At 69.3% G+C, this 54,672-nt stretch carries 56 protein-coding genes and 3 tRNA genes (1 of these 59 only partly in view); 37 read left to right on the top strand and 22 right to left on the bottom strand.

The features are described from left to right. A protein-coding gene (locus HPS01S_RS13285; RefSeq protein ID WP_066156816.1) for an ATP-binding protein crosses the window boundary here: on the top strand, positions 1–1,121 show its 3' portion. The gene continues 217 nt to the left of window position 1, outside the view; the window shows 1,121 of its 1,338 coding nt (coding positions 218–1,338); the start codon falls outside the window, past its left edge; it ends in the stop codon at positions 1,119–1,121. Here the strand turns inward: HPS01S_RS13285 and HPS01S_RS13280 are convergent, their stop codons facing one another. Next, on the bottom strand, positions 1,122–1,811 hold the full coding sequence (locus HPS01S_RS13280) for a DUF1345 domain-containing protein (protein WP_066156811.1): 690 nt from the start codon (positions 1,809–1,811) through the stop codon (positions 1,122–1,124). 92 nt (positions 1,812–1,903) lie between these two features. Between HPS01S_RS13280 and HPS01S_RS13275 the strand changes: the two genes are divergently transcribed. After that, entirely contained in the window at positions 1,904–3,382 is a 1,479-nt protein-coding gene (locus HPS01S_RS13275) for a DegQ family serine endoprotease (protein ID WP_066156808.1), read from the top strand. Between the two features lie 36 nt (positions 3,383–3,418). Here HPS01S_RS13275 and HPS01S_RS13270 read toward each other — a convergent pair whose 3' ends face one another. Then, on the bottom strand, positions 3,419–3,649 hold the full coding sequence (locus HPS01S_RS13270; protein ID WP_066156806.1) for a cysteine-rich CWC family protein: 231 nt from the start codon (positions 3,647–3,649) through the stop codon (positions 3,419–3,421). Between the two features lie 76 nt (positions 3,650–3,725). On the opposite strand from HPS01S_RS13270, the gene HPS01S_RS13265 reads away from it, so the two are divergent. Then, positions 3,726–4,454, top strand: coding sequence for a c-type cytochrome (locus tag HPS01S_RS13265; RefSeq protein WP_084397361.1), 729 nt, complete (start codon positions 3,726–3,728; stop codon positions 4,452–4,454). Next, positions 4,451–5,710: a cytochrome c gene (locus HPS01S_RS13260; protein WP_066156800.1), complete on the top strand. Its 1,260-nt coding sequence runs from the start codon at positions 4,451–4,453 to the stop codon at positions 5,708–5,710. The genes HPS01S_RS13265 and HPS01S_RS13260 overlap by 4 nt, the downstream gene beginning before the upstream one ends. 6 nt (positions 5,711–5,716) lie before the next feature. On the opposite strand, the gene HPS01S_RS13255 is transcribed toward HPS01S_RS13260, so the two are convergent. From HPS01S_RS13255 to HPS01S_RS13240, 4 genes are all read right to left on the bottom strand, one after another. Beyond that, a complete protein-coding gene (locus HPS01S_RS13255) occupies positions 5,717–7,558 on the bottom strand; it encodes a methyl-accepting chemotaxis protein (RefSeq protein ID WP_066156797.1) in 1,842 nt (613 codons plus the stop codon). A 164-nt stretch (positions 7,559–7,722) separates the two neighbouring features. After that, positions 7,723–8,010 (bottom strand): hypothetical protein, encoded by a 288-nt coding sequence (locus HPS01S_RS13250; RefSeq protein ID WP_066156794.1) that lies wholly within the window; start codon positions 8,008–8,010, stop codon positions 7,723–7,725. 14 nt (positions 8,011–8,024) lie between these two features. Next, positions 8,025–8,729, bottom strand: coding sequence for a hypothetical protein (locus HPS01S_RS13245; RefSeq protein ID WP_066156791.1), 705 nt, complete (start codon positions 8,727–8,729; stop codon positions 8,025–8,027). A 7-nt stretch (positions 8,730–8,736) separates the two neighbouring features. After that, a complete protein-coding gene (locus tag HPS01S_RS13240) occupies positions 8,737–9,663 on the bottom strand; it encodes a LysR family transcriptional regulator (RefSeq protein ID WP_066156788.1) in 927 nt (308 codons plus the stop codon). Between the two features lie 138 nt (positions 9,664–9,801). Here HPS01S_RS13240 and HPS01S_RS13235 point away from each other — a divergent pair, with 138 nt between their 5' ends. Together HPS01S_RS13235 and HPS01S_RS13230 are read left to right on the top strand one after the other, a co-directional pair. Next, positions 9,802–10,008: a hypothetical protein gene (locus HPS01S_RS13235; protein WP_066156786.1), complete on the top strand. Its 207-nt coding sequence runs from the start codon at positions 9,802–9,804 to the stop codon at positions 10,006–10,008. A 2-nt stretch (positions 10,009–10,010) separates the two neighbouring features. Continuing rightward, positions 10,011–10,412, top strand: coding sequence for a tautomerase family protein (locus HPS01S_RS13230; protein WP_066156782.1), 402 nt, complete (start codon positions 10,011–10,013; stop codon positions 10,410–10,412). A 138-nt stretch (positions 10,413–10,550) separates the two neighbouring features. Here HPS01S_RS13230 and HPS01S_RS13225 read toward each other — a convergent pair whose 3' ends face one another. From HPS01S_RS13225 to HPS01S_RS13215, 3 genes are all read right to left on the bottom strand, one after another. Then, on the bottom strand, positions 10,551–12,755 hold the full coding sequence (locus HPS01S_RS13225) for a malate synthase G (protein ID WP_066156780.1): 2,205 nt from the start codon (positions 12,753–12,755) through the stop codon (positions 10,551–10,553). 34 nt (positions 12,756–12,789) lie between these two features. Continuing rightward, the gene (locus HPS01S_RS13220; protein WP_066156777.1) at positions 12,790–13,488 is read right to left on the bottom strand and encodes a haloacid dehalogenase type II; all 699 of its coding nucleotides are present in this window, start codon (positions 13,486–13,488) and stop codon (positions 12,790–12,792) included. 76 nt (positions 13,489–13,564) lie between these two features. Beyond that, positions 13,565–14,482 (bottom strand): LysR family transcriptional regulator, encoded by a 918-nt coding sequence (locus tag HPS01S_RS13215; protein ID WP_066156774.1) that lies wholly within the window; start codon positions 14,480–14,482, stop codon positions 13,565–13,567. A 122-nt stretch (positions 14,483–14,604) separates the two neighbouring features. Between HPS01S_RS13215 and HPS01S_RS13210 the strand changes: the two genes are divergently transcribed. The 5 genes from HPS01S_RS13210 (at position 14,605) to HPS01S_RS13190 (ending at position 19,126) form a co-directional block, all read left to right on the top strand. Further along, entirely contained in the window at positions 14,605–15,825 is a 1,221-nt protein-coding gene (locus HPS01S_RS13210; protein WP_066156772.1) for a CaiB/BaiF CoA transferase family protein, read from the top strand. A 7-nt stretch (positions 15,826–15,832) separates the two neighbouring features. Next, entirely contained in the window at positions 15,833–16,750 is a 918-nt protein-coding gene (locus tag HPS01S_RS13205) for a hydroxymethylglutaryl-CoA lyase (protein ID WP_066156770.1), read from the top strand. Between the two features lie 111 nt (positions 16,751–16,861). Then, a complete protein-coding gene (locus HPS01S_RS13200; protein WP_066156762.1) occupies positions 16,862–17,248 on the top strand; it encodes a DUF4189 domain-containing protein in 387 nt (128 codons plus the stop codon). Positions 17,249–17,331: 83 nt separating this feature from the next. Further along, the gene (locus tag HPS01S_RS13195; protein ID WP_066156759.1) at positions 17,332–18,330 is read left to right on the top strand and encodes a LysR family transcriptional regulator; all 999 of its coding nucleotides are present in this window, start codon (positions 17,332–17,334) and stop codon (positions 18,328–18,330) included. 4 nt (positions 18,331–18,334) lie between these two features. Then, a complete protein-coding gene (locus HPS01S_RS13190; RefSeq protein ID WP_164868454.1) occupies positions 18,335–19,126 on the top strand; it encodes a S1 family peptidase in 792 nt (263 codons plus the stop codon). On the opposite strand, the gene HPS01S_RS13185 is transcribed toward HPS01S_RS13190, so the two are convergent. From HPS01S_RS13185 to HPS01S_RS13170, 4 genes are all read right to left on the bottom strand, one after another. Further along, entirely contained in the window at positions 19,117–19,923 is an 807-nt protein-coding gene (locus tag HPS01S_RS13185; protein WP_218016599.1) for a carbon-nitrogen hydrolase family protein, read from the bottom strand. The genes HPS01S_RS13190 and HPS01S_RS13185 overlap by 10 nt on opposite strands. Before the next feature lie 4 nt (positions 19,924–19,927). Then, a complete protein-coding gene (locus tag HPS01S_RS13180; protein ID WP_066156752.1) occupies positions 19,928–21,595 on the bottom strand; it encodes a flavin monoamine oxidase family protein in 1,668 nt (555 codons plus the stop codon). 151 nt (positions 21,596–21,746) lie between these two features. Further along, positions 21,747–22,388 (bottom strand): LysE/ArgO family amino acid transporter, encoded by a 642-nt coding sequence (locus tag HPS01S_RS13175; RefSeq protein WP_066156749.1) that lies wholly within the window; start codon positions 22,386–22,388, stop codon positions 21,747–21,749. A 116-nt stretch (positions 22,389–22,504) separates the two neighbouring features. Next, positions 22,505–23,518, bottom strand: a complete 1,014-nt coding sequence (locus HPS01S_RS13170; RefSeq protein WP_066156747.1) for a helix-turn-helix domain-containing protein — start codon at positions 23,516–23,518, stop codon at positions 22,505–22,507. 240 nt (positions 23,519–23,758) lie between these two features. Here HPS01S_RS13170 and eat point away from each other — a divergent pair, with 240 nt between their 5' ends. The 4 genes from eat to HPS01S_RS13150 are packed head-to-tail and all read left to right on the top strand — an operon-like array spanning position 23,759 to position 28,368. Then, positions 23,759–25,153 carry an ethanolamine permease gene (gene eat, locus HPS01S_RS13165; RefSeq protein WP_066156745.1) on the top strand — a complete coding sequence of 465 codons (1,395 nt, stop codon included), beginning with the start codon at positions 23,759–23,761 and terminating at the stop codon, positions 25,151–25,153. A 41-nt stretch (positions 25,154–25,194) separates the two neighbouring features. After that, positions 25,195–26,589, top strand: coding sequence for an ethanolamine ammonia-lyase subunit EutB (locus HPS01S_RS13160; RefSeq protein ID WP_066156742.1), 1,395 nt, complete (start codon positions 25,195–25,197; stop codon positions 26,587–26,589). Beyond that, a complete protein-coding gene (eutC, locus tag HPS01S_RS13155) occupies positions 26,586–27,413 on the top strand; it encodes an ethanolamine ammonia-lyase subunit EutC (RefSeq protein WP_066156739.1) in 828 nt (275 codons plus the stop codon). The genes HPS01S_RS13160 and eutC overlap by 4 nt, the downstream gene beginning before the upstream one ends. Positions 27,414–27,456: 43 nt before the next feature. Beyond that, positions 27,457–28,368: an HTH-type transcriptional regulator ArgP gene (locus tag HPS01S_RS13150; RefSeq protein ID WP_066156736.1), complete on the top strand. Its 912-nt coding sequence runs from the start codon at positions 27,457–27,459 to the stop codon at positions 28,366–28,368. A 119-nt stretch (positions 28,369–28,487) separates the two neighbouring features. On the opposite strand, the gene HPS01S_RS13145 is transcribed toward HPS01S_RS13150, so the two are convergent. Next, the gene (locus HPS01S_RS13145) at positions 28,488–28,859 is read right to left on the bottom strand and encodes a PsiF family protein (RefSeq protein WP_066156734.1); all 372 of its coding nucleotides are present in this window, start codon (positions 28,857–28,859) and stop codon (positions 28,488–28,490) included. A 115-nt stretch (positions 28,860–28,974) separates the two neighbouring features. Between HPS01S_RS13145 and argS the strand changes: the two genes are divergently transcribed. The 8 genes from argS (at position 28,975) to HPS01S_RS13105 (ending at position 36,993) form a co-directional block, all read left to right on the top strand. Then, on the top strand, positions 28,975–30,648 hold the full coding sequence (gene argS / locus HPS01S_RS13140; protein WP_066156728.1) for an arginine--tRNA ligase: 1,674 nt from the start codon (positions 28,975–28,977) through the stop codon (positions 30,646–30,648). 14 nt (positions 30,649–30,662) lie between these two features. After that, positions 30,663–31,331, top strand: a complete 669-nt coding sequence (locus tag HPS01S_RS13135) for an SPOR domain-containing protein (protein ID WP_066156725.1) — start codon at positions 30,663–30,665, stop codon at positions 31,329–31,331. 70 nt (positions 31,332–31,401) lie between these two features. After that, positions 31,402–32,040 (top strand): thiol:disulfide interchange protein DsbA/DsbL, encoded by a 639-nt coding sequence (locus HPS01S_RS13130; protein WP_066156722.1) that lies wholly within the window; start codon positions 31,402–31,404, stop codon positions 32,038–32,040. A 177-nt stretch (positions 32,041–32,217) separates the two neighbouring features. Beyond that, positions 32,218–32,817, top strand: a complete 600-nt coding sequence (lptA, locus tag HPS01S_RS13125) for a lipopolysaccharide transport periplasmic protein LptA (RefSeq protein ID WP_066156719.1) — start codon at positions 32,218–32,220, stop codon at positions 32,815–32,817. Positions 32,818–32,852: 35 nt separating this feature from the next. Beyond that, positions 32,853–33,602, top strand: a complete 750-nt coding sequence (lptB, locus tag HPS01S_RS13120) for an LPS export ABC transporter ATP-binding protein (protein ID WP_066156716.1) — start codon at positions 32,853–32,855, stop codon at positions 33,600–33,602. Positions 33,603–33,614: 12 nt separating this feature from the next. Then, positions 33,615–35,234 (top strand): RNA polymerase factor sigma-54, encoded by a 1,620-nt coding sequence (locus tag HPS01S_RS13115; protein WP_066156714.1) that lies wholly within the window; start codon positions 33,615–33,617, stop codon positions 35,232–35,234. Next, on the top strand, positions 35,231–36,559 hold the full coding sequence (locus HPS01S_RS13110; protein ID WP_066156713.1) for a THUMP domain-containing class I SAM-dependent RNA methyltransferase: 1,329 nt from the start codon (positions 35,231–35,233) through the stop codon (positions 36,557–36,559). Before HPS01S_RS13115 ends, HPS01S_RS13110 begins: the two co-directional genes overlap by 4 nt. After that, complete coding sequence (locus tag HPS01S_RS13105; protein ID WP_066156711.1) at positions 36,556–36,993, top strand: putative toxin-antitoxin system toxin component, PIN family; 438 nt, start codon at positions 36,556–36,558, stop codon at positions 36,991–36,993. The genes HPS01S_RS13110 and HPS01S_RS13105 overlap by 4 nt, the downstream gene beginning before the upstream one ends. A gap of 3 nt (positions 36,994–36,996) precedes the next feature. On the opposite strand, the gene HPS01S_RS13100 is transcribed toward HPS01S_RS13105, so the two are convergent. After that, complete coding sequence (locus tag HPS01S_RS13100; RefSeq protein ID WP_066157141.1) at positions 36,997–38,616, bottom strand: FMN-binding glutamate synthase family protein; 1,620 nt, start codon at positions 38,614–38,616, stop codon at positions 36,997–36,999. 61 nt (positions 38,617–38,677) lie between these two features. Between HPS01S_RS13100 and HPS01S_RS13095 the strand changes: the two genes are divergently transcribed. Beyond that, the gene (locus HPS01S_RS13095) at positions 38,678–39,457 is read left to right on the top strand and encodes a UPF0149 family protein (RefSeq protein WP_066156709.1); all 780 of its coding nucleotides are present in this window, start codon (positions 38,678–38,680) and stop codon (positions 39,455–39,457) included. Between the two features lie 18 nt (positions 39,458–39,475). On the opposite strand, the gene HPS01S_RS13090 is transcribed toward HPS01S_RS13095, so the two are convergent. The 6 genes from HPS01S_RS13090 to apaG are packed head-to-tail and all read right to left on the bottom strand — an operon-like array spanning position 39,476 to position 45,159. Beyond that, on the bottom strand, positions 39,476–40,651 hold the full coding sequence (locus HPS01S_RS13090) for a DNA alkylation repair protein (RefSeq protein WP_066156707.1): 1,176 nt from the start codon (positions 40,649–40,651) through the stop codon (positions 39,476–39,478). 8 nt (positions 40,652–40,659) lie between these two features. Continuing rightward, a complete protein-coding gene (locus tag HPS01S_RS13085; RefSeq protein ID WP_066156705.1) occupies positions 40,660–41,148 on the bottom strand; it encodes a CinA family protein in 489 nt (162 codons plus the stop codon). A 3-nt stretch (positions 41,149–41,151) separates the two neighbouring features. Beyond that, a complete protein-coding gene (locus HPS01S_RS13080; protein WP_066156703.1) occupies positions 41,152–41,682 on the bottom strand; it encodes a phosphatidylglycerophosphatase A family protein in 531 nt (176 codons plus the stop codon). Between the two features lie 34 nt (positions 41,683–41,716). Further along, positions 41,717–42,679: a thiamine-phosphate kinase gene (gene thiL / locus HPS01S_RS13075; protein WP_066156700.1), complete on the bottom strand. Its 963-nt coding sequence runs from the start codon at positions 42,677–42,679 to the stop codon at positions 41,717–41,719. 4 nt (positions 42,680–42,683) lie between these two features. Continuing rightward, positions 42,684–44,732: a transporter-like protein TlpB gene (tlpB, locus tag HPS01S_RS13070; RefSeq protein WP_084397378.1), complete on the bottom strand. Its 2,049-nt coding sequence runs from the start codon at positions 44,730–44,732 to the stop codon at positions 42,684–42,686. Positions 44,733–44,757: 25 nt separating this feature from the next. After that, on the bottom strand, positions 44,758–45,159 hold the full coding sequence (apaG, locus tag HPS01S_RS13065) for a Co2+/Mg2+ efflux facilitator ApaG/CorD (RefSeq protein WP_066157137.1): 402 nt from the start codon (positions 45,157–45,159) through the stop codon (positions 44,758–44,760). Between the two features lie 80 nt (positions 45,160–45,239). Here apaG and rpe point away from each other — a divergent pair, with 80 nt between their 5' ends. Then, positions 45,240–45,917 (top strand): ribulose-phosphate 3-epimerase, encoded by a 678-nt coding sequence (rpe, locus tag HPS01S_RS13060; protein WP_066156694.1) that lies wholly within the window; start codon positions 45,240–45,242, stop codon positions 45,915–45,917. Continuing rightward, positions 45,917–46,624 (top strand): phosphoglycolate phosphatase, encoded by a 708-nt coding sequence (gene gph, locus HPS01S_RS13055; RefSeq protein WP_066156691.1) that lies wholly within the window; start codon positions 45,917–45,919, stop codon positions 46,622–46,624. Before rpe ends, gph begins: the two co-directional genes overlap by 1 nt. On the opposite strand, the gene HPS01S_RS13050 is transcribed toward gph, so the two are convergent. Beyond that, entirely contained in the window at positions 46,614–47,219 is a 606-nt protein-coding gene (locus HPS01S_RS13050) for a chalcone isomerase family protein (RefSeq protein ID WP_066156688.1), read from the bottom strand. The genes gph and HPS01S_RS13050 overlap by 11 nt on opposite strands. Positions 47,220–47,582: 363 nt before the next feature. On the opposite strand from HPS01S_RS13050, the gene trpE reads away from it, so the two are divergent. From trpE to HPS01S_RS13000, 11 genes are all read left to right on the top strand, one after another. After that, the gene (gene trpE, locus HPS01S_RS13045) at positions 47,583–49,082 is read left to right on the top strand and encodes an anthranilate synthase component I (RefSeq protein WP_066156685.1); all 1,500 of its coding nucleotides are present in this window, start codon (positions 47,583–47,585) and stop codon (positions 49,080–49,082) included. Positions 49,083–49,087: 5 nt separating this feature from the next. Continuing rightward, complete coding sequence (locus HPS01S_RS13040) at positions 49,088–49,687, top strand: anthranilate synthase component II (RefSeq protein ID WP_066156683.1); 600 nt, start codon at positions 49,088–49,090, stop codon at positions 49,685–49,687. Continuing rightward, positions 49,684–50,757 (top strand): low-specificity L-threonine aldolase, encoded by a 1,074-nt coding sequence (gene ltaE / locus HPS01S_RS13035; RefSeq protein ID WP_066156681.1) that lies wholly within the window; start codon positions 49,684–49,686, stop codon positions 50,755–50,757. The genes HPS01S_RS13040 and ltaE overlap by 4 nt, the downstream gene beginning before the upstream one ends. A gap of 19 nt (positions 50,758–50,776) precedes the next feature. Then, positions 50,777–51,430 carry a LysE family translocator gene (locus HPS01S_RS13030; protein ID WP_066156675.1) on the top strand — a complete coding sequence of 218 codons (654 nt, stop codon included), beginning with the start codon at positions 50,777–50,779 and terminating at the stop codon, positions 51,428–51,430. 15 nt (positions 51,431–51,445) lie between these two features. After that, complete coding sequence (trpD, locus tag HPS01S_RS13025) at positions 51,446–52,513, top strand: anthranilate phosphoribosyltransferase (protein WP_066156671.1); 1,068 nt, start codon at positions 51,446–51,448, stop codon at positions 52,511–52,513. An 8-nt stretch (positions 52,514–52,521) separates the two neighbouring features. After that, positions 52,522–52,665, top strand: a complete 144-nt coding sequence (locus HPS01S_RS21825; RefSeq protein WP_157576303.1) for a hypothetical protein — start codon at positions 52,522–52,524, stop codon at positions 52,663–52,665. Further along, on the top strand, positions 52,658–53,458 hold the full coding sequence (gene trpC / locus HPS01S_RS13020; protein ID WP_066156669.1) for an indole-3-glycerol phosphate synthase TrpC: 801 nt from the start codon (positions 52,658–52,660) through the stop codon (positions 53,456–53,458). The genes HPS01S_RS21825 and trpC overlap by 8 nt, the downstream gene beginning before the upstream one ends. A 9-nt stretch (positions 53,459–53,467) precedes the next feature. Continuing rightward, positions 53,468–54,265: a uracil-DNA glycosylase gene (locus HPS01S_RS13015; protein WP_084397354.1), complete on the top strand. Its 798-nt coding sequence runs from the start codon at positions 53,468–53,470 to the stop codon at positions 54,263–54,265. Between the two features lie 17 nt (positions 54,266–54,282). Next, positions 54,283–54,368: transfer RNA gene (locus tag HPS01S_RS13010), tRNA-Tyr, on the top strand. Positions 54,369–54,401: 33 nt separating this feature from the next. Continuing rightward, positions 54,402–54,475: transfer RNA gene (locus tag HPS01S_RS13005), tRNA-Gly, on the top strand. A gap of 78 nt (positions 54,476–54,553) precedes the next feature. Beyond that, positions 54,554–54,628, top strand: a tRNA-Thr gene (locus tag HPS01S_RS13000). Positions 54,629–54,672: the final 44 nt, after the last annotated feature.

The following is a 54,672-nucleotide window of genomic DNA, read 5'->3' as shown; positions in this document are numbered from 1 at the left end:
CGCAGCAGGACTTCGACTTCGTGCTGCAGATCTGGTCGGTCGACGGCTCGCTGCTGCTGCGCTCGGCCGACCGGCCCGAACTGCCCGCACGCGCGGTGCTGGGCTTTGCCGACGTGGTGGCGCATGGCACCACCTACCGCGTCTATTCGGTCATCACCGGTGGCCTGGTGATCCAGGTGGCGCAGGACATGGCGGTGCGCCGGCGCATGGCCGGCGACCTGGCGCTGCGCACGGCCGCGCCGGTGCTGTGGCTGGCGCCGGTCCTGATGCTGGCCGTGGGCTGGCTGGTGCGCCGCACCCTGGCCCCGGTGGCGCGGGTGCGCGAGCAGGTGGCCGCGCGCAGTGCCGACGACCTGGCGCCGCTGGCCGGGCAGGACCTGCCCGACGAGGTCCGCCCGCTGGTGCAGGAGTTCAACGGCCTGCTGCAGCGCCTGGGCCAGGCCTTTGAGGTGCAGCAGCGCTTCGTGGCCGACGCGGCCCACGAGCTGCGCTCGCCGCTGGCGGCGCTCAAGCTGCAGGTGCAGGGCCTGCGCCGCGCCGAGGGCGTCGAGACCCGCGAGCGCGCATTGCAGCGGCTGGACGCCGGCATCGACCGCGCCACCCGGCTGGTCGGCCAGCTGATGGAGCTGGCGCGCCAGCAGGCGCGGCAGGCCGAGGGCGCCCCGGCCGCGCCGCTGGACCTGGCGGCGCTGGCGAGGTCGGTGATCGGCGAGGCGGTGGCCGATGCCCAGGCCCGCTCGCAGGCGCTGGGGCTGTCGGGCCTGGAGACGGCGATGGTGACGGGCCATGCCGACGCGCTGCGCCTGCTGCTGCGCAACCTGATCGAAAACGCCATCAAGTACGCGCCGGCCGCTGGCCGCATCGAGGTCGGTGTGCTGGCCGGCGAAGCAGCGGGCAGGGTGGCGCTGGTGGTGGAGGACAGCGGCCCGGGCATTCCCGAGGCCGAGCGCACGCGCGTGCTCGACCGCTTCTACCGCCTGCCCGACGCGCCTTCCACCGGCAGCGGCCTGGGGCTGGCCATCGCGCAGTCGGTGGCGCAGATGCACGGCGGCGCGCTGCGGCTGGACGCCTCACCCACGCTGGGCGGCCTGCGCGTGCGGCTGGAGCTGCCTGCGGCCTGATCAGGCCAGCGCGCTGGCCAGCACGTTCACCGCCAGCGCCAGCACGGTGAGGTTGAAGGCGAACGACAGCAGGCCGTGCCCCGTGGCCAGCCGGCGCAGCGAGCGCTCGGTGATGGCGACGTCCGAGACCTGCGAGGTCATGCCGATCACCGCGCTGAAGTAGAAGAAGTCCAGGTAGTCGGGCGCCTCACCGCCCGGAAACGCGAGGCCGCCCACATGCGGGCGGTCATGCCCGTCCGGCCGGTAGTAGCGCCGCGCGTAGTGCAGCGCGAACACGCTCTGGATCAGCAGCCAGGCGCCCATCAGCGACAGCACCATCAGCGCCAGGTGGGCCATGCGTGGCGCGCCGCGCAGGTGGGCGCCGGCGTCGGCGGCGATGGCCACGGCCACCAGACAGGCCAGCCCCGCCAGCGTGACCAGCACGAACAGCATGGCCGCGCCCGGGTCTTCCCACTGGGCGCGGCGCCGCGTGTCGGCGGCGTTGAGGCGGTGGGCGAGGTGGGCCATCAGCCCCAGGTAGGTGCAGCAGTACGCGACCCAGCCACAGAGCAGGGCGGTACCGGCCGGCGCCGCCACCAGCCGCGCCACCGCCAGACCGGTCAGCACCCCGGGCAGCAGCGCCAGCGCCTGGCGTTCCAGGGCGCTGAAGCGGGCCGACCAGTGCAGGCCGTGCAGCGGGCGCGATCTCATGCGGCCAGTGTGCCACTGCCGCCCGATTAAGCCCCGTCTAAGTGAACGCGCCCACATTCTTGGCCAGTCCAACCCATTTCACAGGAGCGATCATGCAACTCAACACCCTCACCCCCACCCGTCTGGTGCTGGCCTTGGCGGCCGCCGGAGCGATCGGCGGTGCCGGCGCCAGCTGGCTGCACGGTTCGCACGCCAGCGCCGCCGCCCCTGCGCCGACCGCAGTGGTGGCCGCTGCGCCCGTCTCCAGCGCCGGCCAGGCCGACTTCGCCAGCATCGCCGAGCGCCACGGCGCGGCGGTGGTCAACATCAGCGTCAGCGGCATGAAGAAGGTGTCCGACGAGGAGCGGGCCGGCGTGCCCGGCCTCGACCCGCGCGACCCGTTCTACGATTTTTTCCGCAACTTCCCGGGGTACGCCGGGCCGCGCGGCGGCGCCACGGAGCAGCCGGTGCGTGGCCAGGGCTCGGGCTTCATCGTCAGCAGCGACGGCCTGATCCTGACCAACGCCCACGTGGTGCAGGACGCCAGCGAGGTCACCGTCAAGCTCACGGACCGGCGCGAGTTCCAGGCCAAGGTGCTTGGGGCCGACCCGCGCACCGACGTGGCGGTGCTGCGCATCGACGCGAAGAACCTGCCCGTGGTGCCGCTGGGCAGCTCCCGCTCGATGCGGCCCGGCGAGTGGGTGCTGGCCATCGGCTCGCCCTACGGCTTCGAGAACAGCGTGACCGTCGGCGTGGTCAGCGCCAAGGGCCGCTCGCTGCCCGACGACAGCCTGGTGCCCTTCATCCAGACCGACGTGGCGATCAACCCCGGCAACTCGGGCGGGCCGCTGTTCAATGCGCGCGGCGAGGTGGTGGGCATCAACTCGCAGATTTACAGCCGCTCGGGCGGTTACCAGGGCCTGTCCTTTGCCATTCCGATCGAGGTGGCCAGCAAGGTGCGCGACCAGATCGTCGCCACCGGCAAGGCCAGCCATGCGCGGCTGGGCGTGACGGTGCAGGAGGTGAACCAGGCGCTGGCCGACTCCTTCAAGCTCGACAAGCCCGAGGGCGCCCTGGTCTCGGGTGTCGAACCCGGCGGCCCGGCGGCGCAGGCCGGGCTGAAGACCGGCGACGTGATCCTGAGCGTCAACGGCCAGCCCATCGTCTCGTCGGCCGACCTGCCGGCCTACATTGGCCAGGCCAGCCCGGGCGAGAAGGTCACGCTCGAACTCGCACGCCAGGGGAAACGCGAAACCCTCAGCGCGCAGCTGGGCGATGCGGGCGACAAGAAGGCCGAGGTGGCCCAGACCGACAAGGCCGCAAGCCAGGGTCGCCTGGGGCTGGCGCTGCGGCCGCTGCAGCCGCAGGAAAAGCGCGAGGCGGGTGTGGACGGCGGCCTGGTGATCGAGGACGTGGCCGGTGCCTCGGCCCGCGCCGGTGTGCAGCCGGGTGATCTGCTGGTGGCGGTCAACGGCACGCCGGTGACCAGCATCGACCAGGTGCGTGCGGCGGTGGCCAGGGCCCAGAAGTCGGTGGCGCTGCTGATCCAGCGCGACGGCGACCGCATCTTCGTGCCGGTGAAACTGGGCTGATGGTGCCCGGCACCGCGGGCGCGCGGTGTGCCGGGTTCAGGGCCCGAGACCTTCACCGGCGAAGCGCGCCACACAGGCGGCACAGATGCAGGCCTTGCCTTCGGCTTCCTGAGGCAGCCGGGCCAGCAGGTCGGGCGGGAACGCGGTACCGACGCACCAGCAGGGCGGCTGGGGCTGGCCGGTTGCGCGTTCGAGCTCCATCGCGCAGCGGTTGTCGCCGCCGCAGAGCGGGCAGCGGGTGGGGTCGGAGGTGGGTGTGGTCTGCATGGAAAAGGCCGGTTCTGATCAGTGTAGTCATCCACGCCCTGTGGTACTTTTTGCACTGCTCTGTTCAAGGTCTTCCATGTCGCCCCTGTCACCCTTTCCCCTTCTTGTGTCGTTCGTGCTTGCACTCGCCGTTGGCGGCGCGGCTGCGGCCGATCCGCGCACTGTTCCCCACTCCATGGACCAGCGCGTCCAGGCCTGCACCCTCTGCCACGGCAAAGAAGGCCGCGCCACGCCGGGAGGCTTCTTCCCGCGCATCGCGGGCAAGCCGGCCGACTACCTCTACCACCAGCTGCTGAACTTCCGCGACGGCCGGCGCAACAACGACGGCATGCGCTACCTGCTGGACCACCTGAGCGACGACTACCTGCGCCTGATCGCGCAGCACTTTGCATCGCTGGACCTGCCCTACCCGCCACCGCTGCCGCCGCAGGGCAGCGCCGCCGATCTGGCCCGCGGCGAGGCGCTGGTGCGCCGCGGCGACCCGGCGCGTGATCTGCCGGCCTGCACCGCCTGCCACGGCGCGGCCATGACCGGTGTGCGGCCCGCCGTGCCAGGCCTGCTGGGCCTGCCGCGCGACTACCTGATCGGCCAGCTCGGCGCCTGGCAGACCGGTCTGCGCAAGGCCTTCGCACCCGACTGCATGGCCCATGTGGCGCAGCGCCTCTCGCCCACCGATGTGGCGGCCGTGGCCAGTTGGCTCGCCGCGCAGCCGCTGCCGGCCGACACCCATCCGGCCGCGCCCACCACCGAGCCGCTGCCGCTGCGCTGCGGGCTGACGCCGCCCGCGCCGGGAGTCGCGAAATGAGCCGCCGCCCCCTGCGCTGGATCGCCGCTGTCTTCGTCGCGGGCCTGGCCCTGCTCGGCGCCGTGGTCGGTGTGGAAATGCACGCCCCCGCGCTGCCACCGTCGACAGAGGCCGTGCCCGCCGACCCCACGCTGCTCGCACGCGGCGCCGAACTGGCGCGCGCCGGCAACTGCATGGCCTGCCACACCGAGCGCGGGGGCGCACCCTATGCGGGCGGTCGCCGCATCAGCACGCCCTTCGGCGACCTGTTCGCCGGCAACCTCACGCCCGACGCCGAGACCGGTCTGGGCGCCTGGTCGCAGCAGGCCTTCCAGCGCGCGCTGCACGAAGGCCGCTCGCGCGACGGCCGGCTGCTCTACCCGGCTTTTCCCTACGCGCACTTCACACGCCTGACCGATGATGACGTGGCCGCGCTCTGGGCCCACCTGCGCAGCCTGGCGCCGGTGCGCCAGCCCAACACGCCGCATGCGCTGCGCTTCCCCTACGGCACCCAGCCCGCGCTCGCGGTCTGGCGCGTGCTGTTCTTCGAACCCGGGCGCTTCCGGCCCGACGCCACGCAGAGCGCCGAGTGGAACCGCGGCGCCTATCTGGTCAACGGCGTCGCCCACTGCGCCGCCTGCCACGGCACGCGCAACGCCTGGGGCGCGACCACCGAGGCCTTCGGCGGCGAGCGCCTGCCCGATGGCCGCTGGTTCGCACCCTCGCTGCTCGACCCGCGCCAGGCGGGCGTGCAGGATTGGCCGGTGGAGCGCGTGGCGGCGCTGTTGAAGAACGGCAGCGCCCCCGGCGCGAGCGTGGCCGGGCCGATGGCCGAGGTGGTGTTCCACGGCACCCAGCACCTGCCCGAGGCCGATGTGAATGCGATGGCGGGCTACCTGAAGAGCCTGCCGGTGCAAGGCCGCAAGCCACCGGCCTTCAAGCGCGCCGACGGCTCGCTGCTGGAGGCCGGCGGACGCCTGTACCGGCAGCACTGCGCCGACTGCCACGGCGAACAGGGCGAGGGCCGCCAGGGCATGTACCCGCCGCTGGCCGGCAACCGCGTGGTCACCATGGACGACCCGACCAACGCGCTGCAGGCCATCGTCGGTGGCGGCTTCGCGCCGTCCACACCGGGTCACCCGCATCCCTACGGCATGCCGCCGTTCCGCACCCTGCTGCAGGACGCCGAGATCGCCGCGGTGGCAAGCTTCCTGCGCCAGAGCTGGGGCCACCAGGCGAACCCGGTGAACCCGCTGGACGTGCAGCGCGTGCGCTGAGGGGGGTTAGCCGATGCGGAACTGGCCCACGGTGCGGGCCAGGCGCTCGGCCTGATCCTGCAGACCGCTGGCCGCAGCGGCGCTTTCCTCGACCAGCGCGGCGTTCTGCTGGGTCATCTGGTCCAGGTTGCCGATGGCCATGCCCACCTGCTCAATGCCCGATCGCTGTTGGGACGAGGCGGTGGCGATCTCCTGCATCATCTGCGAGACGCGCCGCACGTTCTGCACGATCTCCTGCATCACCTCGCCGGTGCGCCCCACCAGGGCGGAGCCGGCCTCGACGCTTTCGACCGAGCGACCGATCAGCTGCTTGATCTCCTTGGCCGCTTCGGCGCTGCGCTGCGCCAGGTTGCGCACCTCGCCGGCCACCACGGCGAATCCCCGGCCCTGTTCGCCGGCGCGGGCCGCTTCCACCGCCGCATTCAGCGCCAGGATGTTGGTCTGGAAGGCGATGCCATCGATCACCGAGATGATGTCGTTGATCTTGCGCGAGCTGTGGGTGATGGCTTCCATGCTGGCCACCACCTGGCCCACCACTTCGCCACCCTTTTCGGCCGAGGCGGCCGCGCCGCCGGCAATCTGGTTGGCCTCCTGGGCCGACTGCGCCGATTGCGCCACCGCCGAGGTCATTTCCTCCATGGTGGCCGAGGTCTGCTGCAGGCTGGAGGCGGCCGACTCCGTGCGCGACGACAGGTCGTGGTTGCCGCTGGCGATCTCGCGTGACGCTTCATGCACGGCGTCGCTGGTGGCGCGGATGTCGCGCAGCGTGGCCTGGATCTTGTCGACAAAGGCGTTGAAGCCCTGGGCAATGCGCGCCAGCTCGTCGTGCCCGCTCGCGTCCAGCCGCTTGGTCAGGTCACCGTCGCCCGAGGCCACGTCCTGCATGGCCGCCTGCAGGCGGTCCAGGCGCTGGAGCGAACGCGCGACCACCACACCCGCCAGCAGCACGGCCGCCACGGTCACCACCACAGCCCCGATCAGGGACTGCAGCAGGAAGTTCGACACCGAGGCCAGCGCTTCGCCCTTGTGCAGCGAGATCACCAGCTTCCAGTTGGTGCCCGCCACCGGCACCGCGGTCAACAGGCGGGCGGTGCCGCCGATGTCCACCTCGGTCAGGTCGGCGCCCAGCGCCGCCACCGCCGCCGGGGTCAGCGCAGGGCTCAGGCTGGACGCCTCCTTGAGCACCAGATCCAGGTTGCTGTGCACCATCACCTTGCCTTCGGCCGACAGCACGAAGGCATCGCTCGACGGCGTGGGTTTGATGGCGGTCACGGCCGCGGCCACCACGTCCATGAACACGTCGCCGGCGGCCACCGCCCGCGTGTCGCTGCCGTTGCGGTCGGCCACCGCGAAGGTCATGACCAGCTTCTTGCTGCCCGCATCCACATAGGGTTCGGTCAGCACCACGCCCTGGCCATTGGCCGCCTGCAGGTACCAGGGCCGTCCGGTCGGGTCCCAGTCGGGCGGCAGGTTCTGCGGGCTCGAGAAGATCGCCCTTTTTTCCTGGTAGCCGATGTAGGTGGTGTCGAAGAACCCGCTCCTGACCGCCTGGGTGAGCGCCGGCATGGGGTCTTCCACCTGGGTGGCGGGCAACAGCGCACCCACCACGGCCGACTTGCTGGCGACCCACTGACCGATGCCCTCGGCGCGCGCCAGGGCCAGACTTTGCGCCGAGGCGTTCACCGATGCCCGGGTGGTCGAGCGCAGGCTCAGGAAGTTGAAGGTGCTGACGACGACCAGGCTGACCACCACCAGCACGGCGACCGTCAGGACCAGGCGGGCCTTGATCGACAGGCGAAGAAATTTTGACGAAGCTGGGACCACGTTGACCTCATTGGACGGAAACATCGCATCTGATGAATGCGTTGGACGGCCTGGCCTGGTAGGCGAGACCTCGGGGTTGTTCATGATCGGACAAAGTCCAGCGGCACTTGAGCCCGAACAGACGGGCGGATCCCCTCCTTTTCGCCGCGCCGGCGCCACTTCGTGCAGCGTGTGGTGCCGGCCGATGTTCAAAAGCCGCTGAGCAGCGCCTCGCCCCAGTCCCAGGGCCCGGTCAGCGTCAGCCGGATCTCGGTCCAGCTGCCGTCCTCGTGCACCTGGGTGTCGGCGTCCCAGGCGCCGCCTTCGTCCAGCGGGCCGCGCGGTCCCGGCGCCTCGCGCTGCGCGCGCGCCAGCACCGCGTCCACCTCGGCCATCACCGCCGGCAGGTCGGCGCGGCGCACGCTGGCCACGGCCTCCCAGCTGCCGGTGCCTTCGCCATCGTCGGCGGCGTCGAAGATCAGGTAATTCAGGGCCATGGGTGGTTCCGGGTTCAGCGCATGGCGTCCAGCGTGCGCGCAATCTCGCCGCCGCAGGCCGTGCGGTTGCGCGCGTACTCCTCGGGCGTGTCGATCTCGCGGTGGCGCTGCAGCGTGTGCTTCATCTGCGCGTCGACCCAGGGCAGCCACTGCTCGCGGATGTGGCGGGTCAGGCGCTCCTGCAGCTCCTTGGGTTCGCCGTAGTAGATCTTGTTGCCGAAGGACTGCCGCATGCCCTCGCGCATGCGCTCGGCCGCTGCCGATAGCGTGAGCTGGTTGACCTGCACGTGGCGCATCTCGTGGGCCAGGATGTGGCGGTGCGCGCAGCTGCCTTCCTCGAACTCGCTGGCCACCGACACCACGTGCGGGTCCAGGCTGAGCGTGACGGTGATGGCCGGGCGCATGCACACCAGCCGCTCGCGCGGGTGGCTCAGCGTGGGGCTGCGGAAGGCGATGCGCGTGCCCAGCTGCAACTCGGTCAGGCCCAGGGTGAAGGCGTGTTCCTGCGGCAGGCGCTGGACCTGCATCAGGTCGGCGATGCTGCGGTCGTTGCGGTGGCGCACGGGGGCCGGTTCGGCGTTCACCTCGATCACCGTGGGCGGCAGCTGCGCCTCACACTGGGCCTGCCACCGGACGGACGGCTGCTGGGCCAGCGCCGGAGCGGGCAGCAGGGACAGGCTCAAGGCGAGGGTCAGTGGCAGGGCGAAGGGCAGGCGCATGGCGTGATCACCCCGCGGAAGCCGCGAGATTCGGCGTGCGGTCGCTGGCGATCCAGCCAGCCCAGAAGTCGATGCAGGCGCGGATCTTGGGCAGCCGCTGGCGCGCGCTGGCGGTCACCGCGTACAGCGGCACCGGTTGCGGATCGACGAAGTCCGCCAGCACCGGCACCAGCAGGCCCTGCTGCACCAGCGGTGCGGCGGCCACGGTGGCCAGCCGGCCGATGCCCAGGCCCTGCACCAGCATGTTGGCGGCCAGGCCGGTGTCGTTGGTGCGCCAGTAGCCCTCAATGGTCCGGCGGCACGGTGTGCCGTCGACCACGAAGGGCCAGCGGTTGAGGTGCGGCGCCGCGGTGTTGCTGATCAGGCGGTGCTGGTGCAGCTCGTCGGGGTGTTGCGGCAGGCCGGCGCGGGCCGCGTAGGCGGGCGACGCGTAGAGCGCGCGGCCCAACTGGCCCAGCGCCCGCGCCACCTGGGTCTCGGGCAGGTCGGTGCTGGTGCGGATGGCGATATCGATACCCTCGCGCGCCATGTCCGCCAGCCGGTCGCTCACCTCCAGCTCCACGCGCAGCTGCGGGTGCTGCTGGTTGAGCGCGTTCAGGCTGGGCAGCAGCAAGTATTGCGCGATCACGGTGCTGGCGGCCACGCGCACCAGGCCGCGCGCCTCGCCCGACTGCTGCGCGAAGTCGGCCTGCAGCCCGTCGAGCGCGCCGGTGATGCGCTGGCAGTGTTCGAGAAAGGTCTCGCCCTCGGGGCTGAGCGAGAGCCCGTGGGTGGAGCGGTGGACCAGGCGGGCGCCGCAGGTCTTCTCGATCCGGCTCAGCGCGCGAGAGACCTGGCTCACCGGCACGTCGCGCTCGCGCGCCGCCGCCGACAGGCTGCCCAGCGCGGCCACGCGGGCGAACAGCTTGAGGTCGTCGAAGGCGAGCGCATCCATGCGGCGATGGTAGTGCGCGCCGGTGCAAGGGGCCTTGCGCGGAATGCAAAACCGTTTTGAGCCGCCCGCCGTTTTCCGCCGCCGGTGGCTTGCCTAGAGTCGCTGCACCCCTTCATTCATCGCCGACAGGAGCCCGCCATGCGCACCGAACACCTGCACCAGACCCTTTCACCCCAGGCCCACGCGGCCCTGTTCGACGCCCTGCAGCACCAGGCCAAGCGCGAGCGGCAGGCAGCGGTGCAGCGCTTCGGACAGGGCTGGGCCGAGCGGTTGGGCGCACGGGTCCGCCGCCTCGCTGCGCATCGCGGACATGGCGCTCACGCAGTCCGCCTGATGGAGGTCTGACCATGCCCACGCTGCTGCTCAAGGTGACCCCACTGCAGAACCCCGAGCGCTACCAGGCGCTGGCCGCGGCGCTCACCGCCCTCACCGCCGAGCTCCTGCACAAGCGGCCCGAGGTCACTGCGGTGGTGATCGACGACCTGCCGCGGGCCCGCTGGTGCGTCGGCGGGCGCACGGTGGCGGGCACCGCGGCGCTGCTGGAGATCGGCATCACCGCCGGCACCAACACAGAGGACGAGAAGGCCCGCTTCATCGCCGCCGCGTTCGACGAGCTGCAGCGCCAGCTGGCACCCGACGGCGGCTTCGAGGTGGCGAGCTACGTCACGGTGCGCGAGCTGCCGGCGACGGACTGGGGCTACGGAGGCCGGACACAGCGGGCGAGGCAGCTGGCGCGCGCCACCTTGTAGACACCCAAAGAAAACGGCGCCCCTCGGAGCGCCGTGTTTTGGTCCAGAACGCCGCGGAACTGGCTTTGCCAGGCCGCAGGCGTTGCCCCCTTGAGGGGGTGACGCACCGCAGGTGCGGCGCGGGGGTGGGCTCTGGCCTCAGGCAGCCTTCACCTTCAGACGCCACGCGTGCAGCAGCGGCTCGGTGTAGCCACTCGGCTGCTCCTTGCCCTTGAACACCAGGTCCAGCGCGGCCTGGTAGGCCTTGCTGGTGGCCGCGTTGCCCGCCATGGGCTGGTAGAGCTTGTCGCCGGCGTTCTGCTTGTCCACCTTGGCGGCCATGCGCTCGTAGGTCTCGCGCACCTGCTGCTCAGTCACGATGCCGTGGTGCAGCCAGTTGGCCACGTGCTGGCTGGAGATGCGCAGCGTGGCGCGGTCTTCCATCAGGCCGATGTCGTTGATGTCGGGCACCTTGGAGCAGCCCACGCCCTGGTCGACCCAGCGCACCACATAGCCCAGGATGCCCTGGATGTTGTTGTCCAGTTCGGCCTGCTTCTCGGCGTCGGTCCAGTTCGGGTTGGCGCTCACCGGCACGGTCAGCAGACCGGTCAGCAGGTCGTCGCGCAGCTTGTCGGCCTTGACCTTCTCCAGCTCCTTCTGCACGTCGGACACCAGCACCTGGTGGTAGTGCAGGGCGTGCAGCGTGGCGCCGGTGGGCGAGGGCACCCAGGCGGTGTTGGCGCCGGCCTTGGGGTGGGCGATCTTCTGCTCCAGCATGGCCTTCATCAGGTCGGGCATGGCCCACATGCCCTTGCCGATCTGTGCCTTGCCGCGCAGGCCGCAGGACAGGCCCACCAGCACGTTGTTGCGCTCGTAGCTCTGGATCCAGGCGCTGGTCTTCATGTCGCCCTTGCGCACCATCGGGCCGGCCAGCATGGCGGTGTGCATCTCGTCGCCGGTGCGGTCCAGGAAGCCGGTGTTGATGAAGGCGACGCGGCTGGCGGCGGCTTCGATGCAGGCTTTCAGGTTGACCGAGGTGCGGCGTTCTTCGTCCATGATGCCCAGCTTGACCGTGCTGTCGGCCAGGCCCAGCACCTTCTCGACGCGGCTGAACAGTTCGCAGGCAAACGCCACTTCGCGCGGGCCGTGCATCTTGGGCTTGACGATGTAGACCGAGCCCTTGCGCGAGTTGCGGATGGCGTCCTTCTTGCTCTTCTTCAGGTCGTGGATGGCGATGGCGGTGGTGACCATCGCGTCCATGATGCCTTCGGGAATCTCCTTGCCTTCCGCGCCCCACAGGATGGCGGGGTTGGTCATCAAGTGGCCCACGTTGCGCACGAACATGAGCGAGCGGCCATGCAGGCGGACCTTCTTGCCGTTGGCGCCGGTGTATTCGCGGTCGGCGTTCAGGCCGCGGGTCATCGTCTTGCCGCCCTTCTCGAACGACTCGGTCAGCGTGCCCTGCAGGATGCCCAGCCAGTTGCGGTAGGCCAGCACCTTGTCCTCGGCGTCCACCGCGGCCACGGAATCTTCCAGGTCCAGGATGGTGGACAGCGCGGCCTCGACCACCAGGTCGCTCACGCCGGCGGCGTCGGTCTTGCCGATGGCGGTGGCGCGGTTGATCTGGATCTCCAGGTGCAGGCCGTTGTGCTTGAGCAGCACGGCGGTGGGCGTCTTGGCCTCGCCCTGGAAGCCGATGAACTGGCTCTTGTCGGCCAGCTTGGAGGTGCCGCCTTCGGCCAGACCCACGACCAGTTCACCGTCCTTGTTGACCTTGTAGCCGGTGGAGCCGACGTGCGAACCCTTCTTCAGCGGGGCGCAGCGGTCCAGCACGTAGCGGCAGTACTCGATGACCTTGGCGCCGCGCTTGGGGTTGTAGCCGCCCTTCTTGCCGACCTTCTCGCAGCCCTTGTCTTCGCTGATCACGTCGGTGCCGTACAGCGCGTCGTACAGGCTGCCCCAGCGCGCGTTGGCGGCGTTCAGGGCGTAGCGGGCGTTCAGGATGGGCACCACCAGCTGCGGGCCGGCCTGCGTGGCCAGCTCGTCGTCCACGTTCTTCGTGGTGGCCTTGACCTTCTTGGGCTCGGGCACGAGGTAGCCGATGGTTTCCAGGAACTTGCGGTAGCCGGCCATGTCCAGGATCGGGCCGGGGTTGGCGCTGTGCCAGGTGTCCAGCTCGGCCTGCAGGCGGTCGCGCTCGGCCAGCAGGGCGGCGTTCTTGGGCGCCAGGTCGGTGACGATGGCGTCGAAGCCCTTCCAGAAGCTCTCGGCGCTCACGCCGGTGCCGGGCAGGACCTGCTCGTTGATGAACTGGTACAGGTCGGTGGAAACCTGCAGACCGTGGATGCTGGTGCGTTGCGTCATGGAAGGACTCCGTCGGTTCAAAAGGAAAAGGAAATCAGTCGAAGAAGGCGAGGACCTCGCGCAGGTTCGTGGCCGTGCGCGTGGGCGGGGTGCCCAGTTCCTCGAAGGGCTGGTTCTGGCGGTTCACCCACAGCGTGCGGTAGCCGAACCAGGTCGCGCCCAGCGCGTCCCAGGCGTTGCTGCTGACGAACACGATCTGCTGGCGCGTCAGGCCGGTCACCTTCTCGCCCTGCGCATACGCGTCGGGGTGGGTCTTGTACTTGCGCACGCCGTCCACGCTGATCACGTGGTCCAGCAGGCCTTCCAGCCCGGCGCTGCGCACGGCGATGCCCAGCATCTGCGGTTCGCCGTTGCTCAGGATGCCGGTGACGATGCCGCGGCTTTTGAGGGCCTGCAGCACCTCGCGGTTCTCCGGGAAGGCGCTCAGGTGACGGTATTGGTTCATCAGCTGCGTGGCCTTGGCCTCGTAGGCCGCCCAGTCGCTGCGGGCGGCCGGTTCGATCAGCTTGATGGCGTAGGCCAGTGCGGCCTGGGTCAGTTCCCAGAACGGGCGGTAGTGCGCGCCGTGCTCGCTGGTGGTCACCAACCGGGTGTATTCGATCTGCTTGTCGCGCCACACGGTGGCCAGCCGGGCGCCCTGGCCCGGGAACAGCTGCTGGGCGAGCAGGCCCACGCTGTACACGTCGAACAGCGTGCCGTAGGCGTCGAACAGAACCGCGCGGGGTTTTTCCATCCCGCCACTTTATTCGAGACTTGTCTCCTTATTAATCACCTGAATTTTGATTTATCTGTGACAAAAAAGAATGTAATCAGCTGGCGACGGCGGCCTGTCGCACCAGGTGGTCCCGCAGCAGGCGGGCGGCCGGGCCCAGGTCGGCTTCGTCCCGGTAGCAGATCGCGAAGCGGCGTTCGGCCCAGTCCTCGTCCAGCGGCACCACGGTCAGCCCCAGGCCCTCGGCCCGGGGCAGGGCCACCGCCACCGGCATCACGCTGACCGCCAGCCGCGTGGCCACCACGCGCAGCGCGGCATCGAAGTCGGTCACGATCATGCGGTAGCGCAGCGTGTGGCCCAGCTCGGCCGCGGCGCGCAGCATCAGCGCCTGCACCGCGCTGTCCACCGGCAGGCCGACGAAGGGGTTGTCCAGCGCCTGCGCCAGCCGCACCCGCGCCAGCCCGGCCAGCGCATGCCCCCGAGGCACCACCAACCCCAGCCGGTCGCTGCGGTAGGGGGTGTGCGACAGGCCGCGCAGGTCGGTGCCGTGCGGGCTGTGCCAGCAGATGCCCAGCGAGGCCACGCCGTCGCGGATGCCCTGCACCACCTGCGCGCCCGACCGCGACGCCAGTTCCACCTGAATGCCTTCGTGGCCCGGCTGGGCCAGGAAGCCGGCCACATCGCCCGGCAGTGGCGCCGCCATCACCGACGCGGTGGCCAGCAGGCGCACCTGGCCGCGCACGCCGGCCGCGAAGGCCGCCATGTCGCGTTCGATGCGCTGGGCACCCAGCAGCAGTTCGCGCGCGTGTTCGCGCAGGCTCTCGCCGGCGGGCGTGGGCTCGACCCCGTGGCGGCGCCGGGTCAGCAGCGACGTGCCGATCTGCGCCTCCAGCTGGGCCAGGCGCTTGCTGACCGCGCTGGCCGTCAGGTGGGCTTCGGCGGCGGCGCGGACGATGTTGCGGTGGTCGCAGACGGCCACGAACAGCCGCAAATTGGTGAGATCCAGGTCGCGCATGGGGTCAAGAATTTCCAGAATGGAAAACCAAAGGCGAAAAAATACCTCTTTGCACTGTTTTGGTAAAGCCTAAACTGCCAATCACCGGGCCCGACACCCAGGCGCCCAGAACGGAGACTTGCATGAACCAGACCGCCGGGGACGCCGCTGCCCCCACCCGCCCGCTGCCACTGACCGGCCTGCGCGTCGTTGAATTCACCCACATGGTCATGGGCCCCACCTGCGGCATGGTGCTGGCCGACATGGGGGCCGAGACCATCAAGGTCGAACCCATCGACGGCGACCGCACGCGCCACCTGCTGGGCTCGGGCGCGGGCTTCTTCCCGCTCTTCAACCGCAACAAGAAGAGCATCGCCATCGACCTGCGCCAGGCCGAGGGCGCCGAGGTGGCGCGCCGCCTGGCCGCCAGCGCCGACGTGGTGGCCGAGAACTTCAAGCCCGGCACCATGGTCAAGTACGGGCTGGACTACGCGGCCCTCTCGCAGGTCAACCCGCGCTGCATCTACATCAGCCTCAAGGGCTTTCTGCCCGGCCCCTACGACCACCGTACCGCGCTGGACGAAGTGGTGCAGATGATGGGCGGCCTGGCCTACATGACCGGCCGGCCCGGCGACCCGCTGCGCGCGGGCACCAGCGTGAACGACATCATGGGCGGCATGTTCGGCGCCATCGGGGCGCTGGGCGCGCTGATCCAGCGCGGCATCACCGGCAAAGGACAGGAGGTGCAGAGCGCGCTGTTCGAGAACAACGTGTTCCTGGTCGGCCAGCACATGCTGCAGTACGCCATCACCGGCAAGCCGGCGGCGCCCATGCCCGAACGCATCTCGGCCTGGGCGGTGTACGACGTGTTCACCGTGAAAGACGGCGAGCAGATCTTCCTGGCGGCTGTCAGCGACGCGCAGTGGGTGACCTTCTGCGATGCGCTGGGCTTTGCCGACCTCAAGGCCGACCCGCGGTACCCCGACAACAACGCCCGCGTGAAGCTGCGTTCGCAGCTGCTGCCCGTCCTGCGCGAGCGCCTGGCCACCTGGCGCGCGGCCGATCTGGCGGCCCTGTTCGAGAAGGTGGGCCTGCCCTTCGCCCCGATCCGCAAGCCCGAAGAGCTGTATGCCGACGAGCACCTGCTGGCCACCGGTGGCCTGGCCGACATCACCCTGCCCGACGGCGAGCGCGCCGGCCAGACCGTCAAGACCACGCTGTTCCCGTTCACGCTGGACGGCCAGCGCCCCGGCGTGCGGCTGGACCCACCGCGCATGGGCGCGCACACCACCGAGCTGCTGCACGGCCTGGGCTACGCGGCGTCCGACATCGAACGCCTGCGCCAGCAGGCAGTGGTCGCGTGAGGCCGGCATGAGCACACCCGACGTTCACATCAGCGAGGTGGGGCCGCGCGATGGCCTGCAGTCCGTCAAGGCCACCATGCCGACGGCGGACAAGTGCCGCTGGATCGACGCGCTGGCCGCGGCCGGCCTGCGCGAAATCGAAGTGGGTTCTTTCGTGCCCGCCAGGCTGCTGCCGCAGATGGCCGACGTGGCCGAGGTGGTGCGCCACGCCGTCACCTTGCCGGGTCTGACGGTGATGGCCCTGGTGCCCAACCGCCGCGGCGCCGAGGCCGCACTGGCCGCCGGGGTGCACAAGCTCACGCTGCCGGTCTCGGCCAGCGAGGCGCATTCGCTGGCCAATGTGCGCAAGACGCGCGAGCAGATGGTGGCGGAGCTGCGCGAGGTGGTGGCGCTGCGGCGCGAGCTCGCGCCGCAGGTGCCGGTGGAGGTGGGGCTGTCCACGGCGTTCGGCTGCACCCTGCAGGGTGCGGTGCCCGAAGACGAGGTGATCGCTCTGGCCGTGGCCTGCGTGGACGCGGGCGTGGACGAGGTGGGCCTGTCCGACACCACCGGCATGGCGAATCCTGCACAAGTCAGGCGCCTGTTCACCCGGCTGCGCGCCGAACTGGGCGACAAGGCCGGCGCAGCCCACATGCACAACACGCGCGGCCTGGGTCTGGCCAACTGCCTGGCGGCGTACGACGTGGGCGTGCGCGCCTTCGACAGCTCGCTCGGCGGTCTGGGCGGCTGCCCCTATGCGCCGGGCGCCAGCGGCAACGTGGTGACCGAAGACCTGGTGTTCATGTTCGAGGCCATGGGCGTGTCCACGGGCGTGGACATCGGCCAGCTCATCGCCGCGCGCGAACCGCTCCAGACCGGTCTGCCCGGCGAGCCGGTGTACGGCATGACGCCCGAGGCCGGGTTGCCCAAGGGGTGGCCCCTCTGATTCGTGCGCAAAGTGGCGATCTGGATCAAGACGTGGAGCGCGAGCTGTCTTAGACTGCTCGCGATGGGCGCATCGGGCGTCCATGCTTATCCATTCCTGAGGAGGAAACCCATGAAGAAGTTGTGGACCTGGGGTGCGGCCCTGATCGCCGCCGTGACGCTGGCGGCTTGCGGGGGGGGCGGCGACAGCAATGGCTACGGCTCCATCGCTGTCAGTGCGTCGACCAACCGGGTGGGCATTGCTTCCGAAGCCTTGACCCAGTCGATCGCCAACGACGCAGCGCGCGACGAGTGCGATGCCGGCGATTGCCAGGTGGTATTGCAGTTCGAGGAGTGCGGTGCCATTGCCCAGGGACAGACGGCATCCGGTGCCTGGGTCTGGGGTGTGGGCGCCGGGGGCTCGGCCTTCGATGCGCAGACCACGGCGAACAATTCCTGTGCGGCCAAGGGCGGACAGGCTTGCACCGAGATTCCCAACCTGCCTGCCCAGTGCAACTGATCGCTCCGGCGTAACACCCAGGTAAAAAATCTGTCCAGAAGTCCCGTTGATTGCCTCCTTTTGATGGGGTAATCTGCGGGCCCATGGACAAGCTCAAGCAGCTCGAAACCTTCGTCTCGGTGGCCACGCGCGGCAGCCTGACGGCCGCCGCGAAGGCCGAGGGCGTGGCGCCGGCCATCATCGGCCGGCGGCTGGATGCGCTGGAGTCCCGCCTCGGCGTCAAGCTCATGGTGCGCACCACGCGCCGCATCACGCTGACCCACGAGGGCAGCGCCTTCATCGAGGACTGCCAGCGCCTGCTGACCGACCTGGCCAACGCCGAGGCCAGCGTCAGCGCGGGCGGCGTCAAGGCCAGCGGCCACCTGCGCATCACGGCCCCTGCCGGTTTCGGGCGCCGCCACGTGGCGCCGCTGGTGCCGCGTTTTCGCGAACTGCACCCCGAGGTCACGATCTCGCTCAATCTCAGCGACCGGGTGGTCGACCTCGCGGGCGAGGGCTACGACTGCGCGGTGCGGGTCGGCGACCTGCCGGACTCGTCCCTGGTGAGCGTGCGGCTGGCGGACAACCGCCGCATGTGCGTGGCCACGCCCGACTACCTGCGGCGGCACGGCCGCCCCGCCCACCCGGCCGACCTGGCACGCTTCGACTGCCTGACCCTGTCGTCCGACGCGTCCCAGACCCGGGGCTGGGCCTTTCGCATGCCGCCCGGCGAAGGCGCTTCCGAAGGGGCCGAGGCCGAGATCGTGCACCTGCGCCCCGGTGGGCCGCTGGACTGTTCGGACGGGCAGGTGCTGCGCGAGTGGTGCCTGGCCGGTTACGGCATTGCCTGGCGCAGCACCTGGGAGGTGGAGGCCGACATCGCGGCAGGCCGGCTCGAAACCGTGCTGGACGGGTACGCCGCGCCGCCCAACGGCATCTACGCGCTGTTCCCCCAGCGCAAGCACCTGGCGCTGCGGGTGCGGCTGTGGATCGACTTCCTCAAGCACCACTATGCGCAGGCCGACTTCTGGGCCGGCGGTACATTGGCGGCTGCGACGGGGCCGGCGGGTCGGCCCTTCCCCATTTCTCAACCAACAGGGTGAATCCATGAACAGGATCGGCAAGGGAGTGATGGCCACGGTGGCAGCCGCCGCTGCGGCGGTGTTGTTGGCGGCTTGCGGGGGCGGCGACGACGCCTCGCTGCCCAGCGCGGAGTCCATGTGCGGCAGCATGGGCCTGCAACCCAAGGTGCTCAACGGCGCCAACTGCGGGACTCCGGAGCGCTCGTCGGTCATCCTGCTCAACGTGGCCACCAGCTCGGGCACGGCGGTGTGTTCCGGCACGCTGATCACCCCCACCAAGATCCTCACGGCGGCGCACTGCCTGCCGGGTGGCACCCGGCGCGTGCTGGCGGGGCTCTGGCGTGGGGACGGCACCGTGGTCGGCGTGCCCGCCAGCCGCTGGGCCGTGCACCCGCAGTACCAGCGCAGCACCAACGCGCTGCTCAACGACGCGGCGGTGATCGTGCTGCAGCAGGCGCTGCCCAACCCGACCATGCCGTTGCTGGTGAGCCAGCCGTCCTCGCCCGGTCAGCCGATCTACGTGGCCGGCTGGGGCGCGCCCGGCTTCGACCTGGCGGTCGGCTTTGCCACGCTGACCACGGTCAACGAAACCAGCATCGGCTACACCTACTCGGGTGAGCTGAGCAACACCTGCAGCGGCGATTCGGGTGGTCCGGCCTACCGCACGGTGGGTGGTCAGCCGGCGCTGATCGGCATCACGTCCTCGGGCACGGTGGTCGACTGCGGCAAGGGCGACGGTTCGCTGTTCACCAACGCCCAGGGGCCGTCGGTGATCAACTTCATCCGCGCCCAGGCGCCCGAAGCGGCCTACCTCTGAGATTGCGCCAGCGGCCCGCAGAGGTCGCTGCGCCGGTCCTGCAGCTGCGCCGCGGGAGTGGCGGTCCGCGCCGAGGTTTGCAGGGCGGCCCTCAGCAGGGTTTCTCCTGCGCCGGTCCGAGCCAGAGCGCTCCCGTCCGGCGCGTTCACCTGGCTCAGGCCGTTGTAGTGCAGCCCGCCTTCCCGGCCACAGGCGTTGGCGTAGGCCAGGAACAGGCGGTTCTCCAGCGCCCGCGCGGGCAGCAGGACGCGCTGCACCTCGTCGAACGGCACCATGTTGGCCGTCGGCACCAGCACCGCGTCGGCACCCTGGAGTGCCAGCAGGCGCACGGTTTCCGGGAACTCCACGTCGTAGCAGATCAGCAGGCCCATGCGCCAGCCGCGCCACTCGAAGGCCTGCGACGCCGCACCGCCCGGGCTGAACTGCGCGCGGTCGAGGTCGCCGAACAGGTGGGTCTTGCGGTAGTTCATGAGCCGCGCGCCGTCGGGCGCGATGGCCTGCGCAGCGTTGAAGGGTCGGCCTTCTGTGTTCTGTTCCGGGTAGCCGTACACGACGCCCATGCCGTGGCGCTGCGCGATGGCGCTCACCGCCTGCGCCAGCGGCCCATCGGCCGGTTCGGCCAGCGACGCGACGCGTTCGGCGCCGATGGCATAGCCGGTCATGAACATCTCCGGCGTGATGAGCAGCTCGGCGCCTTGCGCGCGCGCCTGCGCGCAGGCCGTGCCCAGCCGCTGCAGCGCCTCGGCGGTGCTGGCCGGGTGCGGGGTCTGCCAGAGGGCGATGTGCAGGTCGTTCACGCCGTCATTCTGGCAAGGCCACAGGACCCAGTGTGGGAAACAGCTCACCCGGCCCGGGGTTGTCGGCGGGACACTGCCCGCCCAGTTGGTGGACGATGCCCCAGACCGCGTTCAGCGAGGTCTGCACCGCGCCTTCGACCCAGGCGGGCGTGAACGAGATGTCGTCGCCGGCCAGGAAGATGCCACGCTCGGCCGCCGGCAGGCTGTCCTGCATGAAGTGGCCGTACATGCGCTGGTTGTAGCGGTAGTGACCGGGCAGGGCGCCCTTGAAGGCGCCCAGGAAGTAGGGGTCCGCCTCCCACGAGATCGTGATCGGGTCGCCGACGATGTGGCCGGCGATGTCCACCGTGGGGTAGATCTTGCGCAGCGCGTCCAGCGCCAGCTGCACACGTTTGGCGGGCGGGTGCGGCAGCATCTTGAGCGCGTCGCTCATCCACGCGTAGCTCAGGCACATCACCGCGGGTTTGTCCGGCCCGTTGTCGAACAGGTAGGTGCCGCGCGTGAGCCGGTCGGTCAGCGTCATGCTCATCGTGTCGCGACCGGTGGCAGGCTGAACGTCCTTCCAGAACGGGCGGTCCACCATCACGAAGGTCTTGCTCGACTGCATGTAGCGCGTGCGGTCCAGCGCCATCCACAGCTTCTGCGAGAACAGCGACTCTTCGACCGCGATCTGCGTGGTCAGCAGCCAGCTCTGGCAGGTCACCAGCACGGCGGGGTACTCGCGTTCGGTGCCCCAGCTGTCGGTGACGGCCAGTTGTCCCGAGGGGGCACGCCGGATGGCGGTGACGCCCGGCCGCGTGGCGCCGCCGTGCAGGCGGGCGAGCGAGGTGCCGGCCGGCCAGTGGGTGATCTGTTCGGGCGCGTGTTGCCACAGCCCCAGTGGCACCTGCTGCACCCCGCCCACGATCAGGTGCTGGTCCTCGTCGCAGCCGGTCAGCACCACGCGCAGGATTTCCAGCATGGTGTTGGGAAAGTCCGAGTCCCAGCCACCGGTGCCGAAGCCCACCTGGCCGAACACCTCGCGGTGGCGGAACGACAGCTTCGAAAACGCCTTCGACTGCGCCACGAAGTCGTAGAAGGTGCGGTCGTCCCACAGCGGCACCAGCGCGTCCCACAGCGCCTTGAGCCTGGGCACGTCGCGCTGGCGCAGCGCCTGCTGCAGGTCGCCGAAGCCCAGCTCGTCCAGCGCCGCGGCCCAGGCGTCGGCCACCTCGCGGAACAGCGGCGGCAGGTCGGCCAGTGTGCGGGCGTAGTGGGTCTGGCCTTCCAGGTCGACCACTGTGCTGCCGGCTGCGGGCGTGAGCGGGTTGGGGAAGGGCTTGGTCTCCAGCCCCAGCAGCTTCACGTAGTGGAAGAACGCGGTGGACGAGGCCGGGAAGCGCATGCCGCCCAGCTCGGCCACCACGCCCTGGCCGCCCTCGAAGGGCTGCGAGCGCAGGCGCCCGCCCATGCGCGAGGCCTCGTAGATGACGGGCTTGAGGCCGAGCTTCATCAGCTCGTAGGCCGCGGTCATGCCGGCCATGCCGGCGCCGACGATGGCGACCTCGGTGCCGCGCGCGCTGGCCGGCAGCGTGGCCAGGCCCTGCGGGTGGGTCAGCCAGTCGTCGTAGGCGAATGGAAAGTCCGGGCCGAAGATGGTGATCGGGGCGGAAGCGGAGCGAAGGGTGGTCATGGGCTCAACCTTGGGTTGCAGTCATTGCTGTTTTGATCAGATTCACAACGAAAGAGATGGCTGGTGCCAGAACAACGCGGAACCGGCTTTGCCGGGCCGCTGGTGTTGCCCCCTTGAGGGGGTAACGCGCGCAGCGCGGCGCGGGGGTGGGTCAAAACAGCCCGGCGACCAGCCAGGCGGCGGTGCCCCACATCATCAGCGCGACCACACCGTCCAGCACGCGCCAGATGTGCAGCGAGTTCAGCCGGCGGCCGAGCCAGAACGCCGCGGCGCCCAGCACCAGGAACCACACCACCGAGCCGGTGGCGGCGCCCAGGCCGAAGGCCTTGCTGCCCGGGCCATAGGCCAGCGAGGCGGTGCCGATCAGCACGGCGGTGTCCAGCCAGGCGTGCGGGTTGAGCCAGGAGAAGGCCAGTGCCGACAGGATGGCCTGGCGCTGGCTGATCGGGGCGGGCGCCTGCTGGCTCGTTGCCTGGGCGGTGGCCAGCGGGGCGGCCGCCTGCGGCTTGAGGAAGCGCTGGAACGCCTGCCAGCCATACACGCCCAGGAACAGCACGCCGGCGCCGATGAGCGCGCCCAGCAGCTTGTCGGAGAGGCCACCGAGCTGGGCCAGGCCGAACACACCGAGCGAGATGAGCACGATGTCGGCCAGCGCGCAGACGGCGACGGTGAGCCAGAGGTGCTGGCGCTGCAGGCCCATGCGCAGCACGTGCGCGTTCTGCGGGCCGATGGCCATGATGAGCGACATGCTGAGCACCATGCCGGCGGTGAAGGTGGGGAATGCGAGGGTCATGGGGCAGGAGTCTGCCGCCGTGCGCCGCTTTGTTAAATCATTTCAACTCGAAATCGAGTTGGTTAAATACTGCTTGATTGGAGCGGCGATCCGGCGCCGGGCCGCCCCAAGCCGGATCAGCCCCCTCGGGGGGCAGCGACCCGCGCAGCGGCGGAGCGTGGGGGCTCACGTGTACACGACGGCGTCTCTCCGAACAGCGCCTTGTAGTCGTGGCTGAAATGGCCCATGTGCCAGAAGCCCCAGCGCGCCGCCACGTCGCCGATGGTCTGGTCGGCGTCCGCGTCGCGCAGCTCGCGCCGCACCGCGTTCAGCCGCACCAGGCGAAGGTAGCTGGCGGGGCTGATGCCCAGGCTGTCCTGGAAGCAGTTCTGCAGTGTGCGGCGGGTGATGTGCAGCGCCTCGCACAGGCGTTCCACGCCCAGGTACTCCTGCGGCTGTTCGGTCACCAGTTCGCGCACGCGGCGCACCACGTCCTGCCGGCGCTGCTGGCGCGGCGTGACCGCGTCGGCCTGGCCGTTCGGCATGAGCGTGTCGCCCAGCACCGAGAACAGCGCCTCGCGCAGGCTGCGGCGGCTGGCCTCGTGGTGCAGCACGCCGGGGGCGGCCTCCAGGCCGCGCAGCACCTCGCGCATCAGCCCGACCAGGCGGAAGCGCTGGGTGGGCGTGAGGGTCTGCACCCGCACACCGGGCCCGCGCACCGGGGCCGCGTCGGCCTGGTCGCGGGTGCGCACATGGGCCTGCAGCTCGGCCGGGTCGAACACCAGGCCGTAGAGCCCGTGGCCGGCCGGCACCTGCAGGTCGAAGGCTTCGCTGCCGTCGGAAATCATCAGTTCGTGTCCGCCCACCGGCCGCCCCATGAAGCGCAGGCCTTCGGGGCGCTCGGGCACCGACAGGCCCAGCCAGACACCGCCGCGCCAGGGCCGGCAGTGCTGGCTGGTGGCGCAGTTGGCCACCTCTTCGAAAGCCTGCAGCGGGCCGTCGAACAGCTCGCGCACCTGGCCCTGGAACACGCCGGGCGAGGTCTGCACGTAGTCCTGGTCCCAGGCGTCGAGGTTGCGGGCGTGCACGTCCACCTCGCGCGTTCGTTTGACGCGGAAGGCGGTCGGCGGGGTGGGGCAGGCAGCGGGCATGGCGGGCTCCTTCGGCGCGCGCGGCGCCGGGGTGCAGCGGGAGTATCAAGTTCCGTGCCACGCGCGCACGGCGGGAAAACCCGGGGGTGGGACCGCCCGGGCTATCCCGTTTCGGAAAAAGTGCGCCACGGCGGGGCGTGTTTCCGATCCGGGATAGGGCGAACGGGACGGGCGAACCACACTGCGCGCCAGGCCGCCCGAGCCGTTCGGGCCTTTCATCCACACACAAGAGAACGTCCCATGTCCACCGCATCCACTCAGGTCAGCCGGGAGCTCAAGCCCGTGCTGGGCACCTTTTCCCTCTGGGGCATCGCCGTCGGTCTGGTCATTTTCGGTGAGTACTTTGGCTGGAGCTACGGCTGGGCCAGCGCCGGCACCCTGGGCTTCCTGCTGGCCACGCTGTTCGTGGCGCTGATGTACACCACCTTCATCTTCAGCTTCACCGAGCTGTCCACCTCCATCCCGCACGCGGGTGGCCCCTTCGCCTACGCGCGCCGGGCCTTCGGACCCACCGGCGGCTTCATCGCCGGCTTCGCCACCCTGGTGGAGTTCGTGTTCGCGCCGCCGGCGATCTCGCTGGCCATCGGCGCGTACCTGAACGTGCAGTACCCGGCGCTGGACCCGAAGTGGGCGGCGGTCGGCGCCTACGTGATCTTCATCGGCCTCAACGCAGTGGGCGTGGGCATCGCGGCGGCGTTCGAGCTGTTCGTCACCATCCTGGCGGTGATCGAGCTGCTGGTGTTCGCGGGCGTGGTCGCGCCGGGTTGGTCGCTGGCCCACTTCACCGCCAACGGCTGGGCCGGCTCGCCCGACTTCAGCATGGGCACCTGGGCCGGCATCTTCGCCTCCATCCCGTTCGCGATCTGGTTCTTCCTGGCCATCGAGGGTGCGGCCATGGCCGCCGAAGAGGCCAAGGACCCCAAGCGCACCATCCCCATCGCCTACATCACCGGCATCCTGACGCTGGTGGCGCTGGCCTTCCTGGTCATGGTCATGGCCGGCGGCGTGGGCGACTGGTCCAAGCTGTCCAACATCAACGACCCGCTGCCCCAGGCCATGAAGATGGTGGTGGGCGAGTCCAGCGGCTGGCTGCACATGCTGGTGTGGATCGGCCTGTTCGGCCTGGTCGCCTCGTTCCACGGCATCGTGCTGGGCTACTCGCGCCAGATGTTCGCGCTGGCCCGCGCCGGTTACCTGCCGGCCTGGTTCGCCAAGGTCCACCCGCGCTTCCGCACCCCGGTCAATGCGCTGGTCGGCGGTGGCATCGTGGGCATCGCGGCCGTGTTCAGCGACCAGTGGGTCACCATCGGCGGCCTGCCGCTGACGGCCAACATCGTCACCATGGCGGTGCTGGGCGCGCTGGTGATGTACATCATGTCCATGGCCTCGCTGTTCAAGCTGCGCGCCACCGAGCCGAAGCTGGACCGCCCCTTCCGTGCGCCGCTGTACCCGCTGTTCCCGGCCATCGCCATCGTCTGTGGCCTGGTCTGCCTGGCCGCGGTGGTGTACTTCAACCAGTTGCTGTCGCTGATCTTCCTGGGCTTCATGGCGGTCTGCTACCTCTACTTCCGCCTGACCTCGGCGCAGCGCGACGCCGCGCCGCACGACGCGATGCTGGCCGCTGCGGCAGAATGAAATCCACCGTTTGATCCGACCCCCACCGAGGAGCCGCTGACGTGAACTTGAGCGCGACGCTGGGACACCACACACATCGCTTCGGCAGCCTGCGCGAGGTGATGGTCAAGGCCACGCCGCTGCGCTCGGGCGACGCCCTGGCGGGCCTGGCCGCCACCACCGAACAGGAGCGGGTGGCCGCGCGCTGGGTGCTGGCCGAGGTGCCGCTGCAGCGCTTCCTGGACGAGGCGCTCATCCCCTACGAAAGCGACGAGGTCACGCGGCTGATCATCGACGGCCACGATCGCGCGGCCTTCGCGCCGGTCAGCGGGCTGACGGTGGGCGGCTTGCGCGACTGGCTGCTGAGTGATGCGGCCACGCCCGCGGTGCTGGAGCGGCTCTCGGCCGGGCTCACGCCCGAGATGGTGGCCGCCGTCAGCAAACTCATGCGCAACCAGGACCTGATGCTGGTGGCGAAGAAGCGCGAGGTGGTCACGCGCTTTCGCAACACGGTGGGCCTGCGCGGCCACCTGAGCGTGCGGCTGCAGCCCAACCACCCCACCGACGATCCGGCCGGCATCGTCGCCAGCCTGATCGATGGCCTGCTGCACGGTGCGGGCGACGCGGTGATCGGCGTCAACCCGGTGTCCGACAGCGTGCCCGACCTGGTGCGCCTGAACCACGTGCTGGCCGAGGTGATCGAGCGCGGCGCCGTGCCCACGCAAAGCTGCGTGCTCACCCACGTCACCAACACCCTGCAGGCCATGCAGCTCGGCGCGCCGGTGGACCTGGTGTTCCAGTCCATCGCCGGCACCGAGGCGGCCAACCGCTCCTTCGGCATCACGCTGTCGCTGCTGGACGAGGCGCACGCCGCCGCACTCGAACTCAAGCGCGGCACGGTGGGCGACAACGTGATGTATTTCGAGACCGGGCAGGGCAGCGCGCTCTCGGCCAACGCCCACCACGGCGTGGACCAGCAGACCTGCGAGGCGCGCGCCTACGCAGTGGCGCGGCGCTACCGGCCCATGCTGGTCAACACCGTGGTCGGCTTCATCGGGCCGGAGTACCTGTACGACGGCAAGCAGATCATCCGCGCCGGCCTGGAAGACCACTTCTGCGGCAAGCTGCTGGGCCTGCCCATGGGCTGCGACATCTGCTACACCAACCACGCCGAGGCCGACCAGGACGACATGGACAACCTCATGGTCCTGCTGGCCAGCGCGGGGCTGAACTTCCTGATCGGCGTGCCCGGCGCCGACGACGTGATGCTCAACTACCAGAGCACCTCGTTTCACGATGCGCTGGTGCTGCGCGACCTGCTGGGCTTGAAGCGCGCACCCGAGTTCGAGGCCTGGCTGCAGCGCGTGGGCGTGACCGGTGCCGACGGCCGCCTGCTGCCCGCTGCTGCCCAAGGCGCGCTCACGCAGCGCCTGTGGACCCTGCCGGAGCCCGCATGACGAAGGACCTCTCGCCTGTGCCGGACGAACCGCGCCACACCATCGAGGTCAGCGCCGACCCCTGGGCCCACCTCAGACGTTTCACGCCCGCGCGCATCGCCCTCGGGCGTGCCGGCGCCAGCCTGCCCACGCGCGAGGTGCTGGACTTCACCCTGGCGCACGCGCAGGCGCGCGACGCCATCCACCTGCCGCTGGACATGGACCTGCTGGCCGGGCAGCTGCAGGCCGACGGCTGGCCCGCGCCGCTGCGGCTGCGCAGCCACGCGCACGACCGCCACGAGTACCTGCTGCGCCCCGACCTGGGGCGCCGTCTGGACGAGGCCAGCGTGGATGCCCTGCAGGCCTGGCGCGCCGACAACCCCGCGCCCGACCTGGCCCTGGTGGTGGGCGACGGCCTGTCGGCCCTGGGCATCCAGCGCCACACCGTGGCCCTGTTCGGCGCCATCCGCGAGGCGCTGGGCGGCGCCTTCGTGCAGAGCCCGCCGGTGCTGGTGGGCCAGGCCCGGGTGGCGGTGGCCGACGAGGTGGGCGAGCTGCTGGGCGCCCGCATGGTGGCCATGGTGGTGGGCGAGCGCCCCGGGCTGAGTTCGCCCGACAGCGTGGGCATCTACCTCACGCACGCGCCGCGCGTCGGCCGCACCGACGCCGAACGCAACTGCATCTCCAACGTGCGCCCGGCCGGCCAGGACCCGGTGACCGCCGCGCGGCGCCTGGCCTGGCTGGTGCACGAAGGCCTGCGCCTGGGCCTGACCGGCGTCGGCCTCAAGGACCACAGCGGCCTGCCCATGGTGGCGGCCACTTCCACGCAAGGGCTGTCTGGTTAAACTGGGCTGAACCGTTTCTGGTTCGCTCAAGTTTCAATCAGACATGCTGGACGCCCGCCAACTCGAAGCCCTGGCCGCCGTGGTCGAGCACCGCGGCTTCGGCCCGGCTGCCCAGGCCCTGAACCTCACGCTGGCGGCGGTGTCGCTGCGCATCAAGTCGCTCGAAGAACACCTGGGTCAGCGCCTGCTGGTGCGCGGCAAGGCGGTGCGCGCCACGGCCGCTGGCCAGGCCCTGCTGGCCCATGTGAAGCAGCTGCAGATGATGGAGGCCGACCTTTTGGCGGGGCTCCAGGGCGGGGCCGAGTCGCGGGCCGGTGCGGCCTGGCAGAGCCTGAGCGTGGCGACCAACGCCGACTCCGTGGCCAGCTGGTTCCTGCCCGGCGTGGCGCCGGTGCTGCAGAAACACCGGCTGCTGCTGGACGTGATGATCGACGACCAGGACCACACCCACGACCTGCTGCGCAGCGGCGACGTGATCGGCTGCGTCACCACCCTGGCCGAACCCATGCGCGGCTGCGTGGCCGAGCCGCTGGGCGTGATGCGCTACCGCTGTGTGGCGGCGCCCGAGGTGGTGCAGCGCTGCCGCACACCGCGCGGGGCGGTGTCGCCCCACCGGTTGCTGGCCCAGCCGGCGGTGATCTTCAATCGCAAGGACGCGCTGCAGGACGCCTTCCTGCTGCAGCACTTCGGCCTGAGGCAGCCCAGCTACCCGCGCCACTACGCGCCGGCGGTGGACGCCTTCGAGCGGGCGATCGAACTGGGGCTGGGCTGGGGCATGGTGCCCGAACAGAACCTGCCCGGGCGGCCGGGCCTGCAGGAAGTGCTGCCCGGCGCCACGGTGGACGTGACCCTGTACTGGCAGCACTGGGCGCGCGAGCCGCTGTCGGCGCAGCGGCTGACGCAGGCGGTCAAAGCGGCTGCGCATGCTGCGCTGCCGCAGCAATCAAGCTCATAAGACAAGCGTTCCCGGCGCGAAATGCCTTGTCCAGGCACACCGCGGAACGGGCTTCGCACGGCCGCAGGTGTGGTCCCCCCGCGCAGCAGGGGGGAAGCCGCGTCAGCGGCGCAGGGGGGTCATCCCTTGAGGCACTCGCTCATGAACTTCTTGCGCACATCGCCCTTGAGCGCCTTCTTGCCGGCCTCCTCGTTGCAGGTCTTCATCTTGTTCTGCTGGCTGTTGCCGGCCTCTTCCTCGCCGCTCAGGCACTTGCTCATGAAGGCCTTGCGCTCGTCGCCCTTGAGCGTCTTGGCTTTCGGGTCGGCATTGCAGGTCTTCATGCGGTTCTGCTGGGCGGTCGGCTTCTTGTCGGCCGCAGGGGCTGCCGCCGGTGCCGCGGCGGGAGCGGGTGCCGCAGCGGCGGCGGGTGCGGCCGCAGGAGCCGCCGTCTGGGCGAGGGCCAGGGAGAGGGTTCCGGTCAGGGCGAGCAGGGTCAGCAGTTGTTTCATGTGGTGCCTTGTGGGGTGAAGCGCCCGAAACGGGCCCGGAAACGATACCCGCGTTTGTCTTAAGGCTGTCTGACAGCCGGGGGCAGGGCTTTCCCGAACCTAAAATCCCGTCCCTATGCTCAAGATCAAACAGGAACTGCTGGCCGGCCTCGCGCAGGCGCTGGACCAGCTCTCGCCCGGTGCCGGCGACAAGGCCGCCTTCGAATCGCCCAAGGTCGCCGCCCATGGCGACTACGCCGTCACGGCCGCCATGCAGCTGGCCAAACCGCTGAAAGCCAACCCGCGCCAGCTGGGCGAGCAGCTCAAGGCCGCGCTGATGGCGCTGCCCGTCTACCAGCAGTGGGTGGCCGACATCGAGATCGCCGGGCCCGGCTTCCTGAACCTGCGGCTCAAGCCCGCGGCCAAGCAGGCCATCGTGACCGAGGTGCTGCAGGCCGGCGAGGCCTTCGGCGTCCAGCCGTCCAACGGCCAGCGCCTGATGGTGGAGTTCGTCTCGGCCAACCCCACCGGCCCGCTGCACGTGGGCCACGGCCGTCAGGCCGCGCTGGGCGACGCGATCTGCAGCCTGTATGAAACCCAGGGCTGGGACGTGTACCGCGAGTTCTATTACAACGACGCGGGCGTGCAGATCGGGACGCTGGCCACCAGCACGCAGCTGCGCATCAAGGGCTTCAAGCCCGGTGATGCCGAATGGCCCGAGGCCGCCTACAACGGCGACTACATCCAGGACATCGCCAACGACTACCTGGCCAAGAAGACGGTGCATTCCGACGACCGCGAATTCACCGCCAGCGGCGACCCCGAGGCGCTGGACGACATCCGCCTGTTCGCCGTGGCCTACCTGCGCCACGAGCAGGACCTGGACCTCAAGGCCTTCGCGGTGAAGTTCGACAACTACTACTTGGAGTCCAGCCTCTACACCAGTGGCCGTGTGGACGCGGCGGTGCAGAAGCTGCGCGAGGCGGGCAAGACCTACGAGCAGGATGGCGCGCTGTGGCTCAAGTCCACCGACTACGGCGACGACAAGGACCGCGTCATGCGCAAGGGCGACGGGTCCTACACCTACTTCGTGCCCGACGTGGCGTATCACATCGCCAAGTGGGAGCGCGGCTTCACCAAGGTCATCAACATCCAGGGCACCGACCACCACGGCACCATCGCCCGCGTGCGCGCCGGCCTGCAGGCCGCGGGCGTGGGCATCCCCCAGGGCTACCCCGACTACGTGCTGCACACCATGGTGCGCGTGGTGCGCAACGGCGAAGAGGTCAAGATCAGCAAGCGTGCCGGCAGCTATGTGACGCTGCGCGACCTGATCGAGTGGACCAGCAAGGATGCGGTGCGCTTCTTCCTGCTCAGTCGCAAACCCGACACCGAATACACCTTCGACGTCGATCTGGCGGTGCAGAAGAACAACGACAACCCGGTCTACTACGTGCAGTACGCCCACGCGCGCATCTGCTCGGTGCTGGCGGCCTGGGGCGGTGACGTGGACTCGCTCGCCGGCGCCGACCTGTCGCCCCTGCACACGCCGGCCGCGCAGTCGCTGATGCTGCTGCTGGCCAAGTACCCGGCCATGCTGACCGCAGCGGCCGAGGGCTTTGCGCCGCACGACGTGACCTTCTACCTGCGCGAGCTGGCCGCGGCCTACCACAGCTACTACGACGCCGAGCGCATCCTGGTGGACGACGAAGCGGTCAAACGCGCCCGTCTGGCGCTGGTCCGGGCAACGGCACAGGTGTTGCACAATGGCCTGGCCGTGCTGGGCGTGAGCGCCCCGCAGAAGATGTGAACCTCCCACCTCCCATGAACATTTCATTCCCGCAGGCCCGCGCTCAGCGTGGCGGCACCCTGGTTGGCTTTGTGGTCGGCCTGCTCGTCGGCCTGGGCCTGGCGCTCTCGGTGGCCGTGTATGTGACGCGCGTGCCGGTGCCATTCGTGGACCGCGGTGTCACCCGCAAGCCGGCCGACGATGCGGCCGAGGCCGAACGCAACAAGGGCTGGAACCCGAACGCCGGGTTGGTGAACAAGCCGCCGCCGCTGCCGGCTCCAGTCGAAACGACCCCGCCGGCCGCCGGCGACGCGGCACCGAAGGACGCCTCAGCGGCGGAGCCCGACAAGGCGCCGGCCGCCAAAGCCGCTGACGCGGCCACCAAGCCGGACAGCGATCCGCTGGGCGACCTCATGAGGGCCAAGGCCGGAGGGGCGTCGGAGCCCGCGGCTGCGCAGGGGGCCGACCCCTTCTCCTACTTCGTGCAGGCGGGGGCATTCAAGTCTCCCGAAGAGGCGCAGGCGCAGAAAGCACGGCTGGCCATGCTGGGCATGGACGCCACCATCACCGAACGCGAGCAGGCGGGGCGCACCGTGTTCCGTGTCCGCATGGGACCATTTGGCCAGAAGGCCATGGCCGAGGCCACGCGCGAACAGCTGGAGGTGAACGGGGTGGAAGCGGCGCTGGTGCGGGTGCAGCGCTGATTGCACGGTACCGAGGAACTTTTCGCTGTCCCGGGAGCCTGATTCAGGTCATTTCAAGGAGTCCGATTCCATGCATCGTCGAGATTTTTCGCGCAGCCTCCTGGTGGCTGGTGCCGCCACCGCCAGCGGGCTGACCCTGTCGCCGGCCCTGGCCCAGCGCGTGGCCTTCAAGGAAGGCACCGATTTCCAGCGGCTGGCCAAGCCGGCGCCGACCGAGAGCCCGGCGGGGCAGGTCGAGGTGGTCGAGTTCTTCGCGTACAGCTGCATCCACTGCTACAACTTTGAACCGGTCTTTCATGAGTGGATCAAGCGCAAACCGGCCCATGTGACGGTGCGCCGCATGCCGGTGGCCTTCAACCAGAACTTCGTGCCGATGCAGCGCCTGTACTTCACGCTGGAGGCCTTGAACTTGGTGGACACGCTGCACGTCAAGGTGTTCAAGGCGATCCACGAAGAGCGCCAGCCGCTGACGACCGCGCCCGCCATCACCGCCTGGATCGAAAAACAGGGTGTCAACCGCGAGCAGTTTCTGGGCATCTTCAATGGCCAGGCTGCCAAGCTGGCGGAGAAGGCCGTTGGTCTGCAGGACGCCTACCAGGTGGAAGGCACGCCCGCCCTGGGCATCGCCGGCAAGTTCTATGTGGGCGGACAAGGGCCGCGCACCCTGCTGGTGGCGGACTCGCTGATTGCCGAGGCCCGCAAAGGCTGACCGGTTTCTGACCCTCTTCCCTTCGGAGCCCGCCCTGTGCGGGCTTCCTGGTTTCATGGCGGGCACAATGTGCCGGCGCAGCGGCGAAACGCTCTGGGCGCCGCTACAATGAATGCAAGATCTGTGCCCTCAAACGCCATGCACCCACACGCACCAACCCCCCGTTCCATCGCCCGGATGTTGGCCGTCATTGGCCTGATGCTGCCCCTGCTGGCGCAGGCCGAAAAGGCCGACAAGGACAAGCCCATGAACGTGGAGGCCGATGCGCTGCGCTACGAAGAGACACGCCAGACCAGCGTGTTCACAGGCAACGTGGTGATCACCAAGGGCACCATCCTGATGCGCGGTGCCAAGCTGGACGTGCGCCAGGACCCGCAAGGCAATCAGTACGGTCTGCTGCTGGGCACCCCCGAAAAGGCCGGTTTCTTCCGCCAGAAGCGGGAAGGCGTGGACGAATGGATCGAGGGCGAGGGTGATCGCATCGAATACGACAGCAAGGCGCAGACGGTGCTGTTCACCGGTCGCGCGGTGCTGCGCCGCTACCGCGGCACCCTGCTCAACGACCAGAGCGTGGGCAGCGAGATCCTCTACAACAGCCTGACCGAGGTGTTCACGGTCAAGGGTGGGGACACCAGCAAGACCGCCGCCAACCCCACCGGCCGCGTGCGCGCCATGCTCACGCCGATCCCGGAAGAGGAGAAGAACGGCCCCGCCGCCCCGGCGACCGATCCGGCCACGCTGCGTCCCAGCGGCAAGATCACCGAGCCCAAGAAGTGACGGAGACCGTCGCCAGCGCCAGTCCGTCGGGCGACATGCCGTCGCACAGCCGTCTGGAGGTCCGGGGACTCAAGAAGTCCTACGGCAGCCGCAAGGTGGTCAAGGACGTGTCCCTGTCGGTGGACAAGGGCGAGGTGGTGGGACTGCTGGGCCCCAACGGTGCCGGCAAGACCACGTCGTTCTACATGATCGTCGGCCTGCTGCGGGCCGACGGTGGCGAGATCCTGCTGGACGGTCACCGCATCGAGTCCTTGCCCATCCACCGCCGTGCCCGGCTGGGGCTGGGTTACCTGCCGCAGGAAGCCTCGATCTTCCGCAAGCTCACGGTGGCGCAGAACGTGCGCGCGGTGCTGGAGCTGCAGCAGGACGCGAACGGCCAGCCGTTGTCGGCGCGCGAGATCGATGCCCGGCTGGACGAGCTGCTCAAGGAGCTGCGCGTCGACCACCTGCGCGATTCGCCCGCGCCCGCCCTCTCGGGCGGAGAGCGCCGTCGCGTGGAGATCGCCCGCGCGCTGGCCACCCGGCCGCGGTTCATCCTGCTGGATGAGCCCTTCGCCGGCATCGACCCGATCGCGGTGCTGGAGATCCAGCACATCATCAGTTTCCTCAAGTCGCGCGGCATCGGTGTGCTGATCACCGACCACAACGTGCGCGAAACCCTGGGCATCTGCGACCACGCCTACATCATCAGCGACGGTCATGTGCTGGCCAGCGGTACCACCGCCGAGATCATTGAAAACGCCGAGGTGCGCCGCGTCTACCTGGGCGAGAACTTCCGCATGTGACGGAATGAGCCGATGAAGCAAGGTCTGTCGCTGCGGGTGTCGCAGCACCTCGCGCTGACGCCGCAACTGCAGCAGTCGATCCGCCTGTTGCAGCTGTCCACGCTGGAGATGGCTCAGGAAGTCGAGCAGATGCTCGACGAGAACCCGTTCCTGGAACGGGGCGAGGAAGTGGCCGATCGCGAAGATTTCGGCGTGCAGACCGCGGACGCACCGGTGGTCGCCGGCGAGCAGCTGGAAGAAGCGGCGCAGCCGGTGGTCGAGCTGCGCAGCGCCGAACCGGACACCCGCACCACCCAGGCCGACAGCGCAGACAGCGCCAGCGACGAGGTCGAGAGTCGGCTGGACGGCGCCGCGCCGGTCGAAGAAAGCTGGGAAGGCGACGGCACCGTCGAGATGGCGCCCGACGACAGCGAATGGGGCGGCGATGCACCCGCGCGCAACAGCGGTTCCGGCGGTGACGACGACGACACCGCCACGGCCGCCGACCTGGCCCGTGTGCCGGTTAGCCTGCAGGACCAGCTGCACGAGCAGGCGCGCTGCCTGCGCCTGTCGGACGAGGACAGCGCGGCGCTGTACTTCCTGATCGAGTCGCTCAACGACGACGGGTATCTGGAGGACAGCCTGCACGAGCTGGCGCGCGCCTGCTGGCGCCTGACCGCGGGCCGGCCGGCCGACGAAGAGCCGCGCTTCGACGAAGTCGAGGCCATCGAGCAGCGCCTGGGCATGGCCCTGCAGTGGCTGCAGCAGATGGAGCCCACGGGCGTGGGCGCGCGCGACCTGGGCGAGTGCCTGCGGCTGCAGATCATGGAGCTGCGCAACACGCCCGCCGCCCGCGCGGCGCTGGCGATCTGCGAGCAGCCGCTGGAGCTGATGGCCAAGCGCGACATCAAGCGCCTGTGTGCGGCCACCGGGCACGACGACGAGACCGTGCGCGCCGCGCTGGCGCTGATCGCACGCCTGGAGCCCAAGCCGGGCCGGCGCTTCGTCGACGTCGAGCGCAACGTCGTGGTGCCCGACGTGATCGTCACCCGCGCCGGTCGCGGTTTCAAGGTCTCGCTCAACGCCGAGGTGATGCCGCGCCTGCGCGTGCACGACGTCTATGCCAACGCCCTGCGGGGGCGGCGCGAGGCCGGCGGCGAAGCCGGCCACGCGGCCATGCAGCAGCGGCTGCAGGAAGCGCGCTGGTTCATCAAGAACATCCAGCAGCGCTTCGACACCATCCTGCGCGTCTCCAGCGCCATCGTCGAGCGCCAGCGCAACTTCTTCATGCACGGCGAACTCGCCATGCGCCCGCTGGTGCTGCGCGAGATTGCCGATGAGCTGGGCCTGCACGAGTCCACCATCAGCCGCGTGACCACGGCCAAGTACATGGCCACGCCGTTCGGCACCTACGAACTCAAGTACTTTTTCGGCTCCAGCCTGGGCACCGAGACCGGCGGCAATGCGTCGAGCACGGCGGTGCGCGCCCTGCTCAAGCAGTTCATCGCGTCCGAAGAGCCGACCAAGCCGCTGTCCGACAACCAGCTCTCGGACCTGCTCAAGGAGCAGGGCATCGAGTGCGCGCGCCGCACGGTCGCGAAATACCGCGAGGCGCTGCGCATCGCGCCGGCGAACCTGAGAAAAGCGCTTTGAACCAATTGAATCTTTTCCTCCCCTGCGCCGCCGGCGTGGAGGACTACCTCGCCGCCGAAGTCACGCGCATCACGGGCGAGACCGCGGTGCAGAAGTCGCGCGCCGGTGTGGCGCTGCAGGCGTCCTGGCGCGACGCGCTCAAGCTCAACCTGCACTGCCGGCTCGCGCAGCGCGTGCTGGTGCAACTCTGGCACGGCGGCTACCGCAGCGAGAACGACCTGTACGCGGCCGCCAGCGAGGTCGCCTGGGAAATCTGGTTCACGCCGCAGCAGACCATCAAGGTCGAGGTCACGGCGCAGCACAGCCCGCTCAAGAGCCTGAACTTCGCGGCGCTCAAGATCAAGGACGCGGTCTGCGACCGCTTCCGCGACAGGCGCGGCGAGCGCCCCAGCGTCAACACCACCTGGCCCGACGTGCGGCTCTACGCCCACCTGACCACCGACACGGTGAGCCTCTACATCGACACCTCGGGCGAGCCGCTGTTCAAGCGCGGCTGGCGCGAGGACAAGGGCGACGCGCCGCTGAAGGAAACGCTGGCCGCGGCCATGATCGCCGCCACCGGCTGGAACGGCGCCGAGGCCGAATCGCTGGACGACATCGTGCCGCTGTACGACCCCTGCTGCGGCAGCGGCACGGTGGCGATCGAGGCGGCACAGATCGCGCTGCGGGTCGCTCCCGGTCTGCAGCGCCGCTTCGCGTTCGAGAAGCTGCTGCCGTTCCAGCCACACGTCTGGCACGCCCTCAAGGACGAGGCCGCGAAGCAGCGCCGCGAGTGGCCGGCCGGGCGCAAGCCCATCGTGTTCGGCAGTGACGTGGCCTTCCGCATGGTCGACTTCGCGCAGCGCAACGCCGAACGCGCGGGTGTGGCCTTCGCGATGGAGCTGCGTGGCGGTGACGCGCTGCAGCGCATGCCGCCGACCGACAAGCCCGGCGTGATGCTGCTGAACCCGCCCTATGGCGAGCGCATTGCGGCGGCCGGGGTGGCAGGGCAGAGCGCCCAGGTGCGGGCGGCCGAACGCGGTGCGCGTGCGCCCCGCACCTTCACCGTGGGTGCCAAGGCCGCTCCCGAGCCCGGCTTAGGCCGCGAGAGCGCCCAGATGGCCGATGGCAGCGACGGCAGCGATTTCTTCGCGCAGCTGGCCACGCACTGGAAGAGCCACTACGCCGGCTGGAGTGCCTGGTTGCTCACGCCCGACCTCAAGCTGCCCGGCAAGATGCGTTTCAAGGAGTCGCGCCGCGTGCCGCTGTGGAACGGTCCCATCGAGTGCCGGCTGTTCCGCTTCGACCTCACCGCACGGCGCGCGCCGGCCGAGCCATCGGCATGACCGCCTCGACGACGGTGCTGGTGCTCGACACCAACGTCGTGCTCGACCTCTTCGTCTACGAAGACCCGGCCACGGTGCCACTGCGCGAGCGGCTGGCCGATGCGCAGACGCGCTGGCTGGCGACGCCGGTGATGCGCGAGGAACTGCGGCGCGTGCTGGACTACCCGCAGGTGGTCAAGCGCCTGGCGTCCCGTGCCCTGACCGCCGACGGGGTGCTGGCGGCATTCGACGCGCGCGTGCAGATCGTGGACCTGGCGCCCAAGGCGCCCTACACCTGCAAGGACGGCGACGACCAGCAGTTCATCGACCTCGCCGTGCAGCACGGTGCCACGCTGCTGAGCAAGGACAAGGCGGTGCTGTGCATGCGCAAGCGGCTGGCGACGCTGGGTGTGGCGGTCGGCCGGCAGTGGCCGGCGTGTCCACCGGGCGTCTGACCCTCAGACCTGCGCGAACTGTTCGGCGCTGGCGCTGGGCCAGTAGGTGGTGAACACCGGGTGCAGGCTGTGGATGTCGCCCAGCAGCGCGCCGGGCGCCACAGTGGGCAGCAGGTTGGACAGCAGCCGGACCTCGTTCTCGTTGACGCGGCGCACGATGTGCTGGGCGCTGATCTCGCCGGGGTGCTGCAGCCCGGCGGCCTGCACCAGCTCCTGCAGGGCCTTGAGCGTGTTCTGGTGGAAGTTGAAGACCCGCGTGGCCTTGTCGGGCACCACCAGGGCCTGTTGGCGCATCGGATCCTGCGTGCTGACGCCGGTCGGGCACTGTCCGGTGTGGCAGCTCTGGGCCTGGATGCAGCCCAGCGCGAACATGAAGCCGCGTGCGCTGTTGCACCAGTCCGCGCCGATGGCCATGGCGCGCGCGATGTCGAAGGCGCTGACGATCTTGCCGGAGGCGCCGATCTTGATGCGGTCGCGCAGGTTCACGCCCACCAGGGTGTTGTGCACCAGGCGCAGGCCCTCCTGCAGCGGCGCGCCCACGTGGTCGGTGAACTCCAGCGGGGCGGCGCCGGTGCCGCCCTCGGCGCCATCGACCACGATGAAGTCGGGCGTGAGGCCAGTTTCCAGCATCGCCTTGACGATGGCAAACCACTCCCAGGGGTGGCCGATGCAGAGCTTGAAGCCGGTGGGCTTGCCGCCCGAGAGCTCGCGCAGGTGGGCGATGAAGCGCAGCATCTCGATGGGCGTGGAGAACGCGCTGTGCGCCGCCGGCGAGATGCAGTCCTGGCCCACCGGCACCCCGCGCGCGGCCGCGATCTCGGGCGTCACCTTGGTGCCGGGCAGCACACCGCCGTGACCCGGCTTGGCGCCCTGGCTGAGCTTGAGCTCGATCATCTTCACCTGCGGGTCCAGCGCGTTGGCCTTGAACCGGTCGTCGTTGAAGCGGCCCTGTTCGTCGCGGCAGCCGAAGTAGCCGGAGCCGATTTCCCAGACCAGGTCGCCGCCGTGCAGCCGGTGCCAGCTGCTGATGGAGCCTTCGCCGGTGTCGTGGGCAAAGCGCCCCTGCTGCGCGCCGCTGTTGAGCGCCTGAATGGCGTTGGCCGAGAGCGCGCCGAAGCTCATGGCCGAGATGTTGAACACGCTCGCTTCGTAGGGCTGGGCGCAGGCCGGGCCGCCGATGGTGATGCGGAAATCGTGCGAGTCCAGGTGGGTCGGCGCCAGCGAGTGGTTCAGCCACTCGTGGCCATCGGCCTTGACATCGAGCTGGGTGCCGAAGGGCCGCTTGTCGGTCTCGCCCTTGGCGCGCGCGTAGGCCAGGCTGCGCTGGCTGCGCGAGAACGGTGCGGCCTCGGTGTCGCCTTCGATGAAGTACTGGCGCATCTCGGGCCGGATTTTTTCCAGCATGAAGCGCAGGTGGCCGATGACGGGATAGTTGCGCAGCACCGCGCTCTTGGTCTGGCGCAGGTCCCGGTAGCCCAGGACCGAGAGGCCGGTGAACACCAGGAACCAGAAGCCGCCGATGCCGAAGCCGACCAGGGTGAACAGGCTCAGCAGGGCGCACACCACGCACAGCGCGAGGGCGGTGTACCGCACGGGATAGAGGGCGTTGAGGCGGTCGAGCATGTCGGGCATCCTGGGTGGCGCGGCTACACTGGCCCGCATCTTAAGACCCCACCCCGATCCGATGAGCTTTGACAACCTGCCCCCCATGGACAACGCCGAGTTTGATGCCCTGGAGGCGATCCTGGACGACCTTCGTGTCGGCGACGAAGAGGTGCCGCAATGGGAGTTCTGCGAAGGCGCGATCGCAGCCCTGCTGTGCACCCGCCGCCCGGTGAGTGCGGAAGAGGCCCTGCCGGTGGTGGTGGGCGTCGGCGAGGACGAGGGTGACCTGTCGTTCAAGGACGCCGAGCAGGCCACCCTGTTCAGGGACCTGTGGACGCGGCGCTGGAACGAGGTGGCGGCATCGCTCGCGGCCAAGGTCGAATCGCTGGACGACGATCGCGCCTACCACCCCGAGGTGATGGACGTGCGCGGCGCGGTGGCGATGCTGCCCGAGGCGGAGCGGGCCGAGATCGCGGACCAGCCGCTGCCGGCCTTCGGCCAGGTCTGGGCGCTGGGCTTCATGTTCGTGGTCGAGAACTGGGAAGAGGAGTGGATGCCGCCGCGCGACGCCGAAACCGCCGGCTGGATCGATGAGGCGCTCGACGCCATCGTGGTGCTGACCGAAGACGACACCGGCCAGCCCGCGTTCAACATGCACGCCGAAGAGGGGCCGCCGAGCGTGAGCGAGGCGCGTGCCAACGCCTTCGGGTCGGCGATCTGGGCGGTCTACGACCTGCACCAGATCTGGCAGAGCCTGGGGCCGCGCGTGGACCCCGTGCGCAAGTCGGCCGAACCCGGCCGCAACGACCCATGCCCCTGTGGCAGCGGCAAGAAATTCAAGAAGTGCCACGGCGCCTGAGCGCCACCCGAAAGGGGCTCAGCCGCCTTCCGGTTCCTGGGCCGTAAGTTCGAACGCGGCCTCGGCGCACACCTCGCCGTTGACCTGCAGCTCGATGCGGTGCCGGCCCGGGTAGAGGGTGCGGGTGGTGACCGGGCGCAGGCTGTGGCGCTTGCTCAGGGTGCAGCGTTCGCCCGGCGCCAGCACCAGCTTCCAGCCCTTGAACACCTTGGGGCTGGTGCCTCCGTTGGCGCGCACGTGGTGCACCAGGTAGTCGACCACCAGGGTCTGCGGGCGGGTCGCGGTGCTGTGCAACTGCACCTCCAGGCCGATGTGCCCGCCGATGGGGGCGCGGTGTGCCGACAGCTGCAGCCGGGCCTCGCCCTCCAGTCCGCGCGCCAGGCCCCAGGCCGCCAGGGTGGGCGCATGGCCCTGCTTGATCAGGCCGCGGCTGGCGTGGCGCAGCAGCGCCTCCCGCTGTGCGCCCGCGCTGGGCCGGTGGGTCTGCACCCAGGCTGCGACCAGGTCCGGATGGTCTTTGGCGATGTCGTTGAGGTGGTTGGCGACGCTGCGTCGCACATAGGCACTGGGGTCGTCCTGCAGGGCGCGCAGCAGGGGCAGCGTCGGCGCCGGATCGGCCACCAGCGCCTGCAGCCGCAGGCCCCAGGGCAGGCGGGGGCGCGAGCCTTCGCTGACCAGCCGGCGCACGTGGGCGCTGGGATCATGAACCCACTGTGCCAGGGTCGCGAACACGGCGTCCGGATGGCGCTGGATGAACGGGCGGATCGCGAACTCGGACGAGAAGCGCTGGGTCAGGGCGTGCAGGCAGGCCAGGGCACGGGGCAGGTCGCCCATGCCGCGCCGCGCCACGAACTCCGCCAGCGACCAGACCACCCAGCCGCGCAGGCCGGGTTCGTCGGTCTCGCCGTGTTCGTTGTTGGCCAGGCCCACCGGTTCGCCCTCGGCGTCGAGCGCGGTCGGTGGTGCGAGGCTGGCCTCGATCAGGTCCGCGGCGTGTGCGAAGCGGTCCGGCAGCGTGGCCTCCAGGGCGTCGGCCAGCTGCATCGCGCGGGCCTTGAATTCGAGCGCATCCAGCCCGCTGGCCGCCTGCTGCTCGAACGCAGCGCGGTTGAAGCGGGGCCACACGCGCTGCAGGTGGCGGCCCGCGGTGTCGACGGTGCGGGTGCTGATCAGGTTCTTGAACGGCTCGGCCATGCCGCGGCTCAGGGGTGTTGCGACAGCCGCCGCAGCAGCCCGTCCAGCGCGTGCGCCACGGTGGCCTGCCGCACGGTGGCGCGGTCGCCGTCGAATCGGCGGTGCTCGGTGAACACGCCTTCGGGCGTGGCCCAGCCGAACCAGACCGTGCCCACCGGCTTGTCGGCGGTGCCGCCCGTGGGGCCGGCGATGCCGGTGACCGCCACCGACCAGTGCGCGTGCGCGTTCGCCACCGCGCCCGCGGCCATCGTGCGGGCGACCGCCTCGCTGACCGCGCCATGCGCCTCGATCAGCGCGGCCGGCACGCCCAGCAGCTCGCACTTGGCGGCGTTGGAATAGGTCACGAAGCCGCGCTCGAACCAGTCGCTGGAACCGCTGATCTCGGTGCAGGCGCCGGCGATCAGGCCGCCGGTGCAGCTCTCGGCAGTCGCCATCATCTGGCCGCGCGCCCGCAGGGCCATGGCCAGCTGTTCCACCAGGGTCGGAATGGGGTGCATGGGTCAGTACTTCCAGAGGGCGATGACGAGCAGCGTGCACAGGGCGGCCGCGAAGTCGTCGAGCAGGATGCCGAAGCCGCCGCGCGGGCCGAAGCCCTTGAAGGTGCGGTCGGCCCAGGCCATGGGACCGATCTTCACGGCGTCGAACAGCCGGAACAGCGCAAAGGCGACGAGCTGGCCCCAGAAGCCCGTGGGCATCACCAGCCAGAGCACCAGCCAGAAGGCGACCACCTCGTCCCAGACGATGTGGCCCGAGTCGGCGATGCGCATGTGCCGCGCGGTGACGGTGCAGGCCCACCAGCCGACCAGGGTGGCGGCCCCGATCAGCGCCGCCCAGCGCAGGTCGGTCATGAGGGGCTGCAGCAGCACGAACGCCGCCCAGGCCCAGAGCGTGCCGACGGTGCCGGGCGCGGCGCGCGACAGGCCCGAACCGGCGCCCAGGGCGATGAAGTGCGCCGGGTGGGCGAGCAGGAATTTCAGGTCGGGCCGGTGAACGACCGGAGGGGAAACGTCGGCGGCCAGGGTCTCGGGCATGGCGGGATTATCGGTTCCGCGTCGCGGCCAGCACTCAGGCGAAATGGTCGTAGCTGCGGGCGCTCATCGGCCGCACGCGGCCGTCCGGTCCGAGCAGGCGCAACCCTGCTTCGGCGGTGATGCAACCGATGCGTTGCACCGGGGTGGCACTGGCGGTGCCCGCGCGCAGGATGTGGTCCCGCGCCGACGCGGGAGCGGTGAACAGCAGCTCGTAGTCGTCGCCGCCGTTGAGCAGACACTCCAGGCGGTCCGCGTCGGCCAGCGGTTGCAGGGCCGGCGCCACCGGCAGCGCGGCCAGGTCGATTTCGGCGCCGACGCCGCTGGCCGCGAGGATGTGGCCGAGGTCACCGGCCAGTCCGTCGCTGAGGTCAAGGGCGGCGTGCGCCACACCGGCCAGCGCCTGGCCCAGCGCCAGCCTGGGCGCTGGCCGCTCCAGCCGCTGGCGGCACAGGGCCTCGTCGTCCGGTGCCGCCAGCGCCCAGGCGGTGCCACGCAGCCGCTCCAGCGCCAGCCGCGCCTCGCCGGTGCGACCGCTCAGCCAGAGCTCGTCGCCGGCCCGGGCGGCATTGCGGCGCAGCGCGTGTCCGGGTGTCACTTCGCCGAACACCGTGATGCAGAGGTTCAGCGGGCCACGCGTGGTGTCGCCGCCCACCAGAGGGCAGCCGTGGTCATCGGCCAGGGCCAGCAGGCCGTCAGAGAAGGCGTGCAGCCAGCCGTCGTCGGCCTGGGGCAGGGCCAGCGCCAGCGTGAAACCCAGGGGCCGGGCGCCCATGGCCGCGAGATCGCTGAGATTGACCGCAAGCGCCTTGTGGCCCAGTGCTTGCGGGTCGACATCGGGAAAGAAGTGGTGACCCTCTACCAGCATGTCGCTGGAGATGGCGAGCTGGTGACCAGGGCTGGGCGTGAGCAGGGCGCAGTCGTCGCCAATGCCCAGCGCCACCGCCGGCCCGGACTTCGCGCGCTGGAAATGCCGACGGATCAGCTCGAACTCGCCCACGCCGTCAGCCCCGTGTGGTTTCGGTGTCGGGGGCGTCGGCGCTCAAACCGTCGTCGCTCGCGTCCGGCGGTGGTTCCGCGCCAGGGCGCGGCGGCAGCAGGAAGCTCAGCGGTGCGTGGCGCAGGCGGTGGCGCAGGGCGGCGTAGATGCGGCTGCGGTGCGCGTCGTTGATCGCCTGTGCCTTCAGCGCCAGCCGGAACGCCAGGTAGAAGCTCACCGCCAGGTTGATCGGGCCGACCACGGCCACGCCGGCCACGGCCGACCAGAACGCCGGCTCGCGCAGCACGTCCCCGCCCAGCGACATGGCGGCTGCCGCCACCTGACCGGCAGACAGCGTGACGTGGCGCACCTGCAGGCCCAGGCCGAAGAACTCGGCAAAGGCCGGCACGATGCCCAGCATCAGGCCCAGCGAGATGTTGGCCGCCAGACCGGAGATGTTGCGGCGCAGGAAGCCGGCCCAGCGGTCGGCGCGCGCGCGCCCCAGCCAGCGGGTGGTGCGCGGGTTGTGCCGGATCGCCGAGTCGAGGCGGTGGAACACGAACCAGTTCTCGACCCAGCCCGCGATGATGCTGGAGGAGAACAGCAGCACGCCGGTGAGGGCGGCAAACAGCGCGGTCGGCCCCAGCAGCTGCATGTCGTGCAGCACGTGCTGCGCCTTCTCGGCGTCGATCATGGACGCGCCGGTGAACGCGCTCAGCAGACCGCTGATCAGCATGACCACCGGGATCACCAGGCCGACGTTGCCCAGAATGGCCGCGATCTGCGAACGCAGCAGGTTGGCCACCTCGTCGACGAAGCGCCACACCGCGCCGGGCTGGCGGATGTCGCGCAGCTTGGCCACCATGGCCGGCGCCGTCACCGCCGGCTGCTTGGTCGCCACGGTCCAGTGCAGCAGCTGCACCAGCACGAAGAAGAAGGCGTAGTTCAGGCCGGCGGCAAAGCCGTTCCAGAACAGCGACAGGCCCAGACCATACAGCGCGAATTTGACCCAGGTGGTGATGCCGATCAGCGCGCCGCCGCCGGCCGCCTTGCCCAGCATTTGCCGGTATTCGGCCGCGTCGCGGGTGATGTAGTGCTCCCCGCTCTCGGCGCTGCGCTCGGCCACCTTGGCCGCGGTCAGGTGCGAGCTGCTGGCGATCAGCGCGCGCAGGCTGCGGTTGTCGTGGCCCATCTGGGCCAGGTCGGCCAGCAGGGCCGCCGTGGCGCGCTCGGGCTGGGCCGACTGCAGGCAGTCCAGCAGGGACTTGGCGCGCAGCACGCGCTCGCGCAGCTGGCGCAGCCGGAACACGATGCCGACCGAGACGCCGTGGGCGTCCAGGTGGGTGTAGACCGAGTAGGCCGCGTGGCGGCAGGCATCCAGCTGCGTGCGCAGGTGGGTGGCCGCGGCCTGCACCTCGGCGCTGTGCACGCCATGGGCCAGCACCGCGTCGCGCAGGTCTTCCATGTCGACCGGCAGCTGGTGGAAGGTGCGCTCCGACTTGGCGGCCTCGGACATGCGCACGCGGATCTCGGCGGCGTAGCCGGTGGCCGTGATCTGGCCCACGCAGAACACCAGCGCATCCAGCAGGGACCGTTCCCACAGGCCGGGTCCGGTGGTCGCCGGTTCGTCCGGACCCGGGCTGAACAGCAGCGCGTGCAGCCGGTGCAGCGTCTGGCTGTCCAGGGCGCGCAGCCAGCGCACGTCGCCGGACGTGGGCAGCAGCAGGTCGAACAGCGCGCCCAGGTCGGTGGTCTCGGGCGTGCCGGGCAGCAGCTTCTTGCGCACGCGGTGACCGAATTCGCTCAGGAAGGCGGTGCGCGGTGCGAAGCCGTGGTCGGCCAGCAGCGGCGCCAGGTCCACGGTGTCGGTGAAGCGGCGCCACCAGGCGCGCCAGCGGCGCACCCAGCCGGGGCGTGCCTGGGCGGTGTCCAGCAGCACCTGCAACCGGGCCACGCTGGCCCGGGCATCGCCGTCGGTGCCACGCACCCATTGCAGCACCTCGATCAGCCAGAGGTGCCGCTCGGCCAGCGGCGCCTCGGGGTCCAGCCGGTCGAGCAGTCGGACCGGGTCCACAGCGCTGGTCACAGCCCGGCCTGCGTCAGTGCAGCACGCGCGGCGGCTGGTCGCTGCCACCGCCGCAGTCGGCCACCAGCGCGAACTCGGGCACCTCGGCCTCGAAGCGCTCGCCGTCTTCGGCCACGCAGAAGTAGCTGCCTCGCATGCTGCCCGAGCGCGTGCCCAGGCGGGTGCCGCTGGTGTACTGGAACGATTCACCCGGCCGCAGCAGCGGCTGGTGGCCGACCACGCCCAGACCCTTGACCTCCTCGGTGTGACCGCGGGCGTCGTCGATGATCCAGTGGCGCGAAATCAGCTGCGCCGTCACGTCACCGGTGTTGGTGATGGTGATGGTGTAGGCGAAGGCGTAGATGTCCTCGTCCGGCGCGGACTGTTCGGCCAGGTACTGTGGCTCGACCTCGCAGGTGAACTGGTATTTCGGCATGGCGGGCATGTTACCGCGGCGCCGCATAACCCGGCAGGCCCTGCGAAAATGGCGGAACTGCGCCCATCCGGACCCTTTTTATGACCACCTACCGCATTGCCCCGTCCATCCTGTCCGCCGACTTCGCCCGCCTGGGGGAGGAGGTGAAGAACGTCATCGCCGCCGGCGCCGACTGGGTCCATTTCGACGTGATGGACAACCACTACGTGCCCAACCTGACCTTCGGTCCCATGGTCTGCCAGGCGCTCAAGCCACACGCGAAAAAGCCCGACGGCACGCCGGTGCCGATCGACGTGCACCTGATGATCCAGCCGGTGGATGCGCTGGCCGGCGCCTTCATCGACGCCGGTGCCGATCTGGTGAGCTTCCACCCCGACGCCAGTGCCCACGTGCACCGCAGCGTGCAAGCCATCAAGGCCAAAGGCGCCCAGGCCGGCCTGACTTTCAATCCCGCTCAGCCGCTGGACGTGCTGGACTGGGTGATCGAGGACATCGACCTGATCCTCATCATGAGCGTCAACCCAGGTTTCGGCGGCCAGAGCTTCATCGACTCGGCGCTGCGCAAGATCGAGCAGGCGCGCAAGCGCATCGAAGCCAGCGGCAAGGACATCCGCCTGGAAGTGGACGGCGGCATCAAGGCCGACAACATCCGCCGCGTGGCCGACGCCGGCGCCGACACCTTCGTGGCCGGCAGCGCGATTTTTGGCAAGCCGGATTACAAGGCTGTGATCGATCAGATGCGCGCTGCGCTCGCCTGATGCTGACCGGCATCAAGGCGGTGATCGTCGATCTCGACGGCACCATGGTCGACACGCTGGGCGACTTCGAGGAGGCCCTCAACCGCACCCTGGCCGACCTGGACCTGCCGCCGGTCACGCGCGCCCTCATCGAGCGCACCGTCGGCAAAGGTTCGGAGCACCTGATCCGCTCGGTGCTGGCGCACCAGCTGGCGCTGCCCGAGGTGACCGGGCTGTCCAATGTCTGCCAGGCGCGCAGCGTCGACACGCTCTACGAGCCCGCCTGGCAGCGCTACCAGCACCACTACCTGCGCATCAACGGCGAGTTCTCCGCGGTCTACCCGGGTGTGGTCGAGGGGCTGGCGATACTGAAGTCAATGCGGCTGCCGATGGCCTGCCTGACGAACAAGCCGCTGGCGTTTGCGCAGGGCCTGCTCAAGGCCAAGGCGCTCGACGGGTATTTCGGCTGGGTGTTCGGTGGCGACAGTTTCGAGCGCAAGAAGCCCGACCCGATGCCCATCCTGGGCACCTGCGCCGCCATGGGCGTCGAGCCCGGACGGGCCTTGATGGTCGGGGATTCCCAGAACGACGCCCTGGCGTCGCGTGCGGCGGGCTGCACGGTCGCGCTGGTCACCTACGGCTACAACCACGGCCAGCCGGTGGCGCAGGCTCCGCACGACCTGCTGGTGGACTCGCTGCTTGAACTGGCGGAGCGCCTTACTTCTTGATCCCGAGCAGGGCGTCCTTGAGCTGCCAGTCGGCCGGCTTGGGGCCGAGCCAGATGCGCATCAGGGCCTCGAAGAACTCCGGTTCCCGGAACGGCTCGCCTTCCACCTGGCCTTTGACCGTGAGCACGGTCCCGGTGCCGGGAATCCAGTCGAGCATGAAGTTCTCGCCTGTCTTGAGCACCTTGTGGTTGGTGAACACCTGGCTCATGCGCATCACGCCCGGGATGAGCTTGGCAAAGCTGCCCTTTTCCATGTTGTCTTCCATGCCGCGGGAGAACAGCTTGCCCAGTTCTGCCGAGTCGATGTCGCGCAGCATGGTGATGGTCATGCGCTTGGGGCCGGGCTGGTCCAGCAGCGCGTCGGTTGTGCTGGCGGGCTTCTCCACGTAGAAGCCAGCGGTGTAGACCTTGAACACCGCCTTGTAGCGGACGCCGGCACCGTTGAGGGTCAGGGGCTTTCCGGCCAATGTCACCCGGTCTTCGAGCTTGACGCCTGCCACCTCCACCGTCGCAGCCAGGGTCGGCAGGCTGGCCACGGCCAAGGCGCTCGCCAGGACGAGCCGGGGCACAAACAGGTGAAGACGTGGCGTGTTCATGGGGATGGCTCCAAATAGAACGATCGTTCGTTTTTGCATTGTCCGCAAACCCGGAACCGGAAACAAGCTCGGGATGACCCTGAGGTGTTTGCCGGTCGATGACCGGCGCCTCGCAGGCGACGCGCTTTGCTACACTGCGCCGTCATGTTCGCTTCTCTCACGTTCTCTGCAGGTTTCGCACCTGGCCGCAATGGTCGGGGAGCCTGGCCCTGGCGCAAGCCAGCGTAAACGTGCACTCCCCCCTCTGAAGGGGCACGGGCCGGCCCGCAGCGTCCGTCCAGCGCCCCGCAAGCCTGCAGCCGATCCGGCTGCATCCCTCACAGACGGTCCCTGGCACCGCCCAGGCACCCCGGAGCAAGAACCGTGATCACCGAACTCGAATTCAAGAGCCTCACGCAACAGGGCTACAACCGCATCCCGCTGATGGTCGAGGCCTTCGCGGACCTCGAAACCCCGCTCTCGCTGTACCTCAAGCTGGCCCATGGCCGGGGCGATGGCGCCAACAGTTTCCTGCTCGAATCCGTCGTTGGCGGCGAGCGCTTCGGTCGCTACAGCTTCATCGGCCTGCCTGCCCGCACCCTGCTGCGCGCCAGCGGTTTCGGTGCCGAGGCCAGGACCGAGGTGGTCCGCGACGGCGTGGTGGTCGAAACGAACCACGGCAACCCGCTGGACTTCATCGCCGCCTACCAGCAGCGCTTCAAGGTCGCGCTGCGGCCAGGCCTGCCGCGTTTCTGCGGCGGTCTGGCGGGCTATTTCGGTTACGACGCGGTGCGCTACATCGAGAAGAAGCTGGAACACACCTGTCCGCCCGACACGCTGGGTACACCCGACATCCTGCTGCTGCAGTGCGAGGAACTGGCGGTCATCGACAACCTCTCGGGCAAGCTCTACCTGATCGTCTACGCCGACCCGGCCCAGCCGGAGGCCTACGCCAACGCCAAGAAGCGCCTGCGCGAGCTCAAGGAGGCACTCAAATACTCGGTGGCGGCGCCGGTGGTCAAACCCAGCCAGAGCCATCCGGCCCAGCGCAGCTTCGCCAAGGACGAGTACCTGAAATCGGTCGAACGCGCCAAGGAACTGATCGCCGCGGGCGACTTCATGCAGGTGCAGGTGGGCCAGCGCATCAGCAAGCGCTACACCGAGTCGCCGCTGTCGCTCTACCGTGCGCTGCGCTCGCTCAACCCCAGCCCCTACATGTACTACTACCACTTCGGGAATTTCCACGTGGTGGGGGCGTCGCCCGAGATCCTGGTGCGCCAGGAGCACACGGAAGAGGGGCAGAAGGTCATCATCCGCCCGCTGGCCGGCACCCGCCCGCGCGGCGCCACGCCCGAGAAGGACAAGGCGACCGAGGTCGAGCTGCTGGCCGATCCCAAGGAGCGCGCCGAGCATGTGATGCTGATCGATCTGGCGCGCAACGACATCGGCCGCATCGCCAAGATCGGCACGGTCAAGGTGACCGAGGCCTTCGTGGTCGAGCGCTACAGCCACGTCATGCACATCGTGAGCAACGTCGAGGGCGTGCTGAACGACGGCATGACCAACATGGACGTGCTCAAGGCCACCTTCCCGGCCGGCACGCTGACCGGTGCGCCCAAGGTGCATGCCATGGAACTGATCGACCAGCTCGAGCCGGTCAAGCGCGGCATTTACGGCGGCGCCTGCGGGTATCTCAGCTACGCCGGCGACATGGACGTGGCGATCGCCATCCGCACCGCGATCATCAAGGACCAGACCCTGCACGTGCAGGCCGCGGCCGGTGTGGTGGCCGACTCGGTGCCCGAGATGGAATGGAGGGAAACCGAACACAAGGCGCGGGCGCTGCTGCGGGCCGCGGAACTGGTGGAAGAAGGTCTGGAGTGAACGCTATGACCACGAACAAAAAAATCCAGCTGCTCATGGTGGACAACTACGACTCGTTCACCTTCAACATCGTGCAGTACTTCGGTGAATTGGGTGCCGACGTGACCGTCGTGCGCAACGACGAGATCACGGTGGACGAGATCCAGCGCCGGCTCGACGCCGGCCAGATCGACCGCCTGGTCATCTCGCCCGGCCCCTGCTCGCCGGCCGAGGCCGGCATCTCGGTGCCGGCCATCCAGCACTTTGCCGGCAAGCTGCCCATCCTCGGCGTCTGCCTGGGTCATCAGGCTGTCGGAGCAGCCTTCGGCGGCAAGATCATCCGCGCGCAGGAGCTGATGCACGGCAAGACCAGCGTGATTACCACGACGCAGGAGGGCGTGTTCGCGAACCTGCCCGAGCAGTTCACGGTCAACCGATACCACTCGCTGGCCATCGAACGCGAAAGCTGCCCCGACTGCCTCAAGGTGACGGCCTGGACGCCGGACGGCGAGATCATGGGCGTCAAGCACAAGACCCTGGCCATCGAAGGCGTGCAGTTCCACCCCGAGAGCATCCTGACCGAGCACGGGCACGCCATGCTCAAGAACTTCCTGGAGCAGGCATGAAAACTGTCGATCTGCGCAGCGACACTGTCACCCAACCCACGGCCGCCATGCGGGAGGCCATGATGGCCGCGCCGCTGGGCGACGATGTGTTCGGCGATGATCCGACGGTCAACGCGCTGCAGGAACGCATGGCAGCGCTGACCGGCAAGGAGGCCGCGCTGTTCATGCCCTCGGGCACGCAGAGCAACCTCTGCGGCATCCTGGCGCATTGCGGACGCGGTGACGAGTACATCGTCGGTCAGCTGGCCCACACCTACCGCTACGAGGGTGGCGGCGCGGCGGTGTTCGGCAGTGTCCAGCCGCAGCCGCTGACACAGGATGCGCAAGGTCGCATGGCGCTCCCCGACATTGCCGCGGCCATCAAACCCGACGATCCGCACTTCGCGCGCACCCGGTTGCTGTGTCTGGAGAACACCTGGAACGGCCACGTGATGCCGGACGAATACCTGCGCACCGCGACAGCACTGGCTCGGGAGAAGGGCCTCAATACGCATCTGGACGGCGCGCGCGTGTTCAACGCTGCTGTCGCGTCGGCCGCGCCGGAGCAGACCACGTTCGCCCGCCTGCGCGAGATTGCCGACCACTTCGACAGCCTGTCCGTCTGCTTCAGCAAGGGCCTAGGCGCACCGGTGGGGTCGGCCCTGTGCGGGTCGCACGAACTGATTGCGCGCGCGCGCCGCATCCGCAAGATGGCCGGCGGCGGCCTGCGCCAAGCGGGACTGCTGGCAGCCTGCGCGCTGCACGCGCTGGATCACCATGCGGAGCGTCTGGTCGAAGACCACGCCAACGCGCGGCGGCTGGCCGACGGCCTGCGCGGCATCGATGGTCTGACGGTGAAATCGGCTGAAACCAACATCGTCTTCGTCGACGTGGCCGATGGCCAAGGTCCGGCGTTGCTGGAGTTCTTGAAAGCGCACGGCGTGCTGGCCACCGGGCTGATCGGCCTGCGTTTCGTGACCCACCTCGATGTGGACACCGCTGGCATCGACCATGCCCTCGCCACCGTGCGCCGCTTCTTTGTCGAGGCGCCCGCAGCGGGCACCGCAGCCGGGCGCACCGGCCCCTACTGATCGGTCCAGGAACAACGCCATGCCCGATTCGACGCAACTTCTCATGTTCATCGCGGCGGGCTGGCTGCTCAACCTCACGCCCGGTCCCGATGTGCTCTACATCGTCAGCAGCGCGCTCAAGAGCGGTGTGCGGGCCGGCATGGTGGCCGCGCTGGGGGTCGTCAGCGGCTGTTTCGTCCACGTGTTTGCCGCCGCCCTCGGCGTCGGCGCGTTGCTGGCCACCTCAGCCACAGCTTTCACCTTGCTCAAGTGGGCGGGTGCGGCTTACCTGATGTGGATGGGCGTCAAGTTGCTGCTGGCCAAGGGCGGTGGTTCTTCCATCGTGCCGGCGGGCGTGAGCGCGGAGGTGGCGGCGGTGAATCTGTGGCGCGTGTACCGCCAAGGTTTTCTGACCAATGTCCTGAACCCCAAGGTGGCGCTGTTCTTCCTGGCCTTTGTGCCGCAGTTCATCGCGCCGGGCACCGAGGACAAGGTGACCGCCTTTCTGCTGCTGGGTCTGCTGTTCAACCTGAACTCGCTGCCGATCAACTTCGGCTACGCCTGGCTGGCCGGCTGGGCCTCGCGCCGCGTTGGTGCGGTGCAGCGCGCCATGCACTGGATGGACCGCGCGGCCGGCCTCATGTTCATCGGCTTTGGCCTCAAGCTCGCCCTGTCCGACAATCCTTCCCGCTGATTTCCGGAGACCCCCATGCCCCACGCCCACAAGATCACCCCGCAGGAAGCCCTGCAGCGCACCATCGAGCACCGCGAAATCTTCCACGACGAGATGCTGCACCTCATGCGCATGATCATGGGTGGCGAGATGTCGCCCGTGATGATGGCGGCCCTGATCACCGGGCTGCGCGTGAAGAAAGAAACCATTGGCGAGATCACCGCCGCTGCTCAGGTGATGCGCGAGTTCTCGACCAAGGTGCATGTGGCCGACAAGACGCACCTGGTGGACATCGTGGGCACGGGCGGCGACGGCTCGCACACGTTCAACATCTCCACCTGCGCCATGTTCGTGGCTGCCGCTGCGGGCGCCAAGGTCAGCAAGCACGGCGGACGCAGTGTCTCCAGCAAAAGCGGCAGCGCCGACGTGCTGGAGAGCCTGGGCATCAACATCAACCTGCCGCCGGACGTGATCGCGCGCAGCATCGCCGAGGTGGGTGTGGGCTTCATGTTCGCCCCCAACCACCACCCGGCCATGAAGAACGTGGCGCCGGTGCGCCGCGAGCTGGGCATCAAGACCATCTTCAACATTCTTGGCCCGCTGACCAATCCGGCCTCGGCGCCCAACATCCTGATGGGCGTGTTCCACCCCGACCTGGTCGGCATTCAGGTGCGCGCGCTGCAGCGGCTGGGCGCCGAGCATGCGGTCGTGGTCTATGGCCGGGACGGCATGGACGAAGTGTCGCTGGGCGCTGCCACCATGGTGGGGGAACTTAAGAACGGCGAGATCGCCGAGTACGAAATCCACCCCGAGGATTTCGGCCTGACCATGGCCAGCAGCCGCGCGCTGCGCGTGGAGACGCCCGAGGACTCCAAGGCGATGCTGCTGGGCGTGCTGGAGAACCGGGACGATCCAGTGCTCAAGGCGGCCCGCGACATCGTGGCGCTCAACGCCGGCGTGGCGCTCTACGCGGCCAACGTCGCCCCCGACATGGCGCAGGGCATTGCGCTGGCGCGCCGAACCCTTGAATCGGGCGCGGCGGCGGCCAAGCTGCGCGAGCTGCAGGTGTTCACCCAGTCGGCTGTCGCTGGCGCGGGCGTCTGAGGTGCTCCGTGCCCGTGTGGCTGCAGAGCGAAGGCGCCTGGATTGCGTTGGGCGTCTCCGCCCTGTTCATCATCGCCGGTGTGGTCATGCACCGCGTCATCAAGAAGGTGCTGCAGACTCCGCGGCCCGAGGAATCGCAGAAACATGAGTGACATCCTGAACCAGATCGTCGCGGTCAAGCGCGAAGAGATCGCCGCCGCGCGCAAGAAGAAGCCGTTGGAGGCGATGCGCTTTGATGCCGAAAGCCGTGTGCTGACCCGCGATTTCGAAGGTGCGTTGCGCGCCAAGATCGCCGCGGGACAAGCGGCGGTGATTGCCGAGATAAAAAAAGCCAGTCCGAGCAAGGGCGTGATTCGCGAGGACTTCATTCCTGCCGACATTGCCCAGAGCTATGCCGAGGGCGATGGCCGGGTCAGTGCAGCCTGCCTGTCGGTGCTGACCGACCGCCAGTTCTTCCAGGGCAGCGCGGACTACCTCAAGCAGGCGCGAGCCAGCTGCGATCTGCCGGTGCTGCGCAAAGACTTCATGGTCGACCCCTACCAGGTCTACGAGGCCCGGGCCATGGGGGCGGACTGCATCCTGCTGATCGCCGCCTGCCTGGACGATGCGCAGATGGCCGACCTGGAGGCCATCGCCATGGGCATGAACATGGCGGTGCTGGTCGAGGTGCACGACCGCGACGAGCTGCATCGTGCGCTCAGGCTGAAAACGCCACTGCTGGGCATCAACAACCGGAACCTGCGCACTTTCGAAGTGACCCTGCAAACCACCCTGGACATGCTGCCCGAGGTGCCGGCCGACCGGCTGCTGGTCACCGAGTCCGGGATCCTCGGGCGAGAGAATGTGCGAACCATGCGCGAGGCTGGTGTGCATGCCTTCCTGGTGGGCGAGGCCTTCATGCGTGCACCCGAGCCCGGGCTGGCGCTGGCCGAGCTGTTTTCCTGAATCGCGTTCATGCGACAGGAATCTTTTGAATGGGACGGCGTGGCGCCGACGCGGCCATCGACCGATCCGGTGCCCTGGCTCAGGGAGATCGACCCGGCGCGTTGGCCGGTCGCAGAGACCTGGCGCCCGGTGCTCGACCGATTCTGGTCGGACAAGGCCGGACAGGGGCTGCTGGCTTTCCTTCGCGAACGCCTGCGGGTCGGCGCGGTGATCTATCCGCCAGAACCTTTGCGGGCCTTGTCCTGGGGAGGTCCGGCCGATGTCCGTGTGGTGATCGTCGGGCAGGACCCTTATCACGGGCCAGGTCAGGCCGAAGGGCTGGCGTTTTCAGTGGCATCGGTTGTGCGCAAACCCCCGAGCCTGCGCAACATCTTCAAGGAGCTATGCCGTGACCTCGGACTGCCGGAGCCGGAAGATGGCTCACTGGCGCCGTGGGCGCGACAAGGCGTGTTGCTGCTCAACACCTGCCTGACGGTGGAGGATGGTCAGGCGGGTAGTCATGCAGGGCAGGGCTGGGAAGTGCTCACCGATGCCGTCATCGAGGCTTGCAGTGCATCTGCCGTGCCAAAGGTGTTTTTGTTGTGGGGGGCTCACGCCCAGAAGAAGGCCGACTTGATCGATGTGTCCCGCCACAAGGTGCTGTGTGCCAACCACCCGTCACCCTTGTCTGCCAGTCGCGGTCCGGTCCCGTTCCTGGGGTGTGGCCACTTTGGTGCGGCGAACCGGTGGCTGGCGGAGCAGGGTGTTGCTCCAATTGACTGGTCGTTGATGGCGTTGAGTGACACGGTCAAAAAAACCGTGGCATAATGTCGGGCTGCGTTTGTGGAGGGGTGGCCGAGTGGTTAATGGCAGCAGACTGTAAATCTGCCCTCTTGCGAGTACGCTGGTTCGAATCCAGCCCCCTCCACCAATGACTGCAGATGTGAGAGCGATGGAAATCTGTGCGGGAGTAGTTCAATGGTAGAACCCCAGCCTTCCAAGCTGATGACGCGGGTTCGATTCCCGTCTCCCGCTCCATCTTTGGTTGTTGACTCCGCCTGACCAGCGGGCGTGGATTTTGAATTTCAGGGTATCCGGCGTGTGTCGGATGTCTTGGCCCTTGTGGCTCAGTGGTAGAGCACTCCCTTGGTAAGGGAGAGGTCGCGGGTCCGATTCCCGCCAAGGGCACCATCTTTGTTCTGGTGTTTCGGCAATTTTGTTTTGGAGCTGAAAAA

Origin of the sequence: Hydrogenophaga pseudoflava NBRC 102511 (assembly GCF_001592285.1) — a bacterium.
GTDB classification, from domain to species: Bacteria; Pseudomonadota; Gammaproteobacteria; order Burkholderiales; family Burkholderiaceae_C; genus Hydrogenophaga; species Hydrogenophaga pseudoflava.
This window is presented reverse-complemented; position numbering and strand designations above follow the sequence as displayed.

Coding starts and splice junctions, on each gene's coding strand:
- HPS01S_RS13180 (WP_066156752.1), bottom strand. CDS start 21,595: ATGACCACCCTTCGCTCCGCTTCCGCCCCGATCACCATCTTCGGCCCG.
- eat (WP_066156745.1), top strand. CDS start 23,759: ATGTCCACCGCATCCACTCAGGTCAGCCGGGAGCTCAAGCCCGTGCTG.
- HPS01S_RS13030 (WP_066156675.1), top strand. CDS start 50,777: ATGCCCGATTCGACGCAACTTCTCATGTTCATCGCGGCGGGCTGGCTG.
- lptA (WP_066156719.1), top strand. CDS start 32,218: ATGTTGGCCGTCATTGGCCTGATGCTGCCCCTGCTGGCGCAGGCCGAA.
- HPS01S_RS13135 (WP_066156725.1), top strand. CDS start 30,663: ATGAACATTTCATTCCCGCAGGCCCGCGCTCAGCGTGGCGGCACCCTG.
- HPS01S_RS13215 (WP_066156774.1), bottom strand. CDS start 14,482: ATGCGCGACCTGGATCTCACCAATTTGCGGCTGTTCGTGGCCGTCTGC.
- eutC (WP_066156739.1), top strand. CDS start 26,586: ATGACGAAGGACCTCTCGCCTGTGCCGGACGAACCGCGCCACACCATC.
- trpD (WP_066156671.1), top strand. CDS start 51,446: ATGCCCCACGCCCACAAGATCACCCCGCAGGAAGCCCTGCAGCGCACC.
- HPS01S_RS13205 (WP_066156770.1), top strand. CDS start 15,833: ATGAGCACACCCGACGTTCACATCAGCGAGGTGGGGCCGCGCGATGGC.
- HPS01S_RS13170 (WP_066156747.1), bottom strand. CDS start 23,518: ATGCCCGCTGCCTGCCCCACCCCGCCGACCGCCTTCCGCGTCAAACGA.
- argS (WP_066156728.1), top strand. CDS start 28,975: ATGCTCAAGATCAAACAGGAACTGCTGGCCGGCCTCGCGCAGGCGCTG.
- HPS01S_RS13245 (WP_066156791.1), bottom strand. CDS start 8,729: ATGCGCCTGCCCTTCGCCCTGCCACTGACCCTCGCCTTGAGCCTGTCC.
- rpe (WP_066156694.1), top strand. CDS start 45,240: ATGACCACCTACCGCATTGCCCCGTCCATCCTGTCCGCCGACTTCGCC.
- HPS01S_RS13085 (WP_066156705.1), bottom strand. CDS start 41,148: ATGCACCCCATTCCGACCCTGGTGGAACAGCTGGCCATGGCCCTGCGG.
- HPS01S_RS13095 (WP_066156709.1), top strand. CDS start 38,678: ATGAGCTTTGACAACCTGCCCCCCATGGACAACGCCGAGTTTGATGCC.
- HPS01S_RS13190 (WP_164868454.1), top strand. CDS start 18,335: ATGAACAGGATCGGCAAGGGAGTGATGGCCACGGTGGCAGCCGCCGCT.
- HPS01S_RS13105 (WP_066156711.1), top strand. CDS start 36,556: ATGACCGCCTCGACGACGGTGCTGGTGCTCGACACCAACGTCGTGCTC.
- HPS01S_RS13090 (WP_066156707.1), bottom strand. CDS start 40,651: ATGGCCGAGCCGTTCAAGAACCTGATCAGCACCCGCACCGTCGACACC.
- HPS01S_RS13080 (WP_066156703.1), bottom strand. CDS start 41,682: ATGCCCGAGACCCTGGCCGCCGACGTTTCCCCTCCGGTCGTTCACCGG.
- HPS01S_RS13270 (WP_066156806.1), bottom strand. CDS start 3,649: ATGCAGACCACACCCACCTCCGACCCCACCCGCTGCCCGCTCTGCGGC.
- HPS01S_RS13280 (WP_066156811.1), bottom strand. CDS start 1,811: ATGAGATCGCGCCCGCTGCACGGCCTGCACTGGTCGGCCCGCTTCAGC.
- HPS01S_RS13130 (WP_066156722.1), top strand. CDS start 31,402: ATGCATCGTCGAGATTTTTCGCGCAGCCTCCTGGTGGCTGGTGCCGCC.
- apaG (WP_066157137.1), bottom strand. CDS start 45,159: ATGCCGAAATACCAGTTCACCTGCGAGGTCGAGCCACAGTACCTGGCC.
- HPS01S_RS13265 (WP_084397361.1), top strand. CDS start 3,726: ATGTCGCCCCTGTCACCCTTTCCCCTTCTTGTGTCGTTCGTGCTTGCA.
- HPS01S_RS13210 (WP_066156772.1), top strand. CDS start 14,605: ATGAACCAGACCGCCGGGGACGCCGCTGCCCCCACCCGCCCGCTGCCA.
- HPS01S_RS13200 (WP_066156762.1), top strand. CDS start 16,862: ATGAAGAAGTTGTGGACCTGGGGTGCGGCCCTGATCGCCGCCGTGACG.
- gph (WP_066156691.1), top strand. CDS start 45,917: ATGCTGACCGGCATCAAGGCGGTGATCGTCGATCTCGACGGCACCATG.
- HPS01S_RS13050 (WP_066156688.1), bottom strand. CDS start 47,219: ATGAACACGCCACGTCTTCACCTGTTTGTGCCCCGGCTCGTCCTGGCG.
- HPS01S_RS13235 (WP_066156786.1), top strand. CDS start 9,802: ATGCGCACCGAACACCTGCACCAGACCCTTTCACCCCAGGCCCACGCG.
- HPS01S_RS13230 (WP_066156782.1), top strand. CDS start 10,011: ATGCCCACGCTGCTGCTCAAGGTGACCCCACTGCAGAACCCCGAGCGC.
- HPS01S_RS13225 (WP_066156780.1), bottom strand. CDS start 12,755: ATGACGCAACGCACCAGCATCCACGGTCTGCAGGTTTCCACCGACCTG.
- HPS01S_RS13100 (WP_066157141.1), bottom strand. CDS start 38,616: ATGCTCGACCGCCTCAACGCCCTCTATCCCGTGCGGTACACCGCCCTC.
- HPS01S_RS13015 (WP_084397354.1), top strand. CDS start 53,468: ATGCGACAGGAATCTTTTGAATGGGACGGCGTGGCGCCGACGCGGCCA.
- HPS01S_RS13040 (WP_066156683.1), top strand. CDS start 49,088: ATGACCACGAACAAAAAAATCCAGCTGCTCATGGTGGACAACTACGAC.
- HPS01S_RS13175 (WP_066156749.1), bottom strand. CDS start 22,388: ATGACCCTCGCATTCCCCACCTTCACCGCCGGCATGGTGCTCAGCATG.
- ltaE (WP_066156681.1), top strand. CDS start 49,684: ATGAAAACTGTCGATCTGCGCAGCGACACTGTCACCCAACCCACGGCC.
- HPS01S_RS13260 (WP_066156800.1), top strand. CDS start 4,451: ATGAGCCGCCGCCCCCTGCGCTGGATCGCCGCTGTCTTCGTCGCGGGC.
- HPS01S_RS13145 (WP_066156734.1), bottom strand. CDS start 28,859: ATGAAACAACTGCTGACCCTGCTCGCCCTGACCGGAACCCTCTCCCTG.
- HPS01S_RS13195 (WP_066156759.1), top strand. CDS start 17,332: ATGGACAAGCTCAAGCAGCTCGAAACCTTCGTCTCGGTGGCCACGCGC.
- HPS01S_RS13250 (WP_066156794.1), bottom strand. CDS start 8,010: ATGGCCCTGAATTACCTGATCTTCGACGCCGCCGACGATGGCGAAGGC.
- lptB (WP_066156716.1), top strand. CDS start 32,853: ATGCCGTCGCACAGCCGTCTGGAGGTCCGGGGACTCAAGAAGTCCTAC.
- HPS01S_RS13150 (WP_066156736.1), top strand. CDS start 27,457: ATGCTGGACGCCCGCCAACTCGAAGCCCTGGCCGCCGTGGTCGAGCAC.
- HPS01S_RS13275 (WP_066156808.1), top strand. CDS start 1,904: ATGCAACTCAACACCCTCACCCCCACCCGTCTGGTGCTGGCCTTGGCG.
- trpC (WP_066156669.1), top strand. CDS start 52,658: ATGAGTGACATCCTGAACCAGATCGTCGCGGTCAAGCGCGAAGAGATC.
- HPS01S_RS13220 (WP_066156777.1), bottom strand. CDS start 13,488: ATGGAAAAACCCCGCGCGGTTCTGTTCGACGCCTACGGCACGCTGTTC.
- HPS01S_RS13255 (WP_066156797.1), bottom strand. CDS start 7,558: ATGTTTCCGTCCAATGAGGTCAACGTGGTCCCAGCTTCGTCAAAATTT.
- HPS01S_RS13115 (WP_066156714.1), top strand. CDS start 33,615: ATGAAGCAAGGTCTGTCGCTGCGGGTGTCGCAGCACCTCGCGCTGACG.
- HPS01S_RS13240 (WP_066156788.1), bottom strand. CDS start 9,663: ATGGATGCGCTCGCCTTCGACGACCTCAAGCTGTTCGCCCGCGTGGCC.